Below are 56,426 nucleotides of genomic sequence, written 5' to 3'. Positions count from 1 at the left end.
CCGAGGTGCCCAGGCCCACGCCCGCCGACTTCTACGTCCACCGCTGGCCGATGGAGGCCTGGCTCTGGATGGTCCCGTTCGCCGCCGCCACGGCCGCGTACCTGGTAGGAAGCGCGGTGGCGCTCGCCACCGAGCACCCCTGGCGCTGGTACGCGGGGTTCGTGCTCTGCTGGGCGCTGCTGGGCATGGCGGGGCTGCGCGAGGAGCTGGCCACCCTGGTGAATGGGCGCTACGGGTGGGGGGTGATGGTCACCGCCGGCGAGTGGAAGCAGGCCGCCCTGCGGACCCCGGCGGGCGCGACGGTGTTCGCGGGACGGTTCGTGCCGGACCCCGCCCGCTGGTCGGCCACCATCGCGCTGTGGATGGCGATCGGCGCGGCCGCCCTGGCCTTCGCCGCGCGCCGGCACCAGGAACGCTGAGGAGGGTTCGGGCGGCTTGCCGGCCTGCCGCTCCGGTGTCGTCGCCCGGAACGAAGGTTTCATGAAACGAAATGGCGCCGTTCCGAACCCCGGGGCGGCGCCTTTCCGCTGCAGACAGGTGTTTGCTTGACACCCGATGCGCCATCGCACAAACTGCTGGTCCGCATTCTGGCAGCAGATGATTGCTCCCGCAGTCCGGACCAGCCCCACCGGTCCACCCGCATCCTGCCAGCCGCGCAGCCCCGAACGTACCGGTACCACCCCGCGGGCAGCACCTCCGTTCAAAGGCGCGACGCGCCGCGCCTCCGCACCGGCACCCACAGGAAGACCGACCGATGGCGAAAGCGACGACCACCACCCGCTGGGAGCGGGTGCAGGAAATCCTGCAGCGGGCGCACCCGGAAGAGCCGGTGTACGCGGGCGCCGGGCGCTTCTGGATGAACCTCGACACCCTGCTGGCCGCCGAGATCCACGGCGTGCGCATGGTGGCCCCCGCGCAGGGCGCCGGCTCCACCGGCACCGGCTGCGGCTGCGGGACCCCCGGGTGCGGCGGCGGGGCGGCGGATACCGGCGGCGAGCCCGGCACGCGCTACCCGGGCCGGGGCGCCGCCTCGGGGCTGGTGAAGGGGCTGCGCGGGCAGCCCCCCTTCGACGGGTCGCGGCTGCCGCGGCTGCCGTGGGGCGGCCCGCGCGTGGACGAAGACGACGTGCGCTTCATCAGCGACTGGATCGACGACGGGTGCCCCACGGGCGACCACCGGCAGGGGCAGCTGGCCGTCATCCAGCTGCGCGGCGGGCCCGTGCAGCGCATGGAGCCGCTGGCGGTGGACGGCGACACGGCCGCGCGGCTGACGCGCGAGGCCGCCCGGGTGTTCGGCACCGGGCCGGCGGCCTCGTCGCGCCCCGAGGTGCAGCAGCGGATGAACCTGGACTGCATGGACGACGCGCAGCTGGAGCAGCTGCGCTACGCCTTCCGCGAGCTGTACGCGCTGAACAAGTGGCCGCGCGACTACCGCAACTACAACAACCTGGCCCTCATCCACCAGGACCACTGCCAGCACGGATGGGAGCGCTTCCTTCCCTGGCACCGCGTGTACCTGTACGAGTTCGAGCAGGCCATGCAGGACGTCTGCCCGGGCGTCACCATGCCGTACTGGGACTGGACGATGCCCCAGTACCACCCCTACCAGCCGTACAAGGGGTGGATCATCCCGCAGTCGTTCAAGGCGTACATCACGCCGGAGATGTTCCAGGTGCTGAAGCCCCACCTGAACGCCGACCAGGCGCGCGAGGTGGAAAGGAAGCTCGTGGAGCCGCGCAGGCACTTCACCTCGCTCCCGAAGTTCCTGGGCGCGCTGGGCAAGCTCGACGGCTTCGGCACCATCGATCCCGAGCTGGAACGGCACCTGATCGACGCGCTGGTGCACAGCAACCCGCTCTGGTACCCGCTGCGCTTTCCCGCCGAGTACCAGGACGGCGGCGGCAACCCCCAGACCATCAACGAGGCCATCCACTACCACTACCCGTCGCCCAAGGACATGGACGAGATCATGTCCCTGCGCAGCTGGCGCGACTTCGGGGGCGGCAGCCAGTACAACGACGCGTTCGGGTTCCTGGACCAGAACCCGCACAACACCATGCACATCTGGACGGGGGGGCAGAACCCCCGCTACAGGAAGCCGCCCGCCGAGTCGTCGTCCAAGGCCATGCGCGAGCAGCCGTACATGGAGCGCAACCGCATGGTGCGCGTGGCGGGGCGGCCGTTCCACACCAAGCAGGAGTTCTACGCCTGGAGGAGCGCCCAGTACGGCGACATGTTCAGCAACCTCACCGCCGCGTACGACCCCATCTTCTGGCCCGTGCACGCCAACGTCGACCGGCTGTGGTGGGAGTGGCAGCAGCTGAACCCCAACGCGCAGCCGGTGGAGCAGAGCTCGGTGCTCACCCCCTGGGGCTACACCGTGGCCGACACGCTCGACATGACGCGCTTCGGCTACGAGTACGTGCGCTGCGCCTTTTCCATTCCCGTGGGGCTGCAGGCGCCGGTGGGCCGCTTCGTCAGCGAGCCCGTGAAGGTGCCCAAGGGCGCGCGCGACCCGCGGCGGGTGGAGGTGCGGCTGCACCGCGTTCCCCAGCTGGACCGCTCCTGCTTCGTCCGCGTGTTCCTGAACCTGCCCGACGCCAACGCCAACACCCCGCCCGAGGGCGACCACTTCGGCGGCTACCTGGCCGTGTTCGGCCACGGCGAGTGCTTCGGCGGGCCGGGCCACTGCGCCATTCCCGGCCAGGCCCGCCCGTACGACCTGCGCCCGCGCAGCCACAACACGCCGCGCAACCACCGCGTGAACGTCACCCAGGCCGCCCGGGCGCTGCTGGAAAAGGGCGCCGCCACGCTGCAGGTGACGCTGGTGGCCATCGGCGCCGACTACCGCGAAGAGAACGAGCTGCTCCGCATGGAGGGCCTGTCGCTCAACTTCCTGGACTGACCCCCACCCGAGGACATTCGCGATGGCGACGGTATACAGGATTCACCCCGGGATCGGGATCGCCCGCCTGGGCAACAGCCCCGACGCGTTCTGCATTGCCGCCGAGCAGCCGGCGGCGCTTCCCACCGAGTGCGACCAGGACGGCAACTCGCTGCCGCTGGGCGCCAGGCCGGGGAAGGAGGTGCGCGCGCAGCGGATGAAGGACGACGAGGGGCGCATCCGGCGGCAGGCGGCGCGCTTCGGCGTGTGGGTGTACGACGACGAGCACCCCGACGGGCGCCCGCTGAAGATCGGCGACAAGGTGTCCGGCGGCGGCAACCACGGGAAGCTGGTCGACATCCAGTGGCGCGTGCACCTGGCCAACAAGAAGGCCGGCTGGTACGAGTTCCGCCAGCTTCAGGGCGAGCACGGCTTCACCGACGACCACCCGCGGCGCAACCCGCAGGTGACGGCCGACCAGGCGCGGCAGAACCTGATCATCGACCCCGGGCCGCGGGTGGTGTCGCTGCGCGGGGAGCGGCGGGCCAGCTTTTCGCGCGACGCGGGCGCCATGTACGCCTCGACCTTTCCCCCGCCGCTGAAGCCCCGTTCCATCGACACGCTCGGCGACCTGATGGTGGACGACGGCGCGCGGCTGCTGGTGCTGGGCGGGCACGGCAACGCGGGGTCGTACCTGTTCGACGACTTCGGGCAGCCCCGCATCGACCACTACGCCAACAACGACGGCTGGTTCGACGACACCAGCGACGGGCCGGTGATGGCGCGCCTGGTGTTCTTCAGCGACGAGGTGCAGCAGCAGCGCTTCATCGACGTGGAGTACCCGGCCTGGGTGATCGCGGCGTATCCCGACTACGTGCCGCAGATTCCCGACATGGTGACCATGGACGAGCTGGTGTACGACCTGGCCGTGCGCCGGTTCGCCTACCGGACCGACCTGTACGGCGAGGCGGGAACGTGGGACTGCCCGGAGCGCGTGGACCCGCGCGACACCGGCGCGCTGCTGGCCTGGCAGGCGGGGCGGCTGGGGTGGAACCCCGAGTACCGGCCCTGGTTCTGGCGCGACATCTGGCCCATCCTGTGGCGGCCGGAGCAGTACATGTTCCTTTCCAGCATCCTGCTGCAGAGCAACGACCCGCACAACCAGACGGCGCGCGGCACCTTCGATCCCAAGCGCATCGGCAAGCCGCCGGTGACCCACTGGAAGAAGGTGGGCGAGTGCCTGCAGGGGTGCCTGGCGCCCGACGGCGTGGCCGCGCTCTTCATCGAGTCCGTCCAGGAGGTGCTGGACGGCCTTCCCGCCCAGAGCGGCGACCAGGGAACGCGCGGCGCCGCCGGCAAGGCCGCCGCGTTCGCGCCGGCGGGCGGGCTGCTGCTGGACGGGCTTCGCCAGGTGGCGCACGAGATCGCCGCGGCGGAGCAGCCGCGGGTGTCGCCGGACACGCCTCCCGGGCTGCTGGCGGCCGCGTTCCGCAAGACGGCCGAGGCCCCCGAGCGGGCGGGCTCTCGCGCGCGGCTGCAGGAAGAGATCACCCGCCTGCTGGACCAGCTGTTCGGCCCCGTGGGCGACGAGGGCGAGCTGCAGGGCTCCATCCAGCACACGTCGCGTTCGCCCGTCTACAACTCCGCCCCGGAAGACCGGGAGCCCATGGGCGCGTGGCGGCGGGCGGAGATCGAGCTGCAGCGCGAGGCGGGGCGGCTGCTGCGCGGCGACCTGCACCAGGAGTGCTTCCGCCGCTGCGTAAAGGCCAACACCCGCGACCGCTACGCGCCGGAGCGGCAGTTCCTGTTCAGCCTGCTGCGCGAGCCGGGCGAGGAGAACCGCTTCGTGCGCGGCGGGCGGGCCACCACGCGCGTGTTCAACCTGCCGCTGATGCCCCTGCTTTCCGGCGACAACCCCATCAACAACGTGCTGCCCTCCAAGTTCCTGCGGCTGACGGACTACCAGTACTACCTGCTGGGGCAGTGGGCGCAGGGCAAGTTCATCAACGAGGCCGACGAGAAGTGGGTGTCCGCTCCCAACCCCGACGAGCCGTACGCCCACTGGCCCCTGCGCACCGGGCGCGACCTGGACCAGGGGGTGCTCTTTCACGTGGTGGGCGGCGCCTTCTGCCCGGGGGGCGAAGTGGGGTGGATCATGCGCAACCCCGCCGTGTGGCGCGAGCCGTGGCGCATCAAGGCCGATCCCTCGTTCTACAACTTCACGCTGACCGCCGCGCAGGCCAACAAGTGGCGCGGCACCATCCCCGAAACGGACTACATCTCGTACGCCGACGAGCAGCTGAGCCAGGGGCTGGACTTCGACCAGGGGATGCAGCCGGGCGACCTGACCAAGTCGATGGCGGTGCCCTGGCAGTCGGACTTCAACGAGTGCAGCACGCAGGGGATCGACGTCACCTACGAGCTGTGGAACGAGATCGACTTCGACAACCCCACGAACTCGCTCCTGCAGCGGCAGCAGCGCACCTGGGAAACGCTGTGGTGGCCCGCCCACCGGCCCATGCAGAACTACGAGCTGCAGTCGGTGGCGCCCAACGGCGCGCGCAGCTACCGCTGGCTGGACTGGGCGCGCGGCGTGACGCAGACCAACGCGGGCGACCTGAAGATGGTGACGGAATGGAGCCTGCTCCCCTTCGTGCTCCGCAACGCGGCGGACCCCAAGGACGCGGACCACGCCTACGTCGGGGTGGAGCGCACCCCCCGCACGCCGGAGAACTCGCGATGAGCGGTGACGGAAGCCCCTTCGTGGGCACCTGGACGTACCGCAGCCTGCTGAACGACCCCAAACTGTCGCCCACGGACCCGTCGACGGACCCGGCACCCTGGGCCAACCTGTTCTTCGGGTACGGGACCATCGTCATCAAGCAGGGAAGCATTCCCGAGGAGCTGACGGGCACCATCGGCGGCGACGACTGGTCGCTTGCGCTGCATGGCTCCATGAGCCCGGGAAACCCCGGCCAGGTGCGCTTCCAGGGCAAGGGCGTGGTGGACGGGGCGGAGTGGATCTACGACTACATCGGGTGGCTGGTGCCGGTGTGGCCCGGCAGCACCAGCGAGCTGCAGAAGGTGGCGATGGTGGGCTCCATCGTGCGCACCATCCCGCACCCCAGCGGCGGGGGCACCGCGCCCGCGGGGGTGGTGGCGTCGTGGTACGCGGTCAAGGCCAGGTAAGCGGATGACGCGCGTTCGCGACGTCGCCGTCGCGGGCGGGGGCCCCGGCGGGTGCGCGGCGGCCCTCGCCCTGCGCGCCCACGCGCCGGGGATTTCCGTCGCGCTGATCGAGGCCTCGTCGTACGCGGACGCGCGCGTCGGCGAAACGCTGGCGCCGCCCGCCGCCGACCTGCTTCGGCACCTGGGGGTGTGGGACGCCTTCCAGGCGCAGGGGCATCATCCCGGGTACGGGACGGCGGCGGCGTGGGGCTCGGCGGTTCCCCACGAGAACGAGTTCCTCTTCCACGTCCGCCAGGTGGGCTGGCACCTGGACCGCGCCGCGTTCGACGGCATGCTGGCGCGCGAGGCGGCGGCGCGGGGCGTGGAGGTGGTCCGCGGCACGCGGGTGCTGGACGCGGCGCGGGAAGGAGACGGGTGGCGCCTCTCCCTCTCCTCGGGGGACGAGGTGCGGGCGCGGTTCCTGGTGGATGCCACGGGAGCCGGCGCGTCGCTCGCCCGCCGGCACGGGGGCGCGCGCCACCGCGCGCACGACCGGCTGGCGGGGTTCGTCCGCTTCTTTCGCCAGCCGGGGGGCGGGGGCGCGCCGCACACGCTGGTGGAGGCGTTCGAGCACGGGTGGTGGTACACGGCGCCGCTGCCGGACGGGCGCCGCGTGGCCGCCTGCATGACGGACACCGACATCGCGCGGGCCTTGGGGCTGGAGTCGGACGGGGCGTGGACGGAGCTGCTCGGCCGCACCGCCCCGGCCACGTGCAGCGCGCTCGCCGGCGCGGTGCAGGAGGGCCCGCCCGTGGTGCGCGCCGCGCGCACGCGGCGGCTGGCGCCCGCTGCGGGCGATGGATGGCTGGCCGTGGGCGACGCGGCATCGACCTTCGACCCGCTCTCGTCGCAGGGGATGTTGAAGGCGCTGCGCTCCGGCATCTTCGGCGCGTACGCCGTGGGCGACCTGCTGGCGAAGGGCGACGACGCCGGCATCCGCCGCTACCGCCGGTTCGTGGAGGGCGAGTTCCAGGGCTACCTGCGGACGCGCGCGAAGTACTACGCCGACGAGCGCCGCTGGCCGGAAAGCGAGTTCTGGCGCCGCCGCCACGCGCCCACGCCGGAGCCCGAGCCCGCGGGCATCGGCGCCTGATGGGAGCCTGGTGGGTGTCAGTCGTCGACGCCGGCTTCTGTCATCCAGAGGCCCAGGCGCACCACCCTCACCCGCACACCGATGCTTGCGGGCCGAAGGATCTTACTTGGGACGCTACTGAGCCGGGGCGCGGCAGCGACACGGATCTCCGAGTCGCGGAAGCTCCCGCACCGAACCCGGGCGCAAAGCCGAGGTAACACTCCGTCCCAGGGCCGCACGGGCGAAAGAATTCGCTGCAAAGACCACACGATGTCCGCCTGCGCGGACTGGCCTGTTGTCGTGTGCGGAGGACGAGAGGCGCGCCCGGGAGTGTGTGGCGGATCCCTCAGTCGCTGCGGATTGCGGTGGATCGGCAGGTTCATCGGGGCCGCTCCATCGGGATGACATCGCGCGCGTCGGCAGGTGCCGCGTGCGTGCAGGTCAAGCCCCGAGCGGGACGCGACAGCGGCCCGAGTCGGGGCTTTCCGCTGTTCCAGCCGCGGGTTCACCCGCCCCTGGTACCCGCCCCTGGTCCCCACCCCCGGACCTCCGCGCTTGATGCCGCGGGTTCACCCTGGTCCCCGCCCCTTGACCTGCCCCTTTGGACCTGCCCTCGTCCTCGTCACCAATGGACGGAGCGTCGGGCAGAAATTACCTTCGCCCCATGCACACCAGACACCCCGCCCTCGACCGCGCACAGCTGCTGATCAACCACCGCCGCTTCCAACTGGCGGAGGACGAGCTGCGCCGTGGGCTGGGGGACGAGCCAGAGAACGCGATGATGCATGCGCAGGTGGCCCTGTGCATGGTCGAGGACCCGGCGCGCGCCGCACAGGCCCTGGAGGCGGCGAAAACCGCCGTCGCGTACGCGCCCAACGACGCCACGGTGTGGCACGCGCTGGCGCGGGTCGCGGAACGGTGCGGGAAGGTGAACGAGGCGGAGCACGCGGCGGCCATGGCGCTGTCCCGGGCCCCACGCACGGCGGTGCTCCTGCTGAACGGCGCGCAGCTGCTGCTGGCAAGGGGATGGTACCGGGCGGCGCTCGGCCTGGCCGAACGCGCGCTGGAGATCGCGCCCAACGACGCGAATGCGCTGATGACGGCGGGCGCGCTGCGGTCGCGCATGGGGCTGCACAACCAGGCCCGCGCCAACTTCGAACGCGCGCTGGCGCTGGAGCCGGACGACAAGGCGGTGCAGGCCAACGCCGGCTGGGCGGCGCTACGCCGGGGCGATGCCGAGGCGGCGGTGCGGCACTTCCGCACCTCCCTGCGGCTGGACCCGGAGGAAGCGAAGTCGCAGCGCGGGCTGCTGGAGGCGCTGCGGGCGCGGAACCCCGCGTATGGCTTCTACCTTCGCCTGTCACTGGGTCTGAAGCGGTTCCCCGCATTCCTGAAGTGGGTCGTCGTCGCCTTCTCGTTCCTGTTCCTGTTCGCCGTGTCGCTCGGTTTTTTCCCTCCCCGGCCGCTGCTGGCGCTGCAGGTGACGGGCCTCACCCTGACCGTCCTCATCTGGACGGCCCCGCCACTGGCCGACCTGCTCCTGTTGCGGAGCGCGGAGGGGCGCCAGGTGCTGGACCCCGTGCGGAAGGCCGCGGCCGTGGGGACGGCGGCACTCCTGGCCGTCGCGGCCGCCCTGGGAGTCGCGCACCAGCTGCGCCCGTCGGGCGCCGTCGCGCTGGCCGCCATACTCGCCGTGCAGTTCACCATTCCCCTTTCGACCGCGCCCCGAACGCGTCCCGGGCGGCAGCGCGCGGTGTTCGGCGCCCTCGTGGGCCTGCTCGCCGTCTTCGCCATCATCTCCCTCTTCCGGTTCGCCCAGCGGCAGGACGACGCGGTGCTGTGGCTGATGGCGTCAGCCGCCGGACTGCTGTACGCCGACGTCTTGGCCGAGTACCTGCCGGGGCGCCGGTGAGCCACCCCGGCCTGGCCCGCGCACAGCTGCTGATGGACCGCCGCCGCTTTCGGCTGGCGGAAGAGGAGCTGCGCCGCGTGCTGGGGGACGAGCCGGAAAACGGGGTGATGCAGGCCTACCTGGCCCTGTGCCTGGCGGAGGAGCCGGCCCGCGCGGTGGAGGCGATGGACACGGCCATCCGCGCCACCCTGCACGAGCCCGACACGCCCTTCACCTGGTACGCGCTCTCGCTGGTCGCCGCCCGCCGCGGGACGTGGGAGCACGCCAGGAAAGCGGGCCTCACCGCGCTGTCGCTGGCGCCGGAGATGCCCGAGCTGCTGGTGCACATGGCGGAGCTGATGGCCCGCCGCGACTGGCTGCCGCAGGGGCTGGAGTTCGCGGAGCGCGCCCTGGCCGTGACGCCCGACGACCCCCGCGTGCTGATGACGGCCGGCACCCTGCGCTCGCGGCTGGGGCGGCACGCCCAGGCGAAGGCGGACTTTGCCCGCGCGCTGGAGCGGGCGCCGGAGAACCACGCCGTGCAGGCAAACGCGGGGTGGTCCGCCCTGCGCCGCCGCGATCCGGACGCGGCCATCGGCCACTTCCGCACGTCGCTGCGGCTGGACGCCGACGAGCGGGGGCCGCGCGTGGGGCTGCTGGAGGCCATGCGGGCGCGGAACGCGCTGTATCGCGTGTTCCTGCCCGCCGCGCTGCGGTTCTACTGGTTTCAGCCGAACCTGAGGTGGGTGGCCGTCGCGCTCGCCGTTGCGCTGATCATGTACGCCACGTTCGTGGAGCCCGCATGGCTGCGGCTGGTGCTCCGGGCCCTGATCGCCGCGACGGCGGTGTTCGTCTGGGCCGCACGCCCGCTGGCGGACCTGGTGCTGCTGCGCGACCCGGCCGGGCGCACGCTGCTGGACCGCACCGCGCGGACCGTATCCATCCTGGTCGGCGTGCTGCTCCTGGCAGGCTCGATTCTCGGCATCGCCTGGACGTTGGGCGCACCGCGGGGCACCGGGCTGGCGGCCATCCTGGCGGTGCTCTTCACCATCTCCGTGATGGGGATCCAGCAGCCCGCCGCCGGGTGGCCGCGCGCCACGTACGTCGTGTACCTCGTGCTGATGGCCATCCCCGCAACGATCGCCGTGCTTCACCACGCCCGCCGCACGGACGCCGCGGGAACCTGGGTGGGGATCGCCGTGGGCGGCCTCGCCTTCTCCGACCTCCTCGCCGAGTTCCTGCCCCGCCGCCGCTGACCGCTGGTGCGCGGCGCATCCGCCGGTTACCTTCCGTTCGCAAGCCGCCAGGGGTACCCCGTCCGCGGGGTTGAGACAGTCCCTTGGAACCTGATCCGGTTCACACCGGCGTAGGGAGCGCGGCGTGTCGTCCATCGACGGTTCCCATCCACCGTACCCGGCCCGCCACGGACCGTACGGGGATGATGCGGTCGCAGGCGCCACCCGGGCATCCCCGGCGTGGCGCCTTTTTCGTTGCCGCACTCCAGGAGCCCCAGATGATCGACCGAGCCCGCCCCCAGACCCCCGCCGCCGGCGACTACGGCAGTGCGTTCCCCAACAGCCGCAAGGTGTACGTCGAGGGGCGCCACGGCGTGCGCGTGCCCATGCGCGAAATCTCGCTTTCCGGCGGCGAGCCGCCCCTGCGCGTGTACGACACCAGCGGCCCGCTGGATGCCGACGTGCGGCTGGGGCTGCCCTCCGTCCGCGGCGAGTGGATCCGCGCCCGCGGCGACGTGACGGAAGTGCGTGAGTGCGTGAGTGCGTTAGTGCGCCCGGATGCTCCGCACTCACGCACTCACGCACTCACGCACTATTCCGTCGAGATGCCTGAATCGCTCGCCCGGCCCCGGTTCCGCGGCACCGGCTGCGTGACGCAGATGCACTACGCCCGTCGCGGCGAGATCACTCCCGAGATGGAGTACGCGGCGCTTCGCGAGGGGATGGACGCCGAGTTCGTGCGATCGGAAGTGGCGCGCGGGCGGGCCATCATCCCGGCCAACATCAACCACCCCGAGCTGGAGCCGATGATCATCGGCCGCGGGTTCAAGGTGAAGGTGAACGCCAACATCGGGAACTCGGCCGTCAGCAGCTCCATCGACGAAGAGGTGGAGAAGCTGCGCTGGGCCACGCTGTGGGGCGCCGACACGGTGATGGACCTGTCGACGGGCAGGAACATCCATGAAACGCGCGAGTGGATCATCCGCAACTCCGCCGTCCCCATCGGCACGGTGCCCATCTACCAGGCGCTGGAAAAGGTGGGCGGCGTGCCCGAGGAGCTGACGTGGGAGCTGTACCGCGACACGCTGATCGAGCAGGCGGAGCAGGGCGTTGACTACTTCACCGTGCACGCCGGCGTCCTCCTGCGCTACGTGCCGATGACCGCGAACCGGCTGACGGGCATCGTCAGCCGCGGCGGCTCCATCATCGCCAAGTGGTGCCTGGCCCACCATCGCGAAAGCTTTCTGTACACGCACTTCCGCGAGATCTGCGAGATCATGCGGGCGTACGACGTCAGCTTCTCGCTGGGCGACGGGCTGCGGCCGGGCTCCATCTACGACGCCAACGACGAGGCGCAGTTCGCGGAGCTGCGCACGCAGGGCGAGCTGAACCGCATCGCCTGGGAGTTCGACGTGCAGACCATGAACGAGGGGCCCGGGCACGTGCCCATGCACCTGATCAAGGAGAACATGGACAAGCAGCTCGAGTGGTGTGGGGAGGCGCCGTTCTACACCCTCGGACCGCTGACGACGGACATCGCGCCGGGCTACGACCACATCACCAGCGCCATCGGCGCGGCGCAGATCGGGTGGTACGGCACGGCCATGCTGTGCTACGTGACGCCCAAGGAGCACCTGGGCCTGCCCAACCGCGACGACGTGAAGGCGGGGGTGATCACGTACAAGATCGCGGCGCACGCGGCGGACCTGGCCAAGGGGCACCCCCGCGCGCAGGAGTGGGACAACGCGCTGAGCAAGGCGCGCTTCGAGTTCCGCTGGCGCGACCAGTTCAACCTGGCGCTGGACCCGGTGACGGCGCTCAGCTACCACGACGAGACGCTGCCGGCGGAGGGCGCCAAGATCGCGCACTTCTGCAGCATGTGCGGCCCCAAGTTCTGCAGCATGAAGATCACGCAGGACGTGCGCGACTACGCGGCCAGGCAGAAGGAGATCGAGGCCGGCATGGCCGACAAGTCCGCCGAGTTCCGCGAGCGCGGGGCCGAGGTGTACCTGCCGGTGGACGGCATCGTGGCCGCCGAGACGGAGGCGGCAATCGTGGAGGAAACGGCTGCGGCGGAGTGATGCGCCGCGGCTTGTGTGATTTCTCTGCGAGCGGGCGGGGGAGTGGCCTGGAGCCTCTCCCTCACCGTCTCGTGGTTGCCGCGGATGCAGGCCTCGCCGACAGCGGGACGGTTTACAGTTTCAACAATCGTCCGGCCAAGACGCCAGCGAGCGCCCCCCGCACATAATCGTCGGCCCGCTTCGCTCTCCAGGTATCGTTTACGCGAACGAAATACAGAACGCTGGAGGCACTGGGATCGCCCCCCTCCTGGTGTGCACGGACCCGAACGGAACCGTCTGGCTGTGCTTCGGGAGCGAGCACGACCCACCGTGCCTCGTCGCGGGGAGGGATGATGTGCCGTAGACCCCGGACCAGCTGATCTCGCGCGGGAAGACGCTCAAGGGTCTCGGTGTCGTGCAGCGCGAACATCTCCGATGCGGGCACGCCTCCCTCCGCGGGGTCGACGATCCGCAGCAACTCGACATGGACTTCGCGGATCGCGTCCGCCGAGAGGAGGTCCACGTAGCGGGCCCAATCGCCTCGATCACGGGCGGACAGCAGCGCTTCGGCTGCCCGGGTTACCGCGGAGTCCGTATGCGCCGCCTGTGCGGCGATCACGAGATTGCCTGTCGAAGGCGCCGCCGCGGCAGTGGACAGGGCGAGAAGCAGCGGAATGATAGGCATCACCGGGAGTGGCTGGGGAGAGTGGCGCGAGCTCACTGCATGGCATTCGTGCGCGGCCGGGTTTCCATGCCTCCGCGGCCGCACACTGGCCCGAGACCGCTCAGGGTCCATTGTCCGGGCGGGCCGGGTGCATGCTGGAACTCCGCTCCGATGGGCGCGCCCGCTTCAGATACGAAGGTCGAAGTACAGTGTAGTGTCGGTGGCTACTGTCGACAACAGTGTTGGCGCCACAAGTGAGGATGTGGGCGCGGGGAGCTCCGGGTGGCGCTCCCGGCGTTGACCTGCCATCCGAAACTCCTTGAGAAGCTGCTCCCCGCACCGTTTCCAGGGACCCGGCGGGTTATGCGTCCAGGAAGGCCCGGATGCACTGCGCGGCGTGGGCAGGGTCGTCCAACCACGGCAGGTGCCCGGCGTGTGGCACCAGCTCCAGCGCGGCGTGCGGAAGGAGCCCCGCCACCGCGCGCGCCACGTCGCCCCCGCCGAAGGTGTCCGCGGCGCCCCAGTAGAGCAGCGACGGCGCCGCCACGGCGCCGAGCTGGTCCGGCGTGAACGCAATCCCCCGCCGAACGCCGAAGGGCGTCGCCACAGTGCGGATCACCCGGCCGTCGCTGGCCATGGTCGCCGTGTCGGACATCAGGCGCAGCCCCCACTCCCAGTATTCCGCGGGGAGCGCGTCCAGGGCGGAGGCGGCGTGCCCCATCTGCCGGTGAACCCACTTGGCCCCGCTTACGGACTGCGGCAGCATGGGCATCAACTGGCCGATTCCCGGCGTGCACATCATCCGCATGAAGCCGGGAACCAGCATCCCCGGCACCAGGGCGGGCGCTCCCAAGAGCACCAGCCGCCGTACCCGTTCCGGGTGCGCCGCGGCGAACCAGAGGGCCCACGCGCCGCCGAACGAGCTGCCGGCGACGTCGATCCGCTCGATGCCCAGCCGGTCCAGAACCCCCACGAGCGTCGTCGCGGCCAGGCGGGGCAGCGGGATGCGGCCGTACTCCACCGGGCCCGAGAGCCCGCATCCCGGGCGGTCCAGCAGCAGGCACCGCCGCTCCGGCATTTCCGCCGCCAGCGGGATGAAGGTCGATCCGCCGTTGGGGCCGCCGTGCACGAACAGCAGCGGCTCGCCCTCTCCCGCTTCCTGCACGCGCACTCCCAAGCCGAGATCGTCCACGTCCACGAACCGCTCGCTGGGCGCGATGCCGTACCGCCGCCAGAGCGCCGCCTCCGCCCGCCGGTACGGACTCGGCGGTTCGCGGGGCGGCGCCACCGGGCGGACCGTTCTTTCTGCAGTCTGCGAACTCATCGGCCGGGCTCTCCGTTGAAGAATCGTTTCCCGCGCGATGAACTACACGCGGTGTGTATTTGCGTAACTACACATAATGGGTAGATTCCCTCCCGTCAAGGAACTCGCATCGAAGGGAGACGATCCGTGATCGCGCAGCCGCGCAACGCCCGAAGCACCCGCACGCGCGCCGCGATTCTCGACGCCGCGTGGCGCCTGCTGGAGCAAGGCGGCCCGGAGGCCGCCACCATGACGGCCGTCGCGCAGGCTGCCGGGGTCACGCGCAAGGGGTTGTACCTGCACTTCGCGTCGCGCGCGGAACTGCTGTCGGCGCTGCGCGGGCACGTCGACGAGGTGCTGAACCTGGAAGTCTCCCTGCAGCCGATCCGGCAGGCACCGAATGCGGCGGTGTCCCTGGACGAGTGGGTGCGGCACCTGGTGGAGTACCACTCACGGATCCGCGTCCTGGTGGATGCCGTCGACCGGGCGCGCGCCACGGATGCCGACGCCGCCGCTCTCTGGGAAGAGGCGACGGCATTGTGGCTCTCGGGGTGCCGGGAAATGGCCGACTGGCTGGAGCGGGAAGGCCGCCTGGCGCCGGGTTTGGCCGCTGCCGAGGCGGCGGACGCCCTACTGGGGATGATGCTGAGCTTCAACCGGCTGTGGGAGGCGCTGGTCGTGGAGCGGGGGTGGGCTCCCGAGCGCTTTCGGCAGTTCCTTGCCCGCATGCACCACGCGACGCTCACACGCGAACCCGTGTGAGCGCGGAGGTGTACCTGCCGGTCGACGGGTCCGCCGACGGGCCGATGTACGTCCAGAACAGTCGCGACCAGCGGAACGGCGGATCAGCGGCGTCGCCCAAACGTTTGGGCCAAGAAACATCTGCGTCGTAGACACTGGTATAATCCGTCGTATTTTGATATCATCCCTGCACGGCCGCCGGATACGGGCGGCCACCGCGCGGTCGGGCCGCGCGGAGTTCTCACCTGCAGGGGAGGAAACCCGTAATGCGCTTCACCAGACTCGCCGCGGTCGCGGCACTGGCGGCCGTGGCCGCCTGCTCGGACCAGGATCCGGTCGGCCCCGGGGCCAGCGACGCTCCCGTGCTGGCCGCCAGGAACCCCATCGAGGGGTCGTACATCGTCGTGGTTCGCGAGGGCGGCGACCCGCGCGCGGCGGCGGCGGTGGCCGGCGTGAGCCCGCGCTTCGTCTACACGGCCGCGCTCAACGGCTTCGCGGCACGGCTGAACAGCGGGCAGCTGAACGCGCTGCGGCAGAACCCGAACGTGGCGTACGTGGAGCCGGACCAGGAGGTGGCGCTTTCCACCACCCAGTACAATGCCACCTGGGGGCTGGACCGCATCGACCAGCGCAACCTGCCGCTGAGCGGCACGTACAACTACACGCCCACGGGCCAGGGCGTGCGCGCGTACGTCATCGACACCGGCATCCTCACCTCGCACACCGAGTTCGGCGGCCGCGCGTCCGTGGCCTGGGACGGCATCGGCGACGGCTATCAGGACTGCAACGGGCACGGCACCCACGTGGCCGGCACCATCGGCTCCACCACGTACGGCGTCGCCAAGGCGGCGACGCTGGTGGGCGTGCGCGTGTTCGGGTGCGGCAACACGGGCTCCACGAGCGTCATCATCGCGGGCATCGACTGGGTGACGGCCAACGCCGTGAAGCCGGCGGTCGCCAACCTGTCGCTGGGCGGGGGTGCATCCACCAGCCTGGACAACGCCGTCGGCAACCTGGTCAACAGCGGCGTGACGGCCGTGGTCGCGGCGGGCAACGACAGCTACGACGCCTGCTACTACTCGCCCGCCCGTGTCGCCAGCGCCCTGACGGTGGGCTCCACCGACTCCAACGACGCGCGCTCGTACTTCTCCAACTACGGCAGCTGCCTGGACCTGTTCGCGCCGGGCGGCAGCATCACCTCTTCCTGGAACACCTCGACCACGGCGACGAACACCATCAGCGGCACCTCAATGGCGGCGCCGCACGTGGCGGGGGTGGCCGCGCTGTACCTGCAGGGCAACACCACGGCGTCGCCGGCCACCGTGGCCAACGCCATCATCAGCACCTCCACCGCCAACAAGGTGACGAACGCGGGCTCGGGCTCGCCCAACCGCCTGCTGTACTCGCTGGGCGGCAGCACCCTGGCGGTGACCTCGCTGTACTGCGAAGACATGGGCGGCGGTGGCCCGTACTACAACACGACGTACTGCGAGGCGTACGTGAGCGGCGGAACCGGCGGGTACACCTTCGACTGGAACGTGATCGAGAGCACCCGGTACGACTTCGCGAACGGCTCGCAGATCACGGGCGTGTGCACCGGCAGCTATCCCGTGACGTTCACGGTGACGGACTCCTCCGGCGCGACCGCGAGCCTCAGCCGCACCTTCCGGTGCTACGCGTCCACCGGCGGCGGCGGCATCGAGCCGTAGCCGCGAGGCGGATCGGCGATGGATGAACGACGCGGGGAGCACCGCCGGTGCTCCCCGCGTTTCCGTGTTCCGCACCGGGAGCTTGTTCGCGGGCGGCGGCGCCCCTATGCTTCCCCCTCGCGCGGGCGTCCCACCGTCCTGCGCGGCCATCCTCATCACCGCCGTCCAGCGGCGCACCGCCCGGCCGCGCCGGTGCCGATCGCCCAGACCCGCCCTTCGCAGTGTCGCAGTCTACGCCATGAGCCACCCCGATTTCACCCCCACCCCGCCGGAATCCGCCGCGCCGGACGCCGCCGCCCTGCACGCCCGCATCGCCGAGCTGGAACGCCAGCTGGACGAGGCGCGCACCGCCGGCGCGGCGCTCGCCGAGAACGAGCAGCGGTATCGCGCGCTGGTGGATGCCGACCCCGACGGCGTCGTCATCATCGACGCGGAATCCACCATCGTGGCGGTGAACCCGGCCATGTGCCGGATGTTCGGATACCCGGCCCAGCAGATGGTGGGCAAGCCGCTCACCGTGCTCATGCCGCACCGGCTGCGCGCCGGGCACATGGGCGGCACCCGCCGCTACATGATGACGGGCGAGCGCAGCATCCCCTGGCGGGGCGTGCAGGTGCCGGCGCTGCGCCGCGACGGCAGCGAGTTTCCCGTGGAGATCAACTTCGGCGAGTACCGGAGCGACGGGCAGCGGTTCTTCGCCGGCTTCATGACCGACATCACGGAGCGCGTGCGGGACCAGGAGGCGCTGCAGTTCCAGACCACGCTGCTGCAGGCGCAGAGCAACGTGGCCATCGACGGCATCCTGGTTTCGCACCAGGGCCGCGTGCTGAACATGAACCGGCGCTACGCCGAAATCTTCACCATCCCCGAGGAGCTGCGCGCGCCGGAGCGCTGCGTGGAGATGTTCGCGTGGGCCACGCGCCAGGCCGCCGACCCCGACGGGTACCGCCGCACGATCGAAGGACTGCGAGAGGACTTTCACACCGTGCACCGCGACGAGGTGCTGCTGGCCGACGGGCGCGTGCTGGACCGCTACTCGGCGCCGCTGGCGAGCGAGGCGGGCGAGGTGTACGGGCGCATCTGGATGGTGCGCGACATCACCGAGCGCAAGCAGTTCGAGGTGAAGCTCAAGGAGGCCAAGGAAGCGGCCGAGGCGGCCAACGAGGCGAAGAGCGAGTTCCTTTCGCGCATGAGCCACGAGCTGCGCACCCCCATGAACAGCATCCTGGGGTTCGGGCAGCTGCTGCAGCGCAGCCCGCTCCCGGCCGACCAGGCGCGGAGCGTGGAGCACATCCTCAAGGCCGGCCGCCACCTGCTGAACCTGATCAACGAGGTGCTGGAGATCGCCCGCATCGAGGCCAACCAGCAGCAGCTCTCGCTGGAGCCCGTGCACGCCGCCACCCTGCTGAACGAGGCGCTCGCCCTTGTGCGCCCCACGGCCGACCAGCGCCCGGTGCAGCTGTCCGCCCGCGCGCCGCAGGGGAGCGACGCCTACGTCCGCGCCGACCAGCAGCGGCTGATGCAGGTGCTGCTGAACCTGCTTTCCAACGCCATCAAGTACAACCGCTCCGGCGGGGCGGTGGAGCTCCTGGCCCGGCCGGCCGCGGGGGCGGGTGGCAGCGGGTTCCTGGCCATCGGCGTGCGCGACACGGGGCCGGGAATTCCCCCCGACCGCCTGGGCGAGCTGTTCGTCGCGTTTTCGCGGCTGGGGGCGGAGCGATCCGGGGTGGAGGGCACCGGGCTGGGACTCGCCCTCTCGCAGCGGCTGGTGGAGGTGATGGGCGGGCAGCTGCGCGTGGAAAGCACCGTGGGCGAGGGGAGCACCTTCTGGGTGGAGCTTCCCGTCACGGAAAACCCGCGCGAGCGGCTGGAGCCCGGGCGGACGGACGGGGCGCGGGCGGACACGATGGCCCGGCCCGCCCGCACCATCCTGTACGTGGAAGACAACCTCGCCAACCTGGACCTGGTGGAGACGATCCTGATGGACCGGCCGGAGATCAGCCTGATCCCCGCGCTGCAGGGCCGGTTGGGGCTTCAGCTGGCGCGCGAGCACCGGCCGGACCTGGTGCTGCTGGACCTTCACCTTCCCGACATCTCGGGCGAGATGGTGCTCCACGAGCTGCGCGCCGACGACCGCACGCGCCACGTTCCCGTGCTGGTGATCAGCGCCGACGCCACCACCCGCCAGGTCGAGCGCCTGCGCGCGGCCGGGGCCCGCGACTACCTGACCAAGCCCCTGGACGTGGACCAGTTCCTCACGGCCGTGGACGCCGCGCTGGGGGTGGAGGGCTAGGACCGCCTCCGACACCGGGTTCCGCCGCCCGGGATCGATCGTCTCCCGGGCCGACCGGGACTTTCTTGGGAATTTGCACCGGGCGGTTGCGTGGGAAGCCTATTGCCGCCAGATTGCGGCCATTCGTCGTGGTCCAGGCGCAGCGGGCCATCGGCACTCTTTCCCCGGTGCGGAGCGGGCCAGGCGACTCCGCCCCTCCCCTTCTTCATCGGGAATCCAGGCTCCTCCCCGCGACGCGATTCCCCCAAAGCAGAGGTTCATGCCGGTGATGGTAAGAACCAGACACGCACCGCCTATCACCGGGCCAGCGGCCATGGCGGCCCACCCGCAGAGTGAACGCCGATGGTAAGCGGCCACGGTCAGTTCCGGCGCGTCCTGGCCACCGGGGACGGGTACGTGGAGAGCCTGGCCCGCGTCGCGCGATGACTCACGAAACCGAGTTCCTGGTGCTGGGCGGCGGCCCCGCGGGGCTGGCCGCGGGGGTGGAGCTGGGCGAGCGGGCCCTGGTGGTGGAGCGCGAGGAGCGGCCCGGCGGGCTGGTGCGGGCCGAGTGCTTCGGGGGGTACTGGTTCGACCGCGTCCTTCACCTGCTTCACTTTCAGGATCCGCCGCTGCAGGAATGGGTCACGGGCATGCCCGACGCCTGCCTGGCCCCGTGCCCGCCGGTGGCGTGGATCGACAGCGAAGCCGGCACCGCGCGGTATCCCCTGCAGCTGAACCTGGGCGCGCTGCAGCAGGAGACGTGCATCCGCGCGCTCACCGAGCTCGCGGCCGCGGCGTCCGGCGGCGGCCAGGCGGGCAGCGACGCGCCGGCGTACGACGACTATCTCCTCCGCTCCTTCGGCCCCACGCTCTGCGACCTCTTCTATTTTCCCTACAACCAAAAGATGTGGCGCAGGCCGCTGGGCGAGTTGGCTGCGTCGGGCCAGACGTGGAACCTGCTTCGTCCCCGGCTGGAGGATGCGGTGCGCGGCGCCCTGGCACCCAACCGCGACCGGGAGGCGTACAACACCACCGCCTTCTATCCCCGCCCGCCCGCCGGCGCGCCCGTCCGGGGAATGGAGGTGCTGAGCCGCGCCCTGGCCCGCCGCGTCCCGCGCCTTCACCTGCGCACCACCGTCACCCGCATGGACCTGGAGCACCGCGAGGTGCACGCGCTGGCGGACGGCGCGCCCGTCATCTACCGCTACACGCGCGGATGCCTCAGCACGCTGCCGCTGCCGGCCGCCATCGCCATGAGCACCCCCGTCCCGCGCGAGCTGGCCGACGAGGTGCGGGCCCTGCCGCACAACGGCGTGCTCTCCCTCGCCTTCAGCATCCGCGGCGCCCGTCCCCCCTCGCCGGGGCACTGGCGGTACTATCCCGATCCCGCGCTCCCCTTCACCCGCCTGGTGTTCATGGCGGAGTTCGACCCGCTCTCCGGCCCCGCGGACGGCTGGGGCGTGCTGGCCGAAGTGCCGTACCGGGCGGATGCTCCGCCGTCCGTGCGCGAGGCCATGGATGCAGCGCGGATGGGGCTGATCGCGCTGGGGCTGTTGGACGGGTGCGAGATCGTGGACGAGAACGTGATGGTGGCCGATCCCGCGTACGTGGTGTTCACTCCCGGGGCCGAGGCGGTTGCCGGCAGGGCCCGCGCGCACCTGGCCACGGCGGGGGTGACGGCGCTGGGCCGGTATGGACGGTGGGAGTACTCGTCGATCGCGGGCGTGATGGCCGATGCGCGGGCATGGGCGGCGGGCGCGGCCCAGGGCCGGATGGCGGCCTGACGGTGGGCCTCGCCCCCTCGCCCGCGGCGCTCGCGCTGCTGGCCGCCGCCGCCGCCTGGGTGTGCACGGCCGCGGTGCGGGCACTGGCGCCGCGCGTGGGGATGATCAGCCAGCCCAATCCCATCGTTCCGCAGCACACCCGGCCCGTGGCGTATCTGGGCGGGGTGGGCGTGGCGGGGGGATCGCGGGGGCGCTGTGGCTGGCGGAGGCGGGGCCGGGGACGGGCGGGCTCCCGGGTGCGGCGCTGGCGGCGGGGGCCGCGGCCTTTCTGCTCCTGGGCGGGGTGGACGACGCACGGCCGTTGGCGCCCGGGACCAAGCTGGCGCTGCAGGCGCTCGCCGCCGCGCTGCCCGTGGCCTTGGGCCTTCGCCTCTTCCCCTTCGTCCCGGCGGTGGCGGACGCGCTGCTCACCGCCGCGTGGCTGCTGGTGATGGTGAACGCGGCCAACGTGACGGACGTTTGTGACGGGCTGCTGGCGGGGATCGCCGCGGTGACGCTGGCGGTGGTGGCGGCGTTCGTTCCCGAGCTGCGCGGGCTGGCGGCGGTGGGCGCGGGGGCCTGCGCCGGCTTTCTGGTCTTCAACTACCCCCCGGCGTCCATCTACCTGGGCGACGCGGGATCGCACCTGCTGGGCTTCGTGCTGGCCGTGGCGGCGGCCCGCGGCGCCCAGGGGCCATCGGCGGCCACCACGCTGGCGGGCATGCTGCTGCTGGGCGGCGTGGTGCTGTTCGAGATGGTCCTGCTGGTGAGGGCCCGCCGCCGACGCGGCATCGCCTGGTGGCGCGGAAGCCCCGACCACTTTTCGCTGCGCCTGCTGGCGCGCGGGTGGAGCCGGGCCCGCACGGACGCGGCGGCGTGGGCGGCCGCGGTGCTGCTGGCGCTCGCGGCGTTCGCCCTGCCGCGCCTGGGCCCGCTCGGCGCGGGGGCGCTGCTGGCCGCGGTGGCCGCCTCGTCGGCCCTGGCGATGCGCGCGCTGCTGCGGCACGACGTCGTTCCGCGCGGGCGGTAGCGAAATGGGGGAGGCTCCGGGCGCGGTGGCGCGCTTCGAGGACGAGACGTTCGGCCCGAGCCAGCGGCGGACGATGGAGATCCGGGGCGGATCGTCCGACCGCGGGGACCACGGGCGGGTACGGTTCCCGGTCCAGGGGCGGGTGGACCGCCTGACGAAGAGTTCATGGTGCTGATGAGGAAGGCGAACGTGCAGACGCTGGAGCCGGAAGTGGAAAGCGGCACTCCCATCATCCCCAGGGCCAGCGGCAAGGCCCTTCCCCAGTGGGCGGGGGTGCCGCGCGCCCGGCCCGCCGCCGCGCCGTGAGCGGCGGGCGCCGCACCCGCGGCCGGCTGCTGTTCGTGGTGGTTCCGCAGGTGTACTTCCTTTCCCACCGCCTTCCCCTGGCCCTGGCCGCCGCGCGCGACGGGTGGGAGGTGCACCTTGCCACCGCGCCGGGGGAGGGCGGCGACGAGATCACCCGGCGCGGCATCGTGCTGCACCGGGTGCCGCTGCACCGCGCCATCGCCTCACCGGTGCAGGAGCTGCGCAGCCTGGGCGCGCTGGTGCGGCTGTGCCGCGCGCTGCGGCCCGCCCTGGTGCACGCCGTGTCGGTCAAGGGCGTGGTGCTGGGGGGGGTGGCGGCGCGGATGCTGGGCATTCCCGCCGTGCTGATGAAGGGAGGGATGGGCACCGCGGTCACCGAGCCGGGCGCGGCCAACCGGCTGGCTCGCGTGGCGATCCGCGCCGGGGTGCGCGTGGGGTTGGGAGGGCGGGCGGCGCTGGTGGTGTACAACCCCGACGAGGCCGACGAGGTGGCCAGCACCGGGTGGATGCGGTCTCGAACGCTGGTGGTGGCCGGCTCCGGCGTAGACTGCCAGGCGTTCCACCCCACCCCCGAGCCGCCGCCGCCGGTGACCGTTACCCTTCCCGCGCGGATGCTGCGCAGCAAGGGGGTAGAGGACTTCGTGGCCGCCGCGCGCCTGCTCGCCGCGCGCGGGGTGCGGGCCAGGTTCGTGCTGGCCGGCGGCGCGGACCCGGGAAACGCCACCGCCATCGCCCCGGGCGAGCTGGAGGGTGGACGCGGGAGGGGGTGGTGGAATGGATGGGCCACTGCGCCGACATGCCCGCCCTGCTGGCGCGCAGCCACGTGGTGTGCCTTCCCAGCCGCGGCGCGGAGGGCCTGCCCAAGGCGCTCTCCGAGGCCGCGGCCGCGGGCCGCCCCATCGTGACCACCGACGTCCCCGGCTGCCGCGAGGTGGTGCAGCACGGAGTGAACGGACTGCTGGTGCCGGAGCGCAGCCCCGCCGCCCTGGCCGGCGCGCTGGAGCGGCTGATCGGCGACGCGGAGCTGCGGGCCGCCTTTGGCCGCGCGGGCCGCGAGATCGCCCTGGCCCGGCTGGACCAGGACATCCTCATTCCGCGCATCCTGGAGCTCTACCGGTCGCTGGCCCGCGACTGACCCGTCGGCGTTACGGGCGGACCGTCACCTGCCGCACGTTGTCGGCCCGTTCGGCCTCGATGCGCCGCTCGAACGGATCCAGGCCGATGTACCCCGGCCGGCCCTGCATCTCGAAGGTCAGCTCGGCCAGGCCGCCGCGCAGGCGGTGCTTGCCGGCGTAGAGCGGCGTGGCTCGCGTGTCGTGCGGGTCGCCCGCAAAGACGGCCACGTCGATGTCCTCATCCAGCGGCGCCTCCGTGACTGGGGTTCCGCCGCCCGGGTCGATCGTCTTCCGCGCCCTGACCTTCGCCGTGACGCGCCAGCGCCCGCCGGGGAGCGGCTGCGCGGCGGCAGACTCCACGCGCAGGTGGTAGAACGTCACGCCGTCGATCCACTCGCCGATCAGTGCCCGGTGCTCCGGCACCGTCTCCCTCCACAACGCCGCCCGCAGGTCCGCCACCGTGGCGCGCGGCATCCCCGGTCCGTGCGTCCGGATGAGGTGCCGGAGGGCCCGGTCAAGCGCATCCTCCCCGATCAGGTCGCGGATGCCCTCCATCACGATGGTTCCCTTGGAGTAGTACACGTGCTCCAGGTCCACCACGCGGGCCAGCGGCGGCTCGGGAGTGGGCATGTACGTTCTCCACAGCAGGTACGCCTCACGCTCGAAGCGCAGCAGCGAAAGGACGTCGGCGCGGCCCTTGATGGCCTCCAGCACCCGGAGGTCCGAGTACTTCGCCAGCGTTTCCACCAGCATGGTGCCCCCCTCCACGCGCGCCGGATACAGCCCGTGCCCCCACCACTGGTGCGAAACCTCGTGCGCCACGCGCCGTGTGACCAGGTCCACGTTCCCGCCGCTCCCGGCGTCGGTCAGGAACCCCCGGTTCTCCGGCATCACGATCATCCCGGGAAGCGCGAACGCCCCGAAGTTCCAGTAGCGCGGCAGCTCCACGATGCGCAGGTGGCGGTGCGGGTAGGGCCCGAACCGGCCGCTGAACAGGTCGAGCGACCGGGCGGCCGTCGCCAGCATCTTCGCCACGTTGGCGCCGTGGCGGGGGTGGTGGTACACCTCCACCCTCACGCCGCGGTGGTTCACCCGCCGTACCTGGTACCGGCCCGAGGCAAAGGCGTACACGGGGGTCACGGGCCCGGTGGTGCGATAGCGGAAGTACCGGCGTCCGCCCTGCCGCCACTCGCGCACCAGCTCGCCGGGGGCGACGGCCACCTGGTCGCCGGAGGTGGACACGGTGGCATCCAGCGTCAGCAGGCCGTCGCGCTGGTCGTCGTGGGACGGGTCGTTCAGCATTCCCGTCCCCGCGCGTGGCGGCGGCAGCCCGCGCAGCTGGCGGATGTAGGGGTGCTCCAGCTCGTACCCCACCACGTAGCCCAGGCGGGGGAACGCCGCCTGCCGTGTCAGGTAGCTCCCGTTTCGCACCACCGAAAAGTCGAAGCCGGCTGCCGGCACCCGGTTCGGCGGCGAAGGGATGCGGAAGCGGAGCTCCGTCGTCTGCCGCGGGGCGAGCGGGCGGCCGAAGACGAACAGGTACATGCCCGAGGGCGCGTCGTACCGCACCAGGCGCGCGCCCCGCAGCTCCATCACCTCCGGGCGAAGCTCCCGCCGAACCGACACCAGCACGGTGTCGATGGACCGCGCCGTCCGGTTCCGCAGCGTGTAGGCGCCCGACACGCGGAAGCGGCGCTCCCCGGGAAAGAACTCGACGGTCGTGCGCAGCGCGACGGCGCTCGGCTGGGGCAGGTGCTCGTAGCGCCGGTACGTCCGTTCGTAGGCTTCGCGCCAGTCCGCGATGTCCTCCCCGGTTTCGTACGGGGCGCGGACGTTGGTGTCGTAGAAGACGAAGCCGCCGGCGGCCAGGACCACCGCCACGCAGGCGAGTGCCCCCGCCAGCCCGCGCCCGCCCCACCGCCGCGGCAGCGCCCGCATGCGGCCGAGCAGCGTCTGCGCCCGGCCGCGCCGCCACAGCCCCATGGTGACGAGCGCCAGCAGCCCCGCCAAGCCGGCCCAGTACGCCATGTACAGTGCCCACGTGCCGGCGCCCAGAAAGCCGTTCATCTCCGAGTAGGCCATGCGGGGCGGGTTGCCCGGGCGCAGCAGCCCGTGCCTGAGCTGAAAGGCCTCGGGGCTCAGCATCATCATCCCCGGAACCAGCGCGACGAAGATGCCCAGGTAGCGGTTGGGGCTGAGCGTCTGCACCAGCACGGCCACCACGACGAAGAGGGCCAGCGGCAGGCCGGTGAAGAGGAAGATCGACAGGTACACGCCGGGCTGGACCCTCGTGTAGCCCATGCCGAGCTGGTAGCCCACCGCCACCAGGATCCCCACCGCCGCCATCAGCCACGCCAGCAGCACCAGCGCGCCCGCCTTGGCGGCGAAGAACGCGCCGCTGTCCGCGGGGGTGGCATCCACGATTTCGTCCGCCCGCACCACCCGCTCGCGCCAGACCACCTCGGCCGCGAAGTAGGCGATCATCAGCGTCGCCAGAAAGGCCAGCGGCATCTCCACCGCCTCCAGCATGGCCCCGGTGGTGGGGTACAGCCGGGTGCGATAGTCCTCGACCGGCCCGTCGACGACGCTGATGGCGGCGACGGCGACCCAGAGGACCAGGAGCGCCAGGAACGGCTTGCTGGCGGCGGTCGCGCGGAATTCCACCCGCATGGCGGCGAGGGCCGCGGCCCACCGGCCGGCGGCGCTTTCCGGCGCTACCGGCGCCGGGCGATAGCGGCGGCCGACGGCCGGGCTGGCTTCCTGCGCCTTCGCGGCGCTAGGCGCGTTCCCGGCCAGCCGGAAGGAGAAGACGCGCCAGGTGGCCGCGAGGATGGCGGACGCCAGCGCCACCACCAGCAGCCGGTTGGCGAGAAAGTACCCCCGCAGCTCCACCACCTGGGTGTTCCGCTGTGCCGGCGTCCAGTACCAGGCCTGCTGGAAGAAGGCGGAGATGCCGAACGGGTCGATGAGCGCCGCGCGGGCCAGGGTCTCCGGCGACTGCGGCGCCGCGAACTGCATCAGCGGCGAGTCGATGAGCATCGCCACCACCATGTACACCATGTACAGGAACAGCCCGCCCACGTAGCTGGCCAGCACGCTGCGCGACAGCACGGCGACGCTGAAGATCACCGCGCCGGCAAAGAGCAGGTTCGGAAGCGCCATCACCGCCAGGGCCCAGGCGTAGGCACCCGGGCTCGCGGGCCCCAGCCGGGCGGGGTCGATCTCCGCGAACATCGGCGCGGCCAGCAGTCCCACGATCGCGAAGCAGAACACGGTCACCGTCGCCGCCAGCGCACCCGCGAAGCGCGCCGCCAGGTAGCGGAACTTGCCGATGGAGGTGGCATGGACGATCTCCCGCATCCCGTGCTCGGCGTCGCGGCTGACCGCGTTGGCGCAGAACACGGTGAACACGAAGATGCTCAGCAGCGAGAGCAGCCCCACCGACTGCATGACGGTGAACGGCGAGTTCAGGTGCGTTCCCCGCGGACCGTAGCCCACGACGGGCAGCAGGTAGCCCAGCCCCAGCGACATGGGCACCGCGATGCGAAAGGCGGCCTGCCGGGCGTGGAAGCCCCACTCGAAGCGGATCAGCTCAGGCAGCATGGCGCACCTCCGCCGCGGCCGCGTGCGTCTGCAGGATGGAGAAGTACACGTCTTCCAGGCCGGGCTCCACCGGCGCGAAACCCGCCTCGGGCAGGCCGTCGTGAAGCACGTGAAGGCGTGTGCGCCCCTCGAACAGCTGGGTGGAGATCACGCGGAACCGCCGGCGATATCCATCCACCGCCGCCTTGTCGACGGTCTTGCGCCAGACGCGCCCGTCGAGCTCGGCGACGAGCGTGGCCGGGGCGCCCGAACGCAGCACCTCGCCGCCGGCCAGGATGGCCATCCGCGGGCAGAGCTGCCGCACGTCTTCCACGATGTGCGTGGACAGGATGACCACGACGTTCTCGGCGACCTCGCTCAGCAGGTTGTGGAAGCGGTTCCGCTCCTCCGGGTCCAGCCCGGCGGTCGGCTCGTCCACGATGATGAGCCTGGGGGCGCCCAGCAGCGCCTGCGCGATGCCGAAGCGCTGCCGCATCCCTCCCGAGAAGCCGCTCACCGCCTTCTTCCGGTGCGCCCACAGGTTGGTCTGCTCCAGGAGCGTATCCACCTGCTCCCGGCGCGCCTTGCGGTCGGTCAGCCCCTTCAGGACGGCGAGGTGGTCCAGCAGCAGCTGGGCAGAGATGCCCGGGTACACGCCGAAGTCCTGCGGCAGGTAACCGAGCTGCCGCCGGTGCCGCTCGGGCTCGGCGACGACGTCCAGCCCGTCGAAGGTGATCTGGCCCGCGTCCGGCGCCTGCAGCGTCGCCAGGGTCCGCATCAGCGTAGACTTGCCGGCGCCGTTGGGGCCCAGCAGGCCGAACAGACCGCGCTCGATCGTCAGGCTGACGCCCCGCAGGGCTCGGACGCCGTTGGGGTAGGTCTTGGAAAGATTGGTGATGGTGAGCATCGGGATGATCTGCGGTGGACGGCGGGGCTGCCGCGTGGATTCGGACAGGGTTTCGCCTTGCGGCGCCCGGGAGAGAGCGGCGGTGCGACCCGCGCCGGGTTCCGCTCATGGTTGAAACATGCAACCCGCCGCGGACCGTCCGATGGGGCTCGCGTCAGGGGTTTGTAAGAGTTTTGTGAATGGGCGGCCGTCCCTCTTTTCACGCGGGCCGCGGCAGGCGTAATTGGAACCTCGACGCACTCGTCCCACCCCCAGCTTGGCCCCGTGTGAAGCAAACGATCCGACACTGGCGAGAAACGGCGATGCTGGTGCCGGTCACCTTCCTGGCGGGGGCGTTCCTCCTGGCCGGGGTGCTCGGCATCCAGGCGCTGCGGGCCGACGACGCGCAGCGCGACGCCGCCCAGCGCGCCCTGAGGGACTACGCGTCCGTCGCGGCGTGGGAATTCTCGCGGCGGTCCGAAGACGAGATCCGCCGCGCCGCCACTTCCATCCTTTCTCTCGCCGCCGGCGCCAGGGGCGCGTCGCCGGACCTGGCGATCCTGCTGGACCCGGCCGCGCTGGCGTCGTGCGACTGCCCCGCACCCCCCGTCGTCCGCGCGGCCTTCGCCGTCGACTTTCCCTCGGCCACGGGGCTGAAAGTGACGGGGGCACCCTTCCGCGCTGCCGGCCGGGCCTCGCTGGCGGACGCGCTCCTGCAATCCTTTCAGGCCAGGGGCCGGACGTCGGAGCCGGGCCTTCTCTTCCTGGCGGACTCCGCCACCGCGTCCATCGTGGCGTACCGCGTCGTGGAGAGTGCCGGCGGCCGCCCCGCGCGTGCGTACGGGTTCGTGGCGGACGGCACGCCGATGCTGGAGGCCACGTTCCGGCGGGTGATGCGGGGCCGGCCGCTTCTGCCGCCCGCCCTCACCGGCCTGCAGCCCAACGATTCGCTGCTGGTGGTGGGTGTGCTCACGTACTTCGGCACCCCCATCTACCATTCGGCCGAGGGGGAGCAGGCGATCCTGCTGGCCGTCGACCTGCTGGGCGACCTCCTCACCACCGTTTCGGTGCGCCCCGAGGCGCGAGCGCGCCTGGTGCAATCCCGGAGCGGGGGGTGGACGAGCACGCTGATGAGCCTGGTCGCGCTTTCCGTGGGGATGGTGCTGATGGCGCTCTACCACCTGCGGCGCGCCATGCACCTGACCGCCCTCCGATCACAATTCGTCACCAGCGTATCCCACGAATTGCGTACGCCGCTTGCCCAGATCCGCATGTTCGCGGAGACCCTGGGCTACGGCCGGGCGCGGTCCGACGAGGAGCGGCAGCGCTTCGTCGCCATCCTGCACCGCGAGGCGGTCCGGCTGTCGGAGCTGGTGGAGAACGTGCTCCAGTTCGCGCGCCTGGACCAGCGAAAGGAGCACCTGGCGTTCGCGGCGGTCGACCTGCGCCGCGAAGCCCAGGATGCGGTGGTCAGCCTGGCGCCCATCGCCGCGGCCCACGAGGCGACGATCGTGAACGCGGTACCGGAAGGGACGCTGGCCTGGGCCGACCGGGGCGCCGTGCGGCGGATCATCCTGAACCTGCTGGACAACGCAGTGAAGTACGGTCCGGCGGGGCAGACCATCTCCGTCGGCGCGGCGGCCGAGGCCGGCCGGGTCGTGCTGCGGGTGGACGACCAGGGACCGGGAGTGCCTGTCGCCGCGCGCGAGACCATCTTCAGGCCGTTCGAGCGCCACGGCGTGGGGCCGTCCTCCCCCACGGGAAGCGGCATCGGCTTGACGATTGTGCGCGAGCTGGCGAGCGCGCTGGGCGGCACCGTGCACGTGGAAGACGCGCCGGGGGGCGGTGCCCGCTTCGTGATCACCCTCCTCGATGCGCCACCCTGAACCGGCGAATTCCGGTGAAACGAGTCCTCGTCGTAGAAGACAACCGCGACCTTGCGCTGGGCCTGCAGGTGAACCTGGAGGTGCAGGGGTACGCCGTTCGGGCGGTGCACGAGGGAACGGCCGTGCTGGAGGCCGCGCGCGAGTTTCGCCCGGACCTGGTGGTGCTGGACCTGATGCTCCCCGGGATGGACGGGTTCCAGGTGCTTGCGGAGCTTCGCGGGGCGGGGATGGAGGCCGCGGTCCTCATCCTTTCCGCGCGCGGCGAGGAGGTGGACAAGGTGCGCGGACTTCGGCTGGGGGCCGACGACTACATGGTGAAGCCGTTCGGGCTGATGGAGCTGCTTGCGCGCGTGGAAGCGCTCCTGCGCCGCGGCGCCGCCAGCCACCCCGGCCAGCGGGCGGAGCCGGCCGGAGAGTCGTTTGGCGACGTGGTGGTGGAGGTGGAGAGCCGGCGGGTGCTGGTGGGGGGCACCCCGGTGAACCTCACGCCCAAGGCGTTCGACCTCCTCGTTGCGCTTCTTCGGCGCAACGGGCGGGTCGCCTCGCGCGTCGATCTCCTGCGCGAGGTATGGGGCCACCGGTCCGCGGTAGAGAGCCGAACCGTCGATACCCACATCGCGGAGCTTCGCCGGAAGATCGAGGCCGACCCCGCACATCCGCGCCACGTCCTCACGGCCTGGAAGGCGGGCTACCGCCTCCAGCGCTAGCCCCTGGACGTGGACCGCCGTGGATGCCGCGCTGGAATCGGCGGGAGACTGAGTTCCCGGGGAGGGGGAACGGGGGGGATGCGGAGCCGTCGATCAGAAAAAGGGGTGCATCGGGCGGGATGCATCCTATCGCTATTCCTGCGGGTGCGATTCGCCAGCTCCTGGCCGCAGGTTGTGGGCGGCATCGAAGATGCCCAAGCCCAGCCCGGAACGGCGTCCCGCGAAAGCGCACGGATGATGCTGCCGTGCGCCATGTACAGAATCTCCACAGGTTTCGGCTCTACGCCTTCTGCCGGGTCCCCCGCCGCACTGTTGTCGAAGACGCGGAGTTCGGTGACATGGGGGAGAAGCCGGATCAGGTTCCTGGGAGCCTGGTCGTACCGCTCCCGGATCTTGTGGACGGGGATGTCGTGCCCGCCACGGCGTACACGCATCCTCACCCTTTCCAGGTGCAGACCGACATCATCGAGGCCGACGAACGCGATGCGTACGGCGAAGCCTTCCGCGGCCGCGCGCTCCAGCAGCGCGGTGATGGTATTCCCCCCGAGCGTCGTTTCGAGAACGAAGTCACGCCCCTCGTCGATCGCCCTCTCGAGCAGGCGCTTGCCCTCGTTCCAGGCAGCGATGTTGGCCTCCTCCACGCCTGTCCCAGGTCTTGCGTGCCGGTATTCGCGGGCGGCTACGTCGGGGTTGTAATACGGAGTGCCAGTCGCAACGAAGTGGGCGCCAACGATGCTGCTCTTGCCAGCTCCGTTGACGCCCGCGATGACATAGATGGAGGGTCGCTCACCCACTGCTCACTCGAATGGCCGGCGCGCCGCGGAAACGGCGGACTTGCTCATCTCTTCCGGTGGAGCGGCAAACGCGCTGCGCATCGCACGGCGAGCGGAAGGTGCCTGCATGGCCTCGAAGAGCGCATCGTGCCTGGCGGCCATCCGGGTCGGAAGCCCGGGATTGCGGCGGGTCAACTCGGTATACTGCTCATATGACATGACGACGGCTTTGTTCAAGTGATGCTTCCTGAGTATGACCGTCCCATGCCGTGAGACTTTTTTGAGCAGCAAGCTGAATTCGTCGCGTGCCTCCCTCGTGGTCATCACCACGGGGCCGGTATCCGCGCCGTACCTGCGCTTGATGATGGCCTTCAATGTAGCGATGGTCCTGTAAGGCGCCTGGCCTCTCGCCAGTCGTACAGGTTTGAAGGCTTTCCGCATATTGCGGAGCGTTCTGACCGTTCGCACAGTGGTTCCCGTTGTGGGGTTCTGACCCTGACGCCTCGGACCCGCGATTCAAGATTAACGCCGAAGCAAGCAAAGGCAACCATGTTGGCGCCATGTCCACAGGGCGTTCGTGCTGTCGGCTCCCGATGGGTGTACCGGCGCGATCACCATCTGTTCCCGCCAGCGGAGCGCGGGCATCCTGTGGCGGATGCAGCCGATTCCGATCCGGCGCGGGGCTGGGCACGAAGGTCGCAGCCCGGACGCGCAGGTACCCGGCATTCCATGGAAAGGAGCAGGCAGTGACAGACGCGAGCACGTTGACCGACGCGGAGCGCGCCCGGCTGGAGCAGCGGCGCGACCGGCTGATGAAGCTGATGAAGGAAGGCGACGGATCGGGCGGCGGCGAAGCCCTGGACGCGGACGACCGCGCCGACCTGATGCAGGAGTGGACCAGGATCGACAACCTCCTGAACCGCCGGTAGACCTTCTCCGCGGCGCTCGGCGGCTCCTGCCGCCGCGCGCCGGCGGGGGACCGTTCCTGATCTCGCGGGGTTCTACAGTGGCTGGATGACTCCCCACTCCGGGCAGCATGCAGTATTCCCATGCCCCAAGTGATTCATGTCATCTCCGATCGAACCGCGTCCCGTGATGTCGGCCGAAAGCTCGGACCGCCTCAACACGGCCCTCCAGCTCAGCCAGGAACTGCAGGCCCCCGCCGCCGACGGCGACGCCAAGCTGGCGACCCTGCGGACGCTGCTGGACCAGTGCCGCGACGGCATCCGCCGCGAAAAGCCCCGCTTCGGCAGGCAGCGCATCGAGGCGCTGAACAAGGCCCGCAGCTACGTGCACTTCCTGCCCAGCCTTCAGCATCCGCAGGCCGCCGGCCGCCTGCAGGGCGTGGCCCGCCGCATCCGCACCGCGCTTCGCTCCGCGTAGGCTCGTGGGCGCCGGCAAGGGCCATCCCCTTTCTCCCGCGGGAGCTGCATGACCGAAGGCTACATCACCTTTACCACCGGCACGGGCGGAACGTGGATCGCCTGGCACACCGGCACCAAGCCGCCGGAGAACGCCACGGGCCGCGACATGATGGACCTCCCCGGACCGGTGAGCTTCGCCATCGGCGCCACCTCCGAAGCCGCGCTCGCCAAGCTGCGCGCGGAGATGCGCGTGGATGCGGCGCCCGGGAGCCCCGCATGACGCAGACACCCGGACTCCGGCAGCCCAAGCAGGGCGAACGAACGGGAACCGTGTGCCCCGTGTGCGGCGACGCCGTGCTGCGGCAGGAAACGTTCGGAAAGGCCGGCGGGCTCGCCGGCCATCGGCTCGTGTGCAGCAAGCGCGGCTGCCCCTGGCAGGGCCGCTCCGCCTGACCGGCGGCTGAACGGCCAGGCCAGCGCGGGGCGCCGGATCCAACGATCCGGCGCCCCGCTTCTTTGTGCCCCGGGGCCCGGCGGATCGCTCCGCCGGGTCCTCGCCGCGTGCCGTTAGAAGTCGCCCACGCAGAAGGCGGCGCCGTCGTTGTCCGCGAACACGTTGTTCAGCGCGCCGGCCGAGAGGTCGGTGGGCGTGGTGCCCATCGGATCGACCCAGATGCCGCAGCCGGCCGAACCCGTGATGAAGCTGTCGGTGATGAACGCGCCCCGGTCGCCGCGGGTGAGGATGGCGCCCTCGCTCCCGCCGGCCCACTCCACCGACAGGTTCCGCAGCCGGCTGTCGCCCAGCGCCTGGCGGGCGAAGAGGATGCCGTCCCAGTGGCCCTTGCCGGGCGCGTCCGAATCGGCGGTGATGCGGGTGAAGACCACCGGCCCCGCGGCCGTTTCCGTGCGGCTGCCGAGCGCCACCAGGCCGCCGGGCTCGCCGTTCCCCGACCAGTTGCCCACGTACACGGTGGCGCCCGATGGCATGCGGAGCACCACGCTGTCCGCCAGGGTGAGCACCGGCGAGCCGCCGCCGCCGATCATCAGGTCGGTGCTGACGGAGTAGGCGATCCCCAGGTTGGCCCAGGTCTGCGTCCGCGTCACCGGCTCGTTGGAGAAGATGCGCACGCGGTTGGTGCCGTTGCCGGCGAAGGTGCCGCCGTCCGGAAGCGTGCCGGCGAAGTCGGCTCCGATGACCAGCGGGAAGAGCTCCGCCCCGCTGACGCTGACGTTGGCCGAGCCGGGCCCGAACGCGCCGCCGTCCATCATCACAATGCCGTTGCTGCCGCTGTTCTGGATGGTCACGTCGGCGATCGTGGGCGCCACGTTGGGCTCCACCGCCGCGATGCACGCGTCCGCGCCCACCTTCACCTGGCCCCGATCGATGCCGCAGTGGTTGAAGTCGGCGTGGCGGATGCTGGACCCGGCGCCGGTGTGGCGGTCGAAGTACACGCCGTAGTAGTGGCCCTTGTCCGGCGATGCGTCATCGGCGACGAAGCGGATCTTCTTCGCGGCGGTGCCGTCGGCCGTCAGGCTCCCCGGCTGCTGTCCGCCGACGAAGATGGCGGCGTGCTCGGCGAAGCGGATCTCCACGCCCGGCTCGATGGTCAGCCGCGGCGAGCTGGCTCCGGCCACCACCACGTCGTCGGCGACGTAGTGCGGATTGTCGGCCTCGCGCCACGTCTCGCTCTGCGTGATGGGCCCGCGGTGCACGGCGCCGCGGATGGTGAGCGTCAGCGTGCCCTTGATGCCGGTGGCGCTGGCGGCGGTAAGGATCACGGTGCCGTTGGCCCGGCCCGTCACCACGCCCTGTCCGTCGATCCTGGCGCGGGTGGTGTCGGCGCTGCTCCAGGCCAGCGGGCCGGTCTGCATGGCGGCGCCGTCCTGGTCGCGGCCGGTGGCGGTGAGCTGCAGGGCGCCGTTGACGGGCAGCTCGGTGCGGTTCTCCTCGGCGGCCACCGTGATGCTGGTGAGCTCCGGGGTATCGGGGGTGACGATGCCGTTGTCGGCGCAGGCGGTGGAGATCGCCAGGGTGCACAGGGCGCCGGCCAGGCGCAGGGTGTCGAGCTTCATGGAAAGTTCTCCTCGCAGAGGGGGACCAGGAATCGGGATCGAAAGTCGTGGTCGCGACCGACCTCGTCGGCGACGACGGGAGAATACCGTTTCCCGCTCCGCTCCTCGTGAGCAGAACGATTCATCTTTGTTCGTGCACCCCTCACGCTCTCCGAGGGTCCGGCACGCGGCCCTTCCGCCACGCGCAATCCAAAGTATACATTGTGAACAGAGCGAGGCCACCGCACCCATCGAGATCCCATGCCCCGTATCCACGTCTTCGCGGACGAGAGCGGAAACTTCGACTTCAGCCGAAAGCCCGGCGCGAGCCGCTACTTCATCCTGACGACGGTCGTCTGTGAGTACACGGTCGGCAACGCGCTCCTGGACCTGCGGCGGGAGCTGGCATGGGAGGGACACGGCCACATGTCCGAGTTCCACGCCACGAGCGATACGCTGCCGGTGCGGGCGGCTCGCCCGGCGAGTGGCCACTCCCGCGGACGAGCTGTTCGTCGTGGGTGCGTCCCTGGGAACGCGGAAGAAGCGGAAGCTCATGCACCAGGCAGTCACGAACGTCGTGGCGCAGGTAGCCCCGGGCACCAGCTACCACACCGCGTCGTGGGCGGCGGACAGCGAGCCGTGCTTGCAGGTGGCGGACTACTGCAGCTGGGCGGTGAGCCGGACGTGGGAGCGGGGCGTCCACGCCGAGTACGACCTGATCGCCGCGAAGATCCGGAGCGAGTTCGACCTCTGGGCTCACGGAACCGTGCACTACTACTGAGGGCGTTGACAGGGTGGCGGGGGAGGCATATCTTTGAGGGAGAAAACCGCGGCATATGCGGTTGGCGACAAGAGCCCCTGGGCTCTGCCCGTAACACGGCTAGCTGATTGCGCCGCAGGTTGGAAAGGGCGCTCCCTCACGGGAGCGCCCTTTTTTCTGTCCGGGGGTCCACCCGGCGGGTGCTCTCTTCCACGTTCCCTACTTCGGGAGCTATCGATGCGGATTCGTTTGGCCGATGACCGGCGTGTGCGGCTGGTTCGCTCCCTCAAGGCGTTCTTCGACGACAACTTCGACGAGCCCCTGAGCGACTTCAGGGCGAACGAGCTGCTCGACTTCATCGTCGCGGAGCTGGGGCCCGTGGTGTACAACCAGGGTGTGCAGGATGCCCGCGGGTACGTGCTGAAGAAGCTGGAAGACCTGGAGGGCGAGGTGTACGAGCCGGAGCGCCCCGGGCGCTGATCGAGGCCTGATCGGCGGGGTCAGTCCTGATTGTCGGACGCCGATCCCGGGAGGGTGAAGAAGAAGGTGGCGCCGTGGCCGGGTTCGCTTTCCACCCAGATGCGCCCCCCGTGCGCCTCGGTGATGGCGCGGGTGATGGCCAGCCCCAGCCCCAGCCCGCGCCGGTCCGCATGGCGCGCCTGCCAGAACGCCCCGAAGATGTGCTGCACCTGCTCGGGCTCGATCCCCGGCCCCTCGTCGGTGACGGAGATGCGCAGCGCACCGTCCACCATCTCCCATCCGAGCGTCACCCGCCCCTGGTGCCGGGTGAACTTGGCCGCGTTCCCCACCAGGTTGGAGATCGCCTGGATCACCCGCGCGCCGTCCACCTGCAGCACGGGGAGGCGCGCCGGACCGTGGACGCGGAACTCCAGCCGCTGCGCCTCCACCAGCGGCCGCACCGTCGCCGCGGCCTCCTCCATGAGCAGGCCCATGGCCAGCGGCCGGCGCTCCAGCGCCAGCACGCCGCGGCTGGCGCGAGACACGTCGAGCAGGTCCTGGATCAGCGCGTCCATGCGCCCGACCGCCTGCTCCACCCGGCCCAGCGTCTGCGCATCCTCCGGCGCCAAGGGGCCCACGGGGTCCAGCCGCAGCATCTCTACCTCGAACCGCACGGCGGTGAGCGGGCTGCGCAGGTCGTGCGCGACCACGGCCAGCACCTGGTCGCGCGCGGCCAGCGCGTTCTGCCCCGCCTGGAAGGCCCGGGCGTTCTCCACCGCCAGCCCGGCGCGGCGGCCGAGCTCCACTCCCAGCGCCACGTCTTCTTCCGTGAACGGCGCGTTGTCCACGGTCCTCCCGACGACCAGCCATCCGGCGGACGGCCCGCTCCCCGCCACCGGCACGCGCACCGCCGACGACCAGAGACCAGGACCGAGGGCGGCGCGCGCGTCCTCCTGGCCAAGCAGCCCGGACGGCTCGTCCGCGCTGGACGGCGCCGGCACCTCTTCGGAAACGTCCACCACGCAGATGTCGCCCCAGCCGCTGGCCAGGAGGGCGCGGAGCTGCGCCAGGGCGGTGCCGTTGTCGAAGGATGCGGAGAGCAGACGGCTGGCGTCGGCCAGCAGGCGGTCGCGGGCGGCGGCCTGTTCCGCCGCTTCGCGCGCACGCCGCTCCTGTCCGTACAGCAGGCGCGTATGAAGCAGGTTGCGGACGCGCAGAAGCACCTCGGTGCGGTCGAACGGCTTGGTGACGAAGTCGCTCGCGCCGTTGGCCAGCGCCCGCTCCCGCGCCGCGGCGGTGATGTCGGCGGTAAGGACGATCACCGGCAGGTACTCATCGTCCGGCACCAGGGCCTGCAGGTCCGCCAGCACCTCGAAGCCGGTGCGATGCGGCATGTGAAGGTCCAGCAGCACCAGGTCGGGCCTGGCGCGGCGGAACTCCGCTACGGCGTGCCGCGCGTCGCTCACCCGCACCAGCGACGTGTAGCCCCGGGGCTTCAGGACGATCTCCAGCAGGTCGAGGTTGGCTTCCTCGTCGTCGACCAGCAGGATGGTGCAGGCGGTGGTGTCCACGGGTCAGGCTCGGACGGCGGGGCGGGCCAGCATTTCTTCCACCGTCGAGAGGAACGCGCGGACGTCCAGCGGCTTGGTGAGGAAGGCGTCGGCGCCCTCCCCCAGCAGCGCATCCACCGTACGCGGCGTGGCGTCGGCGCTGATGATGACCACGGGCGTGTGCGCCGTGCGCGGGTCCGCGCGCAGCTCGCGCAGCACGTCGCGTCCGTGCACGTCGGGAAGGTGAAGGTCCAGCAGCACCACGTCGGGGGCGTGCTCGAACGCCAGCTCCAGCCCCAGCCGCCCCTGCAGCGCAGGCACCAGCCGCCACTCGGGGCGGGGAAGGAGGATCGTTTCCACCAGCGACAGGTTGGCGAGATTGTCTTCCACGTACAGCAGCGTCGCGGGCGGGTGTGACGCGGTGCCACGCTCCGCGCGTGCCGCCATCTCCGGTGCGCCTGCCAGGGGGTTGGCGGCGGGCTGAAGGTCCACACAGAAGGTGCTTCCCTCGTCCCCGCTGCGCTCCAGGAGCAGCGCTCCGCCCATCACCGTCGCCAGGCGCTGCGAAAGGGCCAAGCCAAGGCCGGTGCCCTCCACCGCGGTGTGCTCGGCGCCCAGCCGCGCGAAGGGGACGAAGAGCTGGTCGCGGCGCTCGGGGGCGATGCCCGGCCCGTCGTCGGTGACACGGATGCGCAGGCGCTCCTGTCCCGCCGCGTCGCGCACGGGCTCGCAGCCGATGCGGACGGTGCCCTGGGCGCGGTTGTACTTCACGGCGTTGGACAGGAGGTTCAGCAGCACCTGCGTCAGCCGCTGGCGGTCGGCGCGCACGTAGCGCTCGGCGGCGGGGTGCGGCACCTCGCCCACCCAGATGCCGCGCGCGGACGCCAGGGGGCGCACCATGTCCACCGCCTCGCGGATGGCCGCCTGCACCATCACCGGCTCCAGCGACATGGGCTGCTGGTCGGCCTCGATGCGCGCGATGTCGAGCACCTCGTTGATCAGGTTCAGCAGGTGCCGCCCGCCGTTGAGGATGTGCCGCACCCCGGCGCGGTACTCCGGCGGCAGGCTCACGTCTTCCAGCACCTGCGCGAAGCCCAGGATGCTGTTTAGCGGCGTGCGCAGCTCGTGGCTCATGCGGCTGAGGAACTCGCTCTTGGCGCGGTTGGCCTGCTCGGCCTCGTGGCGCGCTCGCTCGGCCTCGGCGGTGGCGGCGCGCAGCTGCTCCTCGATGGCTTTGCGTTCGGTGATGTCGACGCTGTAGCCGATCATCCGCATTACCTGCCCCTGCTCGTCCAGCACCGGCACCAGGCGGCGCATCACGTGGCGCGTGCCGCCGTCCGCCTGGGGGACGGCCTGCACGAAGGAGTGTGGCTGGCGGGTGCGGATCACCGCGTCCATGCTGGCCTGGCGCTCCGCGCCGATCTCCGGCGGCAGCCCGCGCTTCTGCACGTACTCCTCGTTCGTGCGGCCGATCAGCCACTCGCGGATCTCGGGATCCGGCACGGCCACGGGGCTGGCGTACTCGAACCGGCACTCCGCGTCCATCACCATCAGCCCGGCGTCGATGCCGTTCAGGATCTCTTCGAAGAACGCGCGCTGGCGAACGACCTCCGCCTCGGCGGCGCGCTGCTCGGTGACGTCGCGGCCGTTGACCACGATGCCGTCGTTGCCCGAGTCCGGGGCGAGGGTGCGCCCCAGCGCCTCCATCACCCGCCAGCTCCCGTCGCGGTGCCGGATGCGCCAGATGACGCGGTGCACGGTGCCCGGCGTCGCGGCGATCTCGCGCAGCACCTCCATCACCCGTTCCACGTCGTCGGGGTGCACCACGTCGACGGGGACCTTGGCCAGCATCTCGGCCGGCGTGTAGCCCAGCAGGCGCTCGACGGAGGGGCTTACGTAGCTCAGCGGGCCGTCGGCGGCGGAGATCATCAGCAGGTCGCTGCCGTTCTCGATCAGCCGCCGGAAATGCTCCTCGCTGCGCTGAAGCGCCAGCTCGGCTTCGCGCTGCTCGGTGATGTCGCGGCCGTTGGCCACCACGCCGTCGGCCGGGCTGTGCGGGTTGATGGTGCGCCCGATGGAGTCGATCAGCCGCCAGCCGCCGTGCTTGTGGCGGATGCGCCAGGCGTAGCGCCGCACCGTGCCCGGGTTGTCCAGGATCTGCTGCGTGCCCTCGTACACGGGAATCACGTCGTCCGGGTGCAGCATGTCTTCGGGGCGCTTTTCCAGCATCTCGGCGGGCGTGTAGCCCAGCAGCCGCTCCACCGACGGGCTTACGTACTTCAGCTGCATGTCGGCGCCCGAGATCATCACCAGGTCGGTGCCGTGCTCCACCAGGTGGCGGAAGTGCTCTTCGGCGCGCCGGAGCTCGTCGTTCGCCGTGGCCAGCTCCGCGGTGCGCTCGACGACGCGCTGCTCCAGCAGCTCGTTGGCGACGCGCAGCTCCCCTTCGGCCGCCAGCAGCTGCGTGACGTCCTGCACCATTCCCAGTACGCGCGCGGGCTGCCCCGCGGCGTCGAACTCCACCCGGCTGCGCGCGTGCAGCCGGCGTGTCTGCCCGTCGCGGCGCACGATGCGGTAGCCCGCTTCGGCGTGGCCCTGGCGCAGCATCTCGCTCGTGAGCGCCGCGATGGTTTCGCGGTCCTCCGGGTGCACGAACTCCAGGAAGGCGTCGAACCCTCCCTGGAACCCGTCTTCCGCCTCCAGGCCGTGGATGCGCAGCTGCTCGGCGGACCAGGTGATGCGGTCGTCGGCGACGGTCCACTCGAAGCTGCCCAGCGTCGCCAGCGCCTGAACTTCGTCCACGTGCCGCTCCAGCTCGGCGACGCGCGACTGCGCCTGGCCGGATCGCACCGCCATCGTGGCGAGCCCGGCGAACCCCTCGGCGACGGCGCGATCGGCATCCGTCCACGCGGTGCCGCGCGCGAACCGCAGCGTGCCTGGCTGCCCATCCTCCCCGAAATGCACCATCAGCTCGTGCGCCGACCCTGGCGCGCGCGTGTCGCCGTGGAACGACGACGTCCACGGGTCGAGGTTCGCGTGCACGGTGCAGGCAAGGGCGCGCGCGGCGGTTTCGCAGACGTCGCCCAGGGCGGTGCTGATGCTGTCGATGGTGGTGCTCACGGGACCTTCGTGGCGGCAGGGTCGAACGGGGCAGGGCACTTCAAGTGGTGCGGCGCAAAGAATTTATCGGGTCCGGCGCTGGGCGACAAGCGTGTGCGCGGCTCGCCGGGGCTCGATCGTCCCCATGGAGAAATGAGCAGATTCGCTCACGCGGCGTGCCGTGCGGGAGTGCAGAATTGGGGCGCGGCGGGCGGGTGCCCGCCCGTCGATCCCAACACATCGAGAGGCTCCCATGCACACGAGCATCTTCTTCTTCCGCGCGGCGTCGCTCGCGCTCCTGGCCGCCTGCAGCGGCGTCACCGTTCCCGACGAGAGCGAGGTCCCGCCGCCCCCGGCCGCCGGCGTGGCCGGCATCTACATGGGCCTGCGGGTGAACGGCGCGGGCCAGCAGTACCCGGACTACTACACCTTTCTGGCCGACGGACGCGCGTTTCGCGGCACCCCGGAGGAGGGGCTGAACCAGCCGCTGGACTGGGCCGCCGTCTGCGCCAGCTCCGAATGCGGCACCTACTCGGTCAGCGGCAGCCAGTTGACGTTCACCCGGCAGGCGGCGGATCCCCAAGCCTTCACCGTCGGCGCGGACGGGGTGCTGCGCAAGCCGGGGAGCACGCAGGGCTACCGGCGGATGCACGTGATGAACGACGTGCGCCCGGGGGCCACCTACGGATGGCTGAGCGGCGCCGACACCATGATGGCGATCACGCTGTCTGCGGACGGACGCTTCCGCGAGCGGGGGACGCTGGCCTGGACGGCGTGGAGCGGCCCGGCTGCCCCGGCCAGCGGAGAGGGGACGTACACCGTCGTCGACGGTACGCTGACGCTGCGGTACGACGGCGGCCCGGTGGCTCACCTGCTGCTGGCGGTGCCGCCCGGAGTCTCCCCGGCCCCCGCCCCCGAGCGGGTGTACCTGCGGACGACGACCATCGACCGGCTCCACTGATTTCCCCAGCGTGCGGCGCCCTCGGCGACATGGCCGAGGGCGCGCCTTTCCGTAGATGGTCAGCCCACGATTGCCGGGCCGGCGGGAGATGCCGTCCGAACGGGGAAGGTGCCGAGCCCTGCCGGCGCTCCGGCGTTTTCGATGCGGGCCGCCGTCGCGGCACTCAGCCGAAGCTGAATGGAGCGCGCGATGTAGCGCGCCTTTTCCTTCGCCGATTCCGCGTTCTCGCCTGCGAAAAGCGTGTCGACCGTCGCTTCCCAGATCTGTAGCCAGCGCTGGAAGTGCTCGGCGACGAGCGGCACCTTGTCGTTCAGGTCGAAGTGGGCGCGCATGGCGTTGCCCTTGTACTTGCGCACCCCGAAGAGGAGCGTTTCCCAGAAGTCGTACATCAGCGGCAGGTGCCGGACGAAGTCTACCTGGGCCACGTCGGTGAACAGGTGCCCGATGGTGTCGTCGGTCGTGGCCTGGGCGTAGAAGCTTTCCACCAGGCGCTCGACGTCTTCGCGTGTGCGGATGTCGTTCAGCATCACTCGTTTCCTTGCCTACGCGGCCTCGGCGCCGCGCAGGACGCTGTTCACGCGAGCCCGCTTGGTGATGCCCAGCTTCGTCAGCACGCGGTAGGTGTGGTTGCGGGCCGTGTGGCCGCTGACGAACAGCTTCCGCGCGATCTCGGCGTTGGAAAGGCCCTCCGCCAGCAGCCGGGCGACCACCACCTGCTGTGGCGTGAGGCCGAACCGTTCCTGCAGGTCGCCGTCGGTCAGCCCGCCCGCGGTCTCCGCGGCCCGGGACTCGGGCGCCACTGACCGGGCGCTGCGCCGCAGCAGCGCGCCGATGCGCTCCAGCAGCTCCAGCGCACCGAAGGGCTTGGTCACGTAGTCGTCGGCGCCCAGGCGAAAGCCCTTCACCTTGTCGGCTTCTTCCTGCCGGGCGGAAAGGATCAGCACGGGAACGTCGTTCCCCCGCTCGCGCAGCTGCTCCAGCACGCTGTAGCCGTCGCGGTCGGGCAGGCCCAGGTCCAGGACGACCAGGTCCGGATGCTCGCTGCAGGCCAGGGGCAGGGCCTGCGCGGCGCGCGTGGCCAGGAGCGTGGCGTATCCCCGCCGCTCCAGGTGGCGCTGCAGGGCCTCGGCGATTTCCGGCGTGTCTTCGACGATGAGAATGCTGTGCACGGTTCGGTTTCGTCGGATTGGGGAGGGGCCGTCCGGTCCAGCGCTGCGGGCGAAAGCTACGCGCCGCGCGGCCCCGGGGCATGAGCAGAAAGTACTACGTGGTGTCGGGAAGATGACGGGAGTGAAGAGCGCGGGCCGGTTTCGGGCGTGATGCCGGGGAGGTTGTCGCCGCCCCGGCAAACATCTTGTAGACGCGGCGGCACGCGCAGATCCGATTCGACCAACGTCAGGAATCCATGAGCTCGGCCGCGATGCAACCCGAGGTGCTCCACACGTCCATCGGCGACTTTCCCCTGCACGAGTACCGGCTGGGGCTGGGCGGCTGGCGATGGAGCGTGCTCCATACCGAGGCGATGCTCACCAACGCCGAAGAATCCAGCTTCTTCCAGGAGCGCCTTCCCTACGGCGTGGCGCTCTGGCCTTCCGCCATCGCGCTGGCGCACGAGCTGGTGGCGCGGGGGGACGACTTTCGCGGCAAGGCGGTCCTGGAGCTGGGGGCGGGAACGGGGCTGCCGGGGATCGTGGCGGCGTCGCTGGGCGCGCGCGTGGTGCAAACGGACCGGCAGGAGCTGGTGATGTCGGTCTGCAAGCGCAACGGCCAGCGGAACGGGGTGGATTCCATCGACCACCGGCTGGTGGACTGGACCGACTGGAACGACGCGCGGCGCTACGACTGGATCATCGGCTCCGACATCCTGTACGGCGAGGCCATGCACCCGCACCTGCGCCACATCTTCGAAACCAGGCTGGCGCCCGGCGGTCGCCTCCTGCTTTCCGACCCCTTCCGGCCCACGGGGCTGCCTCTGCTGGAACGGATGGAGGCGGACGGGTGGAAGGTGTCGATGACGCGGTGGAGCATCGGCGAAGACGAGCCCCGGGCCATCGGCGTGTTCGACGTGCGGCCGCCCGCGGTCACCGCACGGTGAACAGCCCCGTGCGCGCCGTGTAGCGCCGGGCGGGAAGCCCCAGCAGCCGCACGAACACGCGCTTCAATCCCCGCTCCACCGCGCGGCCCACCGGCTGGTCGCCGGTCACCGCGGGGCCCGCCTCGCCGCGCAGCCAGCGGCGCAGCTCGTCCAGGTCCGAAAGCGAAAGCGTTTCCACCTCCAGCCGCACGATGTAGTAGTAGCGGCCCACGTAGCGCGGCCGCAGCTGCGGCGCGAACGCCGACTGCAGTGCCGCCTCGGCCGCGGCCAGCGTGGGGTAGCGCCGCTCCACGCGCCCGTCCTCGATGCTGTACCCCGCCTCGAGCGGCGCGCGCAGCATGGCGCGCGACACCTCTTCGGCATCCACCAGCTGGTCGAACGGGCTGCCCCTGCGCCACAGCTCGGCCCGCAGCTGAAAGCGAAGCGGCAGGCCGCTTTCCAGCGCCTGGCGCAGGCCCTCGTCGCGCAGCAGGGCCGGGGTGCGGATCACCGGCCGCCACTGCCCCGCCGCCCCCGCCGAGACCACGGTCAGCGCACGCCGCGACTGCGCCCCCGCCGGGGCGGCCAGCGCCAGCAGCAGGGCCGCGGCGCAAACGAGCCGAACCAGGAGGTGCACGCGCCTCAAAACCGCGGGGCCAGGCGGATGAACACGTTCAGCCCGCCGCGTCCCTGCTCTTCGTCCACCGGCATGGCCGCGTACACCCCGAAGCGGCCGAAGGTGATCCCCGCGCCGATGTCCACGGCCGCCACTTCCTCGGCCCGGTCGCTCCACCCGGCGCCCATGTCCGCGAACACCACCCAGCCCAGGTCGGCGCTGAAGCGGCTCATCCACTCCTCGCCCTTGCCGGGGTCCCCGCTCCGCCCGCCGAGCCCCAGGTCCGTCCAGCTGATCCCCGACAGCAGGTCGCCGCGCCACTCCACCTGGAAAAGCGCGAAGCTGTCGCAGCCGTACTGCGGATACCACGTGGCCTCGTCCCGGCGCACCGTGCCGGCCCGGGCACGGCAGTCCAGCTCGTACAGGGCGAACCCGGGGAGCGAGCCCTCGCCCCCCAGGGCGTGCTGGCGCTGCGGGGGCACCCCGCCACCGGTGAGCGAGGCGGCGCCGGCCACGCGCAGGTTCAGCCGCGACGTGGGGCTGATGCGGTTGTAGCGGCGGATGTCGAGCATTCCCGTGGACCACCCGTCGGGATACGCCACCTCCGGCAGCTCCGACCCGCCGGCCGCCGGCACGGCGGAGGGCCTGCGCAGCCGGCTCTTCAGCGCGTGCTCCACCTCGGCGCTCACGTGCCAGCCCGTGGAGGGGTCCCACTGCTCGCTGCGCGTGTCCAGCCGCAGCGTCGCCCCCAGCGCCTCCACGTGCCCGCGCGCCGCCAGCGGCTGGGGGCGCCACGGCTCCTGGTTGCGGTACAGGGTCCATGGGCTCCCCGCGGCGGCGGGACGGTGGCGCTCGTGCCGGTACTCCACCGAGGCGGAGAGCGGCGAGGTTGCGGGCTTCCAGGTGGCGTACGCGCTCCACCCCTGCCGCTCGTAGTGGTCGCGGTAGTCCTCGTGAAGGAAGAAGGTGGACAGGCTGTTCTCCACGTCGCTCAGGTGCCAGCCCTCGATGGGGTCGATCAGCGAGTACACCCGCCCCCCCACCCGCAGCGCGCGGCGGCTGGCCACGAACTGCTCCAGCCGCGCGTCGAACCCCCAGCGCCCGGGTCCCACCTCGGGCCCCGTCTCGGTCCGGACGATGGCGAGCGCGCGCAGGCGGGTGGGGTTGAGCCCCGCCGTCTGCAGCGACGGGCCGAAGCGGATGGGCAGCCCCTCGACGCGGTTGTAGCTGCGCCCCGCGTCCACCACGAACGACGTGCGCCCGCTCTCCTCCTCGGGGTACGCGCCCAGGGCTTCGCCCGCCGCGCTGTCCGCCGGCACCTCCACCACCTCCACGTCCACCGGGCTCGGGGCCGGGGCGGCGGGCCCACCGCCGCACCCCGCGGGGTCCAGGTCGATGTACGTGCCCAGGCGGCAGTAGGGCACGGCCGCGGGGAAGGCCACCACCCTTCCGGCCACCTGCGCGGCCGCATCCACCCGCACCCGCCCGCCGACGACGATCACCTCGCCGCCCACGCGGGCGCCGGGGCGCAGCTCCAGCCCCCCGTTCACCACCACCACGTCGCCCACCACGCGGCCGGCCAGCGCCAGGTCGCCATCCACCACGGCCAGGCTCCCCGCGACGGAGTCGCCTGCGCCCAGCGCCGCGTCGCCGCTGCGGCGATCGGTGCCGGGGGCGTTCAGCACGGCGGTAATCCGCCGGGCTACCTCGGGGGGCAGGGGAGCCCCCTCCTGCGCCCGGGCGGGCTCGGCGGCCAGCGCCAGGGCGGCGATCAGCAGCGCGGGAATGCGCATCGGAAGTTCTCCAGGGGTGGATGGGAGCGGCCTTCGGACGTCACCGGAGGATGTCCAGGCGGCGCATGCGGCGGTACAGGTTGGCACGGTCGGTCTTCAGGCGGCGCGCGGCCTCGGCCACGCTTCCCTCGGCGGCATCCAGCGCGCCGGAGAGCAGCAGGCGCTCGTACGCGTCCAGCCGATCGGGAAGCGGGCGCTGGTCGTCGTCGCGGTACGCCGCCGCCTCTCCCTCCACGGGCGCGGCGCCGGCCAGCACGGAGCGGACCTCGGCCGGGCCCACCTCGGTTCCCGCGAACAGGATGCTGATGCGCTCCAGGATGTTGGCCAATTCGCGCACGTTGCCGGGCCAGGGGTGGCGCGAGAGCGCCTCCATGGCGCCGGGGGAAAGGCGCGGGGGCGTAAGCCCGTGGCGGCGGCGGTTGCGGGCCACGAAGTGCTCCACCAGCAGCGGCACGTCGCCCGGGCGCTCGCGCAGCGGCGGCAGGTGAAGCGGAATGACGTGAAGGCGAAAGAACAGGTCTTCGCGAAAGCGCCCCGCGGCGATCTCCGCGCGAAGGTCCTTGTTCGTCGCCGCCAGCACCCGCACGTCCACGGGAATGGACTCCGTGCCGCCCACGCGTTCGATCTGCCCGGCTTCCAGGGCACGCAGCAGCTTGGCCTGCGCCTCGGAGCTCAGGTCGCCGATCTCGTCCAGGAACAGCGTTCCGCCGCTGGCCAGCTCGAACCGGCCACGGCGCCGGTCTACCGCGCCGGTGAACGAGCCGCGCTCGTGGCCGAACATCTCCGACTCCACCAGGTCCCTGGGGATGGCCGCGCAGTTCAGCTTCACCAGCGGCCCCGCGACGCGGCGCGAAAGGCGGTGGATGGCCGAGGCCGCCACCTCCTTGCCCGTGCCCGACTCGCCGGTGATCAGCACGCGGGCATCGGTGGGCGCCACCCGGCCGATCATCTGGCGCACGCGGTCCACCGCCGCGCTCTGCCCCACCATCTCTTCGCCGTCGCCCAGCTCGGCCCGCAGCGCGCGGTTCAGCTCGCGCGTCTTCCGCAGCTCCAGCGCCGAGCCCAGCGTCAGCAGCACCGCCTCGGGCGAGAGGGGCTTTTCGATGAAGTGAAAGGCGCCCAGCCGCGTGGCCTTCACCGCGTCGGCAAGGGATGCGCGGCCGCTCATCATCACCACCGGCAGGTCTGGCGCGGCCTCCTTGATCCGGGGAAGCACGTCGAGCCCCGAGTCGCCCTCGCCCATGTACAGGTCCATCAGCACGGCGTCGGGCTCCTCTCCCTGAACCTCTGCCAGGGCGGCGCGGCCGGTGCCCGCCTCGCGGGTGCGGTAGCCCTCCGCGCGCAGAAGGCTGCCCAGCATCCGGCGGATGTTCGGCTCGTCGTCGACGATCAGGATGGTGGCGGCCATGCGCGTGGGAACCGGGAAGCGTTCGCGTGCACCGGGAAGCGGCGTTCTACGCCCTCCCCGTCACAAGGTTTCCTCGAGGACGTCTCACGGCCAGCCCTCGTCCATTTTCCGCCTGAGGACGAACATGCCTGTTCGGCTGCTGGCGCAAACGACCCCGTAGACAAACGGACACTCGGCCATCATCTTCCGCCTGTCCAGATTGTACGTCCACGGGGGAGCGACGATGAGCATCATAGAGCCAGAACATCACTACCACCTCGGGTCGGACTCCGACGGACCGATCCCGCACCTGCCGATCCGTCGTCGTCGTGAGACGCCGGAGCAGCGCGCGGCCCGGATCAAGGAGGCCGTTGACGCGCTTCGCCATCTGGCGGAGATGGGTACCTTCGACCACATCGAAGACCCCGGCGAGTGGCAGCGCCAAATCCGTGAAGACCGTCCCTTGCCCGGACGAGAATGGTGATCCCGCTGCACCGCATGACCCAGCCTTTACACGGAAGATCGTCTAGATGCGCAACGACAAGAAGCCGCAGGCGGACGCCGCCGCGACGGCGTGCAGGCCTGAGACCCCTGAGGAACACGCCGCGCGTCTGGTAGACGCGGTTTCCGCTCTGGAAGAACTCGCGGTGGCTGGCGGGATCGCGTCAATTCCCGATCCCTCGGCATGGCAGCGTGAAATTCGCGAGGACCGACCCCTGCCTGGACGGGGGGACTGATGCTCGTCGATACGAACATTATCATCTACGCGGCCAAGCCGCAGTATCCGGCCTTGCAGGATTTGTTGGAGAAGCACGAGCTTCTCGTCGCCTCCATCAGCTATGTCGAAGCCCTAGGATTCGTCCGGATAGAACCCGAGGAGAGGGCCAAGCTTGAGGCTTTCTTTCGGAAATCGAAGTTGCTTCGCCTCACCAAGCCGGTGCTGCGGCAGGCGGCCCTGTTGCGCCAGACTCGGAGAATGCGGCTCGGCGACAGCATCATCGCGGCGACGGCACTCGTTCATGGACAGACGCTGGTGACGCGCAACGTTGCCGATTTCCGGTGGATTTCAGGGCTGGGACTGATGAATCCCGTCACCTGACGCACAGTCAGAGCGTCAGCGCCATCGCGCCGAGGACGGCCAGCGTCGCGGCGGCCCAGACGAGTACCACGCGCGACGACCACCGACGCCGCAGCCCGGGCATCAGCAGCACCAGCGCGGCGGGCAGGGCGCCGATCAGCAGCGCGCGCAGGGCAGTGCGGATCGCCAAATCCAGCAGCCCGACTCTCATCAGGTCGCGCATCTCCGGCTGCGGCAGGCCCGGAATGTCGGGCCGCACGAGCGTGCGAAGGTGTACCGTCTGTATCCAGAAGCTGAGCGCGAACGCCACCGCGGCGAGCGCGGCGGCCTGCGCGGCAAGCCTCCACCACAATACGTTGCGAGCGTCGGAAACCGAGTCGTGGGTGCTCCCCTTCATCCCGCCCAGTCCTTCAGCGACGCACGTGGATCGTCGTCGCCGGCCAGCGGCAGCGCCACGCCGAACTCCGCGCCGCCTTCGGGCCGATTGCGCGCCCAGACCCGGCCGCCGTGCGCCTGCACCGTCTGGCGAACGAGGGAGAGGCCCAGCCCCGTGCCGCGGGACTTGGTGGTGAAGTCCGGCTCCCAGACGCGGTCGATGATGCCGGGCGCAATCCCCGGCCCGTCGTCCAGCACCCGCACCTCCACGTGGCCGTCGGCGGTGCGTACGTCCACCGTCACCCGCGTGCCGCGGCCGCCCTGCACCGCGTCGCCCGCGTTCAGCAGCAGGTTGGCGAACGCGCGGGAAAGCGGGTCGTGGTGGCCCGTAACCGAGGGAAGGTCGTCCGGCGCGGCCAGCGACCCCTGCACCTCGGCCGGCAGGTGCGTGCGCAGCAGGTACTCCAGCATCTCGCGCAGATCCACCTCGCTGGGCGGCCCCTCGGGCATGCGGCCCAGCTGGGCGAAGGTGCGGGCCAGCTCCTCCAGCCGGGCAGACTCGGCGGCGAGCACCTCCAGCGCCTCGCGCGCGTCCTCGCGCTCCGGCGCGGCGCGCTGCAGCGTGCGCAGGGCGAAGCGCATGGGGGTCAGCGGGTTCTTCAGCTCGTGCGCCACCCGCCGCGCCACGCCCACCCAGGTGCGCGCCCGCTCCGCCTCCAGGTCGCGCTCGCGCGACGACTCCAGCTCGGCGGCCATGCGCCGGAAAGCGTTGCGCAGCACGGCGAACTCGTCGGAGGTCGCGCGTCCGCTGGGGGCGGGAAGGGGCTCGCGGCGCGCCACCATCGCCGCCCACCCCGCCAGCTCGCCGACGGGCCGTGAAAGCCGCCTCCCGATGTCCCGCGACGCGCGCAGCGCCAGCGCCGCCAGCAGGGCGCCGATGATCACCCCGGCGATGGGGATGAGCGCCAGCGCGCGGTTGAGCACGAAATCCCACCGGCGCGCGTTGGTGATGGACTGCTCCAGCTCGGCGCGGTGCAGGGCGGCGGCGCGGGCCAGCACGGTGTCGCCCGACGCCTCGGCGCGGGTCAGCAGCTCGCCGCCGCTGGTGCCTACGCGCTCCCACGCGCCCAGCGAGTCGGTCAACTGCACCGTGCGCGACAGGGCGTACGTGCCCAGCCCCACCAGCGCCAGCGAGGGAAGCACGCTGAACAGCAGCAGGGCGCGTCTCAGCCGGCCTTCGAACGGCTTGCGCCGGGGCATGGAAGTCGGGGTGCGGAGCCGCGGTTGACCGGGGGGCGCGGCCCGGCGAGCTTCACCGGGATTCGAGGAACGTACGCCCCGGCGCGGCGGGGGAGCAAGGAAGGGGACGGGATGACGGGTGGACTGGAAGCGGAGCTGCGGGCGCGCTACGAAGTGCGCGAAGAGCGGTACGCGCACGGTGGATGGGAAGCGTCGCTGATCCTTCCCAGCGCCGCCGACGAGCTGATCGACGAGCGCGAGTTCGCGTCCGACGAGCGCCTGCCGTACTGGGCCGAGCTGTGGCCCTCCGCCCGCGGACTGGCGGCGCACCTGCTGGACGCGGGGCGGACGTACGCGGGCGTCCGCGTGCTGGAGCTGGGGTGCGGCGTGGCGCTTCCCTCGCTGGCGGTGCGCCACCTGGGTGCGGACGTGCTGGCGACGGACTGGTACGACGAGGCGCTGTGGTTCGCCCGCGCCAACGCCGAGCGCAACGGCCTGGCCTCGCTGCAAACCGCCCTGCTGGACTGGCGCCATCCCCCCGAAGACGATCGCTACGACCTGGTGGTCGCCGCCGACGTGCTGTACGAGCAGCGCAACGCGTCGCTGCTGGCCAAACTGCTTCTCCACGTCACCGCCCCCGGCGGCACCGTGCTGGTCGCCGATCCCGGGCGGGTGTACGCGGGCGAATTCCTGGGGATGATCCAGGACCGCGGGTGGCGGGCGGAGCAGGTGGACGAGCGCTTGGAGCCATCCGCCCCCAACGCCCACAGCCGCGTGCGCATCCATCGGCTCACCCCGCCGGCTCCGGCGCCCACCTGATCGGCACTGGGCGCCTCAAGCACGACGCCTCGGGGCGCGCCGCCTTGACCCGGAGTGCATCCCAGCCGGTAATCCACGAAGGTGGATTTCGTGTGGTTGTTGCCGCGAATTCATTCACTCGCCCCAGCACGGCCGACGATTGCACGGTATCCGCCGCCCCGGTGCGTCAGCGGCAGAATTCCACGGCCGTCTTCGCCAGGATCTCCGCCGTCTGCCGTACCGACTCCAGGTCCACCCATTCCTCCGCGGCGTGGGCACCGGCACCGGCGGGACCCAGGACGACGGCGTCGATCCCCGCATCCCCCATCAGCGCGGCGTCCATCCAGTACGGCGCGCCCGTCCGCGCCGGAGCGTGGCCCAGGACCTCGACCGCGGCGGCCTCCACCGCCGCGGCGATCGGGGAGCCGTCGCGCGCCGCCCACGGTCCACGGGTGAGCAGGGGGCGCACCGTCGCCTGGAAGGCGGGGTCGGCGGCGGCCAGATCGTCGAGAATCGCCTGCACCTCGCCCACGATCTGCGCCTCCGTCTCGCCGGGGACGGTGCGCCGCTCGATCTGCAGCACGCAGCGCGCGGCGTACGTGCTGAGCCCGGTGCCGCCGTGCAGAGTGGCCGCGTGCAGCGAGGGCGGGCCTACCACCGGGTGCGGCGTCGAGGCGACCAGGCGCTCTCCCAGCGTCTCCAGCCGCGCGAGAACGCGGCCCATGCGCAGGTTGGCGTCGATCCCCTCATGGAACGCGCTGCCGTGCGCCGCGCGCCCGATCACCTCTACCTCCAGCCAGCAGAACCCCCGGTGGCCCACCACCATCGCCAGTTCGGTGGGCTCGGTGAGCACCGCCGCGTCGGCGGTGTGGTGGCGCAGCACCTGGGCCATCCCCGTGCTGGCCTCCTCCTCGTCCGCCACGGACGCGATCAGCAGGTCGCCGCACAGCGGCACGGCCGTGCGGGTGATCGCCTGCACCGCGGCAAGGCACGCGGCCAGCCCGCACTTCATGTCGTAGGCGCCGCGGCCGTACATCCGCCCGTCTCGCACCTCGGCGCTCCACGGGTCGGGCATCCCCTCGATGCCCACCGTATCGTGGTGCGCGTACAGCATCAGCGAGCGCCCGCCGCCCGCGCCGCGCAGCCGCCCGACGACGCTCACCCGTCCGGGCGCGGCCTCGTGCGAATGGACCTCCATCCCCAGCGCCTCCATCCGCCGGGCGACGTATGCCGCCACCAGGCGCTCGTCGGTGGTCCCGCCGCTGAACGCCGGGTTGATGGAGTTGATGCGCACCAGCTCCGCCAGCGTGCGCACCAGGTCGTCGTTGTCGATGGTCATCCGCCTCTCCCAACCGAGACCAGGTGGGACGGACGTACGTTGCGTCCGTCACGATGAACGTTGCGTTATCCGCCAGACTGATACACGTTGCATCCATGGGTTTTCACCCGGTAACCGCAAGTTCGCCCTGAAAGTGCGCGCCAGCGGCCCGTACTGGATCCATTTTGATCGCTCATCATCAATGGCAGTTCCCGCGCAGCCACCTTTCCTCAGGAGTGCGGATGCACACGAACATCTCACAATCGATGATGCGGCTGCTGATTCTGACGCTTGAGCTGGCGGTTCTGCAAGCGTGCGTGGACATCGCGGCGGTTCCAGTCGACCGTCAGGCATCCGCAGGCCACGGCGGGGCTGTTTCCACCGGAAGCACAGCGATCCCGCCGCGAGGATCAGAGGCGGGTTCAACGTTCAGCCAGATGCCGGACGACAGCCTTTGGACGCTCATCGCTCGGGGTGACGGACGAGCGATCGTGGGCTTGAAAACACCGGGGCACGCACGAGGAGTGTACAAGAGCGACATCCTGATCGGCGATTCCGATATCCAGGCGGCGACGCGGGTGCTACAGGGTATCCAGGGGCTGGAAATCCTGCGTCGGGACACGCTTCTCCCGATCGTAATCGTCCGGGTTCAGGAGGCACGAACGCTCGCGCGGATTCGGCAGCTCCCTTTCGTGGACTATGTCAACCCCGACCTGATTCCCGGATTCACGTACGCCGGTTCGCCCGGTTGTACGGAGTACCTGTGGTCCGGCGACCAGATCTATTCTCCGTCGGGAGACATCGTGCCTGCCGTGTACAGTTCATTAGGCGTGAATAACGCCTGGACCCGCAGCAATGGTGAAAACATTACGATTGGACTGGTAGATACCGGGATCTTCTATAACAGCCAGCAGTTGAGGCTTCCCGGATTCACGAGCGGCGCCAGCGCGTCGCGATCGGTGCGCTACTGGAATACGGCGAGTTTCCCCAGCCCTTGGGCGGAGTGTTCCCATGGGACGCGAATGTCGGGCATCATGGCCGCCCCCAGAGACGGCCAGGGACCAATCGGGGTTGCGTGGGGCGCCAGTCTCGTGAGCGTGCGGCACAACGACGACGTGGTTGTGGGCGCCTACGGGGGCGACGCCCAGCAAGGCATTCGCATGGCGGCCCAGGCGAGCCACATTGTCGCCATGGCGTGGGGCACGCCCGATTTCTTGGACAACGTGGGGGACGAGATCCGTTATTGGGCGAACGAGCCCACGCAGCCGCGGCTGTTCATTGGGGCAGCCGGAACCCAGAGTTCCTGCGCCACCATCAAGGGATCCTGGATCGACGTGACGCCGCCACCCACCCTCTTTCCCGCGAGGATGAACGAGGTGGTGGCCGTAACGGCGATTGACCAGAATGGCAAGCTGGCGTGCGATGCTCACGGCGGACCCGACGTGGACGTGGCAGCATACTACGGCTATCCCACGGCGGGGCAGTATGGCCAAGTCCTGTACATGCGCGGCAGTTCGAGTGCTACCGCGGTAGTTGCGGGTATGGCAGCGCTGGTCTGGTCGCATTATGGCGGTGGAGCGGCACATACCCGCCAGAGACTCTACGAAACCGCCGCCGGCTACCCGAACCGCGCCAAATACATCGGATATGGCGCGGTGAACGCGATGAGGGCACTAGGCGGGATGGAGCGGGCAGACATCAATGGCTGCACCAGCAGTACCTGCACGTTCCGATATACGATCGATTCTTGCCGCACGGAGCATTTCTACGTGTATCCGGTGGGCGGTGATGGGCCCTACAGTTATCAGTGGAGCACCGGAAGCACCACCAACTCGACAACGCTGACGCTCTGTCCGACCCCTGGCGAGGTCGCGTACTACTCCCTGGCAGCCAGCGTGTGGGATGCCGATCGTCTGGGCGCAACCGCAGCGTATCGACACGTGGACATCGAAGTTCACGACGCGTGGGCTCCTTGCCCCACATGCATACAGTAGCCACTTCCGACGGCGCACACCTGGTCGCCGGTCGAATGGTCACGCGTCCCCCTAAATCCAGTCCATAACAGAAGTGAGCGGGGGGCGGCCTGGCCGCCCCGCTCGCAATCTACCCGGTACCGCGTGGATCGGTCAGAAGCTGTAGACGAAGTTCACGAGCGGAAGGAAGCAGAGGCCTTCGCACTCGGCGCCGAAGTTGGTGAAGATCCCGAAGTCCGCGGAGAGCCGCTCTCCGAAGAACCGCACGCCGCCCGAACCGATCACCCCAGACTCTCCGGGCGCGAAGTAGTTCTCGGTGATCAGCTTCGTGTGGCCGCCGACGCGCAGTTCACCTCCCGCCATCACCACGGGCTGGCCGTCGAGGTCGCCATTGCTGAAACCGAACCCGACGCCGAGGCTGGCGGCCTGGTCACGATCGCCAAAGGTCCCCACGCCGTACACCACTCCGGCCGTCTCGTCACCGGTGCTGCCGGCCAGCACGCCTGCCGCGACCGCCATCTGGTCGGTTTCGACGAGGGTGAACTTGGGTGCGATGTAGAAGATCTCGCCCATCGCCCCAGGGATGATCGGAGTGCCCGCGGAAATGCTGAACTGGTTGGTCACCCCGTAGGTGACGAAGGGTAAGACCACCTCGTACACGCCCAGGTACCCCCGTCCCGCGCCGACGGCGCGCCCGGTGGGGCCAAAGAACAGGCGTGTGGCGTTGGGATCTTCCCGCCACACGCGGCCCTGGATCACCCGTCCGCGGATGGGCTGCATCGACGCGATCTGCGCGCGTTCCACCGTCAGCATAGCGCCGGATTGTGTCCGGAGCACCACCCGGTCGGTGGTGTTCTCGACGATGCGGCCGTACAGCACCGACCCATCCGTGAGGCGCACCTCGAAAAGGGTGTCCTGCGCCACGGCCACCGTGTCGGTGCCCTGGGCGGCCGCGCGGTCCGGGAGGGCGGCCGCCGCGGCGAGGGCCACGGCCAGGGCGAACAGGGGGCGGGCGAGACGGAAAATCGATAGCGTCATTGGATGGATGGGCGAATTCGACGAAGGTTGGCCGGGCGGACGTGCCGGAGAGACGGCGTGAAGTGTAGCGGTCCCGGCGCGGGCATGCAAACGTTTGTACGGGCGGATTTCGGACGGGGCGCGATGAGGTTAGATTCGTAATTCGATCGCAACCGACCGGCAGCAAACAACATGCAGATCTTCCGCCGCAGACCGACGGTGATGGTGAACGTGGGGGGCGTGCCCGTGGGGAGCGCCGCCCCCGTGGTCGTGCAGTCCATGACCAACACCGACACCGCCGACATCGAGGGTACCGTCCGCCAGGTGGCCGCGCTGTGGCGCGCGGGCAGCCAGATCGTCCGCGTTACGGTGAACAACGAAGAATCCGCGCGGGCGGTGCCGCACATCGTGGAGTTCCTGCACGCGCGCGGCGTGGAGGTGCCCATCGTGGGCGACTTCCACTACAACGGCCACCTGCTGCTTCACAAGTATCCCGACACCGCGCGGGCGCTCGCCAAGTACCGCATCAACCCCGGCAACGTGGGCGCCAAGCGGCACGACGAGAACTTCGCCGCCATCATCGACCGCGCCCTGGAGTTCGGAAAGCCGGTGCGCATCGGCGTCAATTGGGGCTCGCTGGACCAGGCGCTGCTGACGGAGATGATGGACGAGAACGCCCGCTCGTTCGCGCCCAAGGACGCCAAGGACGTAATGATGAACGCCATGGTGGAGAGCGCCATGCGCTCCGCCGCGGCCGCCGAGCGGCTGGGGCTGCCGCACGACCGCATCATCCTTTCCGCCAAGGTGAGCGGGGTGCAGGACCTGGTGGCCGTGTACCGCAAGCTGGCGCCCCGGTCCGACTACCCGCTGCACCTGGGGCTCACCGAGGCGGGCATGGGCACCAAGGGCGTGGTGGCGTCCACCGCGGGCCTTTCCATCCTGCTGCAGGAGGGCATCGGCGACACCATCCGCGTGTCGCTGACCCCCAAGCCGGGCGGCGACCGCACGGAAGAGGTGCACGTGGCCCAGCAGATCCTGCAGTCGCTGGAGCTGCGCTCGTTCACGCCGCAGGTCACCAGCTGCCCCGGCTGCGGGCGCACCACCTCCACGTACTTCCAGCAGCTGGCGGAAAGCATCCAGACGTACCTCCGCGACCAGATGCCGGTGTGGCGCGATATGCACCCCGGGGTCGAGGAGATGAAGGTGGCGGTGATGGGGTGCGTGGTGAACGGCCCGGGCGAGAGCAAGCACGCCAACATCGGCATCTCGCTGCCGGGCACGTTCGAGGAGCCGAAGGCGCCGGTGTACGTCGACGGGCGGCTGCTGACGACGCTCAAGGGCGACCGCATCGTCGCCGAGTTCCTCGAGATCCTCGACGCGTACGTGGCGAGAACCTACGCCCC

51 protein-coding genes and 1 riboswitch (1 of these 52 running past the window's edge) are annotated in these 56,426 nt (G+C 71.0%); of the genes, 33 read left to right on the top strand and 18 right to left on the bottom strand.

Features of this window, described 5'->3' with window-relative positions; translation table 11 throughout:
• The 8 genes from VGB24_RS23480 to thiC all read left to right on the top strand — a co-directional run.
• Positions 1-419: the final stretch of a hypothetical protein gene (locus VGB24_RS23480; protein ID WP_331075363.1), read on the top strand. 481 nt of this gene lie to the left of the window's left edge; 419 of the gene's 900 nt are visible here — the last part of the coding sequence; the start codon falls outside the window, past its left edge; the stop codon is at positions 417-419.
• A 335-nt stretch (positions 420-754) separates the two neighbouring features.
• Entirely contained in the window at positions 755-2,905 is a 2,151-nt protein-coding gene (locus tag VGB24_RS23475; RefSeq protein WP_331075362.1) for a tyrosinase family protein, read from the top strand.
• Positions 2,906-2,927: 22 nt separating this feature from the next.
• Positions 2,928-5,627 carry a LodA/GoxA family CTQ-dependent oxidase gene (locus tag VGB24_RS23470; RefSeq protein ID WP_331075361.1) on the top strand — a complete coding sequence of 900 codons (2,700 nt, stop codon included), beginning with the start codon at positions 2,928-2,930 and terminating at the stop codon, positions 5,625-5,627.
• Entirely contained in the window at positions 5,624-6,073 is a 450-nt protein-coding gene (locus VGB24_RS23465) for a hypothetical protein (RefSeq protein ID WP_331075360.1), read from the top strand. The genes VGB24_RS23470 and VGB24_RS23465 overlap by 4 nt, the downstream gene beginning before the upstream one ends.
• A 4-nt stretch (positions 6,074-6,077) precedes the next feature.
• Positions 6,078-7,205, top strand: a complete 1,128-nt coding sequence (locus VGB24_RS23460; protein ID WP_331075359.1) for an NAD(P)/FAD-dependent oxidoreductase — start codon at positions 6,078-6,080, stop codon at positions 7,203-7,205.
• Positions 7,206-7,848: 643 nt separating this feature from the next.
• Positions 7,849-9,096 carry a hypothetical protein gene (locus VGB24_RS23455; RefSeq protein ID WP_331075358.1) on the top strand — a complete coding sequence of 416 codons (1,248 nt, stop codon included), beginning with the start codon at positions 7,849-7,851 and terminating at the stop codon, positions 9,094-9,096.
• On the top strand, positions 9,093-10,331 hold the full coding sequence (locus VGB24_RS23450; protein ID WP_331075357.1) for a tetratricopeptide repeat protein: 1,239 nt from the start codon (positions 9,093-9,095) through the stop codon (positions 10,329-10,331). Before VGB24_RS23455 ends, VGB24_RS23450 begins: the two co-directional genes overlap by 4 nt.
• 39 nt (positions 10,332-10,370) lie before the next feature.
• Positions 10,371-10,466, top strand: a riboswitch (TPP riboswitch).
• Positions 10,467-10,588: 122 nt separating this feature from the next.
• Complete coding sequence (gene thiC / locus VGB24_RS23445) at positions 10,589-12,391, top strand: phosphomethylpyrimidine synthase ThiC (protein WP_331075356.1); 1,803 nt, start codon at positions 10,589-10,591, stop codon at positions 12,389-12,391.
• Positions 12,392-12,503: 112 nt separating this feature from the next.
• Here thiC and VGB24_RS23440 read toward each other — a convergent pair whose 3' ends face one another.
• Together VGB24_RS23440 and VGB24_RS23435 are read right to left on the bottom strand one after the other, a co-directional pair.
• Positions 12,504-13,055, bottom strand: a complete 552-nt coding sequence (locus VGB24_RS23440; RefSeq protein WP_331075355.1) for a hypothetical protein — start codon at positions 13,053-13,055, stop codon at positions 12,504-12,506.
• Positions 13,056-13,395: 340 nt separating this feature from the next.
• Positions 13,396-14,358: an alpha/beta hydrolase gene (locus VGB24_RS23435; RefSeq protein WP_331075354.1), complete on the bottom strand. Its 963-nt coding sequence runs from the start codon at positions 14,356-14,358 to the stop codon at positions 13,396-13,398.
• A gap of 126 nt (positions 14,359-14,484) precedes the next feature.
• On the opposite strand from VGB24_RS23435, the gene VGB24_RS23430 reads away from it, so the two are divergent.
• The 9 genes from VGB24_RS23430 (at position 14,485) to VGB24_RS23390 (ending at position 23,296) form a co-directional block, all read left to right on the top strand.
• Positions 14,485-15,099: a helix-turn-helix domain-containing protein gene (locus tag VGB24_RS23430; RefSeq protein WP_331075353.1), complete on the top strand. Its 615-nt coding sequence runs from the start codon at positions 14,485-14,487 to the stop codon at positions 15,097-15,099.
• Between the two features lie 245 nt (positions 15,100-15,344).
• Complete coding sequence (locus VGB24_RS23425) at positions 15,345-16,787, top strand: S8 family peptidase (protein WP_331075352.1); 1,443 nt, start codon at positions 15,345-15,347, stop codon at positions 16,785-16,787.
• Between the two features lie 238 nt (positions 16,788-17,025).
• Positions 17,026-19,080 carry a PAS domain S-box protein gene (locus VGB24_RS23420; RefSeq protein WP_331075351.1) on the top strand — a complete coding sequence of 685 codons (2,055 nt, stop codon included), beginning with the start codon at positions 17,026-17,028 and terminating at the stop codon, positions 19,078-19,080.
• A 422-nt stretch (positions 19,081-19,502) separates the two neighbouring features.
• Positions 19,503-20,846 carry a protoporphyrinogen/coproporphyrinogen oxidase gene (locus tag VGB24_RS23415; RefSeq protein ID WP_331075350.1) on the top strand — a complete coding sequence of 448 codons (1,344 nt, stop codon included), beginning with the start codon at positions 19,503-19,505 and terminating at the stop codon, positions 20,844-20,846.
• Positions 20,797-21,855: a hypothetical protein gene (locus VGB24_RS23410; RefSeq protein ID WP_331075349.1), complete on the top strand. Its 1,059-nt coding sequence runs from the start codon at positions 20,797-20,799 to the stop codon at positions 21,853-21,855. Before VGB24_RS23415 ends, VGB24_RS23410 begins: the two co-directional genes overlap by 50 nt.
• Before the next feature lie 4 nt (positions 21,856-21,859).
• Positions 21,860-22,030 carry a hypothetical protein gene (locus VGB24_RS23405; protein WP_331075348.1) on the top strand — a complete coding sequence of 57 codons (171 nt, stop codon included), beginning with the start codon at positions 21,860-21,862 and terminating at the stop codon, positions 22,028-22,030.
• Positions 22,021-22,161: a hypothetical protein gene (locus tag VGB24_RS23400; RefSeq protein WP_331075347.1), complete on the top strand. Its 141-nt coding sequence runs from the start codon at positions 22,021-22,023 to the stop codon at positions 22,159-22,161. Before VGB24_RS23405 ends, VGB24_RS23400 begins: the two co-directional genes overlap by 10 nt.
• On the top strand, positions 22,158-23,066 hold the full coding sequence (locus VGB24_RS23395; RefSeq protein ID WP_331075346.1) for a glycosyltransferase: 909 nt from the start codon (positions 22,158-22,160) through the stop codon (positions 23,064-23,066). The genes VGB24_RS23400 and VGB24_RS23395 overlap by 4 nt, the downstream gene beginning before the upstream one ends.
• A complete protein-coding gene (locus tag VGB24_RS23390) occupies positions 22,958-23,296 on the top strand; it encodes a glycosyltransferase (RefSeq protein ID WP_331075345.1) in 339 nt (112 codons plus the stop codon). The genes VGB24_RS23395 and VGB24_RS23390 overlap by 109 nt, the downstream gene beginning before the upstream one ends.
• Positions 23,297-23,306: 10 nt before the next feature.
• Here the strand turns inward: VGB24_RS23390 and VGB24_RS23385 are convergent, their stop codons facing one another.
• Positions 23,307-26,879, bottom strand: coding sequence for a M1 family metallopeptidase (locus VGB24_RS23385; RefSeq protein WP_331075344.1), 3,573 nt, complete (start codon positions 26,877-26,879; stop codon positions 23,307-23,309).
• Complete coding sequence (locus VGB24_RS23380; protein ID WP_331075343.1) at positions 26,869-27,765, bottom strand: ABC transporter ATP-binding protein; 897 nt, start codon at positions 27,763-27,765, stop codon at positions 26,869-26,871. Before VGB24_RS23380 ends, VGB24_RS23385 begins: the two co-directional genes overlap by 11 nt.
• A gap of 302 nt (positions 27,766-28,067) precedes the next feature.
• Here VGB24_RS23380 and VGB24_RS23375 point away from each other — a divergent pair, with 302 nt between their 5' ends.
• Both VGB24_RS23375 and VGB24_RS23370 read left to right on the top strand, forming a co-directional pair.
• Complete coding sequence (locus VGB24_RS23375; RefSeq protein ID WP_331075342.1) at positions 28,068-29,630, top strand: HAMP domain-containing sensor histidine kinase; 1,563 nt, start codon at positions 28,068-28,070, stop codon at positions 29,628-29,630.
• 14 nt (positions 29,631-29,644) lie between these two features.
• A complete protein-coding gene (locus VGB24_RS23370; RefSeq protein ID WP_331075341.1) occupies positions 29,645-30,337 on the top strand; it encodes a response regulator transcription factor in 693 nt (230 codons plus the stop codon).
• Here the strand turns inward: VGB24_RS23370 and VGB24_RS23365 are convergent.
• On the bottom strand, positions 30,334-31,131 hold the full coding sequence (locus tag VGB24_RS23365) for a zeta toxin family protein (protein WP_331075340.1): 798 nt from the start codon (positions 31,129-31,131) through the stop codon (positions 30,334-30,336). The genes VGB24_RS23370 and VGB24_RS23365 overlap by 4 nt on opposite strands.
• Positions 31,132-31,134: 3 nt before the next feature.
• Positions 31,135-31,485 carry a type II toxin-antitoxin system prevent-host-death family antitoxin gene (locus tag VGB24_RS23360; RefSeq protein ID WP_331075339.1) on the bottom strand — a complete coding sequence of 117 codons (351 nt, stop codon included), beginning with the start codon at positions 31,483-31,485 and terminating at the stop codon, positions 31,135-31,137.
• A gap of 371 nt (positions 31,486-31,856) precedes the next feature.
• On the opposite strand from VGB24_RS23360, the gene VGB24_RS23355 reads away from it, so the two are divergent.
• From VGB24_RS23355 to VGB24_RS23340, 4 genes are all read left to right on the top strand, one after another.
• Positions 31,857-32,039 (top strand): hypothetical protein, encoded by a 183-nt coding sequence (locus tag VGB24_RS23355; protein WP_331075338.1) that lies wholly within the window; start codon positions 31,857-31,859, stop codon positions 32,037-32,039.
• A 136-nt stretch (positions 32,040-32,175) separates the two neighbouring features.
• A complete protein-coding gene (locus VGB24_RS23350; protein ID WP_331075337.1) occupies positions 32,176-32,493 on the top strand; it encodes a hypothetical protein in 318 nt (105 codons plus the stop codon).
• A gap of 48 nt (positions 32,494-32,541) precedes the next feature.
• Positions 32,542-32,754 (top strand): hypothetical protein, encoded by a 213-nt coding sequence (locus tag VGB24_RS23345; RefSeq protein ID WP_331075336.1) that lies wholly within the window; start codon positions 32,542-32,544, stop codon positions 32,752-32,754.
• Positions 32,751-32,927: a hypothetical protein gene (locus tag VGB24_RS23340; RefSeq protein WP_331075335.1), complete on the top strand. Its 177-nt coding sequence runs from the start codon at positions 32,751-32,753 to the stop codon at positions 32,925-32,927. The genes VGB24_RS23345 and VGB24_RS23340 overlap by 4 nt, the downstream gene beginning before the upstream one ends.
• A gap of 114 nt (positions 32,928-33,041) precedes the next feature.
• On the opposite strand, the gene VGB24_RS23335 is transcribed toward VGB24_RS23340, so the two are convergent.
• Positions 33,042-34,547 carry a hypothetical protein gene (locus VGB24_RS23335; RefSeq protein WP_331075334.1) on the bottom strand — a complete coding sequence of 502 codons (1,506 nt, stop codon included), beginning with the start codon at positions 34,545-34,547 and terminating at the stop codon, positions 33,042-33,044.
• A 463-nt stretch (positions 34,548-35,010) separates the two neighbouring features.
• Here VGB24_RS23335 and VGB24_RS23330 point away from each other — a divergent pair, with 463 nt between their 5' ends.
• Together VGB24_RS23330 and VGB24_RS23325 are read left to right on the top strand one after the other, a co-directional pair.
• A complete protein-coding gene (locus VGB24_RS23330) occupies positions 35,011-35,307 on the top strand; it encodes a hypothetical protein (RefSeq protein WP_331075333.1) in 297 nt (98 codons plus the stop codon).
• A 216-nt stretch (positions 35,308-35,523) separates the two neighbouring features.
• Complete coding sequence (locus VGB24_RS23325) at positions 35,524-35,766, top strand: DUF2164 domain-containing protein (protein ID WP_331075332.1); 243 nt, start codon at positions 35,524-35,526, stop codon at positions 35,764-35,766.
• A 20-nt stretch (positions 35,767-35,786) separates the two neighbouring features.
• On the opposite strand, the gene VGB24_RS23320 is transcribed toward VGB24_RS23325, so the two are convergent.
• Together VGB24_RS23320 and VGB24_RS23315 are read right to left on the bottom strand one after the other, a co-directional pair.
• Positions 35,787-37,316, bottom strand: coding sequence for a hybrid sensor histidine kinase/response regulator (locus VGB24_RS23320; protein WP_331075331.1), 1,530 nt, complete (start codon positions 37,314-37,316; stop codon positions 35,787-35,789).
• 3 nt (positions 37,317-37,319) lie between these two features.
• Positions 37,320-40,415: a PAS domain-containing protein gene (locus VGB24_RS23315; RefSeq protein WP_331075330.1), complete on the bottom strand. Its 3,096-nt coding sequence runs from the start codon at positions 40,413-40,415 to the stop codon at positions 37,320-37,322.
• 232 nt (positions 40,416-40,647) lie between these two features.
• Here VGB24_RS23315 and VGB24_RS23310 point away from each other — a divergent pair, with 232 nt between their 5' ends.
• The gene (locus tag VGB24_RS23310) at positions 40,648-41,355 is read left to right on the top strand and encodes a hypothetical protein (RefSeq protein ID WP_331075329.1); all 708 of its coding nucleotides are present in this window, start codon (positions 40,648-40,650) and stop codon (positions 41,353-41,355) included.
• 59 nt (positions 41,356-41,414) lie between these two features.
• On the opposite strand, the gene VGB24_RS23305 is transcribed toward VGB24_RS23310, so the two are convergent.
• Both VGB24_RS23305 and VGB24_RS23300 read right to left on the bottom strand, forming a co-directional pair.
• Entirely contained in the window at positions 41,415-41,882 is a 468-nt protein-coding gene (locus VGB24_RS23305) for a group III truncated hemoglobin (RefSeq protein WP_331075328.1), read from the bottom strand.
• Positions 41,883-41,897: 15 nt separating this feature from the next.
• Positions 41,898-42,524: a response regulator gene (locus tag VGB24_RS23300; protein ID WP_331075327.1), complete on the bottom strand. Its 627-nt coding sequence runs from the start codon at positions 42,522-42,524 to the stop codon at positions 41,898-41,900.
• Positions 42,525-42,760: 236 nt separating this feature from the next.
• On the opposite strand from VGB24_RS23300, the gene VGB24_RS23295 reads away from it, so the two are divergent.
• Positions 42,761-43,450: a class I SAM-dependent methyltransferase gene (locus VGB24_RS23295; protein ID WP_331075326.1), complete on the top strand. Its 690-nt coding sequence runs from the start codon at positions 42,761-42,763 to the stop codon at positions 43,448-43,450.
• Here the strand turns inward: VGB24_RS23295 and VGB24_RS23290 are convergent.
• Genes VGB24_RS23290 through VGB24_RS23280 form a run of 3 tightly spaced genes read right to left on the bottom strand, consistent with a single transcriptional unit; the run spans position 43,437 to position 47,246 of the window.
• Positions 43,437-44,066, bottom strand: coding sequence for a hypothetical protein (locus VGB24_RS23290; protein ID WP_331075325.1), 630 nt, complete (start codon positions 44,064-44,066; stop codon positions 43,437-43,439). The two genes, VGB24_RS23295 and VGB24_RS23290, sit on opposite strands and share 14 nt — an antisense overlap.
• A 5-nt stretch (positions 44,067-44,071) precedes the next feature.
• Positions 44,072-45,838, bottom strand: coding sequence for a hypothetical protein (locus VGB24_RS23285; protein ID WP_331075324.1), 1,767 nt, complete (start codon positions 45,836-45,838; stop codon positions 44,072-44,074).
• Between the two features lie 40 nt (positions 45,839-45,878).
• Positions 45,879-47,246: a sigma-54 dependent transcriptional regulator gene (locus VGB24_RS23280; RefSeq protein WP_331075323.1), complete on the bottom strand. Its 1,368-nt coding sequence runs from the start codon at positions 47,244-47,246 to the stop codon at positions 45,879-45,881.
• 223 nt (positions 47,247-47,469) lie between these two features.
• Between VGB24_RS23280 and VGB24_RS23275 the strand changes: the two genes are divergently transcribed.
• The 3 genes from VGB24_RS23275 to VGB24_RS23265 are packed head-to-tail and all read left to right on the top strand — an operon-like array spanning position 47,470 to position 48,324.
• Entirely contained in the window at positions 47,470-47,709 is a 240-nt protein-coding gene (locus VGB24_RS23275; RefSeq protein WP_331075322.1) for a hypothetical protein, read from the top strand.
• A gap of 46 nt (positions 47,710-47,755) precedes the next feature.
• Positions 47,756-47,962: a hypothetical protein gene (locus tag VGB24_RS23270; RefSeq protein WP_331075321.1), complete on the top strand. Its 207-nt coding sequence runs from the start codon at positions 47,756-47,758 to the stop codon at positions 47,960-47,962.
• Positions 47,962-48,324: a type II toxin-antitoxin system VapC family toxin gene (locus tag VGB24_RS23265; protein ID WP_331075320.1), complete on the top strand. Its 363-nt coding sequence runs from the start codon at positions 47,962-47,964 to the stop codon at positions 48,322-48,324. The genes VGB24_RS23270 and VGB24_RS23265 overlap by 1 nt, the downstream gene beginning before the upstream one ends.
• A 7-nt stretch (positions 48,325-48,331) precedes the next feature.
• Here VGB24_RS23265 and VGB24_RS23260 read toward each other — a convergent pair whose 3' ends face one another.
• Both VGB24_RS23260 and VGB24_RS23255 read right to left on the bottom strand, forming a co-directional pair.
• Positions 48,332-48,700, bottom strand: a complete 369-nt coding sequence (locus VGB24_RS23260) for a hypothetical protein (RefSeq protein ID WP_331075319.1) — start codon at positions 48,698-48,700, stop codon at positions 48,332-48,334.
• Positions 48,697-49,938: a HAMP domain-containing sensor histidine kinase gene (locus VGB24_RS23255; protein WP_331075318.1), complete on the bottom strand. Its 1,242-nt coding sequence runs from the start codon at positions 49,936-49,938 to the stop codon at positions 48,697-48,699. Before VGB24_RS23255 ends, VGB24_RS23260 begins: the two co-directional genes overlap by 4 nt.
• Before the next feature lie 111 nt (positions 49,939-50,049).
• On the opposite strand from VGB24_RS23255, the gene VGB24_RS23250 reads away from it, so the two are divergent.
• Complete coding sequence (locus tag VGB24_RS23250; protein ID WP_331075317.1) at positions 50,050-50,736, top strand: class I SAM-dependent methyltransferase; 687 nt, start codon at positions 50,050-50,052, stop codon at positions 50,734-50,736.
• 166 nt (positions 50,737-50,902) lie between these two features.
• On the opposite strand, the gene VGB24_RS23245 is transcribed toward VGB24_RS23250, so the two are convergent.
• A complete protein-coding gene (locus tag VGB24_RS23245) occupies positions 50,903-52,054 on the bottom strand; it encodes a M20/M25/M40 family metallo-hydrolase (protein ID WP_331075316.1) in 1,152 nt (383 codons plus the stop codon).
• Positions 52,055-52,275: 221 nt separating this feature from the next.
• Between VGB24_RS23245 and VGB24_RS23240 the strand changes: the two genes are divergently transcribed.
• Entirely contained in the window at positions 52,276-54,027 is a 1,752-nt protein-coding gene (locus VGB24_RS23240) for a S8/S53 family peptidase (protein WP_331075315.1), read from the top strand.
• A 132-nt stretch (positions 54,028-54,159) separates the two neighbouring features.
• On the opposite strand, the gene VGB24_RS23235 is transcribed toward VGB24_RS23240, so the two are convergent.
• On the bottom strand, positions 54,160-55,044 hold the full coding sequence (locus VGB24_RS23235) for a hypothetical protein (RefSeq protein ID WP_331075314.1): 885 nt from the start codon (positions 55,042-55,044) through the stop codon (positions 54,160-54,162).
• Positions 55,045-55,215: 171 nt separating this feature from the next.
• Between VGB24_RS23235 and ispG the strand changes: the two genes are divergently transcribed.
• Positions 55,216-56,426, top strand: a 1,211-nt coding sequence (ispG, locus tag VGB24_RS23230; RefSeq protein ID WP_331075313.1) for a flavodoxin-dependent (E)-4-hydroxy-3-methylbut-2-enyl-diphosphate synthase, incomplete at its 3' end; no start/stop codon positions are given.

It is taken from the genome of Longimicrobium sp., assembly GCF_036399935.1.
Classification (GTDB): Bacteria; Gemmatimonadota; Gemmatimonadetes; order Longimicrobiales; family Longimicrobiaceae; genus Longimicrobium.
This window is presented reverse-complemented; position numbering and strand designations above follow the sequence as displayed.

Coding starts and splice junctions, on each gene's coding strand:
- VGB24_RS23475 (WP_331075362.1), top strand. CDS start 755: ATGGCGAAAGCGACGACCACCACCCGCTGGGAGCGGGTGCAGGAAATC.
- VGB24_RS23470 (WP_331075361.1), top strand. CDS start 2,928: ATGGCGACGGTATACAGGATTCACCCCGGGATCGGGATCGCCCGCCTG.
- VGB24_RS23465 (WP_331075360.1), top strand. CDS start 5,624: ATGAGCGGTGACGGAAGCCCCTTCGTGGGCACCTGGACGTACCGCAGC.
- VGB24_RS23460 (WP_331075359.1), top strand. CDS start 6,078: ATGACGCGCGTTCGCGACGTCGCCGTCGCGGGCGGGGGCCCCGGCGGG.
- VGB24_RS23455 (WP_331075358.1), top strand. CDS start 7,849: ATGCACACCAGACACCCCGCCCTCGACCGCGCACAGCTGCTGATCAAC.
- thiC (WP_331075356.1), top strand. CDS start 10,589: ATGATCGACCGAGCCCGCCCCCAGACCCCCGCCGCCGGCGACTACGGC.
- VGB24_RS23440 (WP_331075355.1), bottom strand. CDS start 13,055: ATGCCTATCATTCCGCTGCTTCTCGCCCTGTCCACTGCCGCGGCGGCG.
- VGB24_RS23435 (WP_331075354.1), bottom strand. CDS start 14,358: ATGAGTTCGCAGACTGCAGAAAGAACGGTCCGCCCGGTGGCGCCGCCC.
- VGB24_RS23425 (WP_331075352.1), top strand. CDS start 15,345: ATGCGCTTCACCAGACTCGCCGCGGTCGCGGCACTGGCGGCCGTGGCC.
- VGB24_RS23420 (WP_331075351.1), top strand. CDS start 17,026: ATGAGCCACCCCGATTTCACCCCCACCCCGCCGGAATCCGCCGCGCCG.
- VGB24_RS23415 (WP_331075350.1), top strand. CDS start 19,503: ATGACTCACGAAACCGAGTTCCTGGTGCTGGGCGGCGGCCCCGCGGGG.
- VGB24_RS23410 (WP_331075349.1), top strand. CDS start 20,797: ATGCGCGGGCATGGGCGGCGGGCGCGGCCCAGGGCCGGATGGCGGCCT.
- VGB24_RS23405 (WP_331075348.1), top strand. CDS start 21,860: ATGGGGGAGGCTCCGGGCGCGGTGGCGCGCTTCGAGGACGAGACGTTC.
- VGB24_RS23400 (WP_331075347.1), top strand. CDS start 22,021: ATGGTGCTGATGAGGAAGGCGAACGTGCAGACGCTGGAGCCGGAAGTG.
- VGB24_RS23390 (WP_331075345.1), top strand. CDS start 22,958: ATGCCCGCCCTGCTGGCGCGCAGCCACGTGGTGTGCCTTCCCAGCCGC.
- VGB24_RS23385 (WP_331075344.1), bottom strand. CDS start 26,879: ATGCTGCCTGAGCTGATCCGCTTCGAGTGGGGCTTCCACGCCCGGCAG.
- VGB24_RS23380 (WP_331075343.1), bottom strand. CDS start 27,765: ATGCTCACCATCACCAATCTTTCCAAGACCTACCCCAACGGCGTCCGA.
- VGB24_RS23375 (WP_331075342.1), top strand. CDS start 28,068: ATGCTGGTGCCGGTCACCTTCCTGGCGGGGGCGTTCCTCCTGGCCGGG.
- VGB24_RS23350 (WP_331075337.1), top strand. CDS start 32,176: ATGTCATCTCCGATCGAACCGCGTCCCGTGATGTCGGCCGAAAGCTCG.
- VGB24_RS23345 (WP_331075336.1), top strand. CDS start 32,542: ATGACCGAAGGCTACATCACCTTTACCACCGGCACGGGCGGAACGTGG.
- VGB24_RS23340 (WP_331075335.1), top strand. CDS start 32,751: ATGACGCAGACACCCGGACTCCGGCAGCCCAAGCAGGGCGAACGAACG.
- VGB24_RS23335 (WP_331075334.1), bottom strand. CDS start 34,547: ATGAAGCTCGACACCCTGCGCCTGGCCGGCGCCCTGTGCACCCTGGCG.
- VGB24_RS23325 (WP_331075332.1), top strand. CDS start 35,524: ATGCGGATTCGTTTGGCCGATGACCGGCGTGTGCGGCTGGTTCGCTCC.
- VGB24_RS23310 (WP_331075329.1), top strand. CDS start 40,648: ATGCACACGAGCATCTTCTTCTTCCGCGCGGCGTCGCTCGCGCTCCTG.
- VGB24_RS23305 (WP_331075328.1), bottom strand. CDS start 41,882: ATGCTGAACGACATCCGCACACGCGAAGACGTCGAGCGCCTGGTGGAA.
- VGB24_RS23295 (WP_331075326.1), top strand. CDS start 42,761: ATGAGCTCGGCCGCGATGCAACCCGAGGTGCTCCACACGTCCATCGGC.
- VGB24_RS23285 (WP_331075324.1), bottom strand. CDS start 45,838: ATGCGCATTCCCGCGCTGCTGATCGCCGCCCTGGCGCTGGCCGCCGAG.
- VGB24_RS23280 (WP_331075323.1), bottom strand. CDS start 47,246: ATGGCCGCCACCATCCTGATCGTCGACGACGAGCCGAACATCCGCCGG.
- VGB24_RS23275 (WP_331075322.1), top strand. CDS start 47,470: ATGAGCATCATAGAGCCAGAACATCACTACCACCTCGGGTCGGACTCC.
- VGB24_RS23270 (WP_331075321.1), top strand. CDS start 47,756: ATGCGCAACGACAAGAAGCCGCAGGCGGACGCCGCCGCGACGGCGTGC.
- VGB24_RS23265 (WP_331075320.1), top strand. CDS start 47,962: ATGCTCGTCGATACGAACATTATCATCTACGCGGCCAAGCCGCAGTAT.
- VGB24_RS23260 (WP_331075319.1), bottom strand. CDS start 48,700: ATGAAGGGGAGCACCCACGACTCGGTTTCCGACGCTCGCAACGTATTG.
- VGB24_RS23255 (WP_331075318.1), bottom strand. CDS start 49,938: ATGCCCCGGCGCAAGCCGTTCGAAGGCCGGCTGAGACGCGCCCTGCTG.
- VGB24_RS23250 (WP_331075317.1), top strand. CDS start 50,050: ATGACGGGTGGACTGGAAGCGGAGCTGCGGGCGCGCTACGAAGTGCGC.
- VGB24_RS23245 (WP_331075316.1), bottom strand. CDS start 52,054: ATGACCATCGACAACGACGACCTGGTGCGCACGCTGGCGGAGCTGGTG.
- VGB24_RS23240 (WP_331075315.1), top strand. CDS start 52,276: ATGCACACGAACATCTCACAATCGATGATGCGGCTGCTGATTCTGACG.
- VGB24_RS23235 (WP_331075314.1), bottom strand. CDS start 55,044: ATGACGCTATCGATTTTCCGTCTCGCCCGCCCCCTGTTCGCCCTGGCC.